Genomic DNA, 55,265 nt, shown 5'->3' with positions numbered 1-55,265 from the left:
GGGTAGCAGCCGTGCGGTTCAGGCTTCGTTAAACAGGCGCAGCAGGGTGGCAACCGGGGCATCCAGCGGAGTGAGATCCTGGCGCACCAGCAGGTGTAGCGGCGTGGCGCGACGCGTCCCATGGCTGAGGGGCAGTGGAAGCAGGGTGCCGTCGGCAAGCTGCCCGGCAATACGCTCTTCCGGCAGCCAGCCGTAGCCCACCTGGTGTAGTACCGCTTCAGTCGCGGCGTCAATGGTCGAAAAGATCCAGTTTTCCCCTGGTGAGTGGTCAGGGCTTTCCCGGGCATCGCGGCCGGCAATCTGGATTAAAGGGTAGCGGGCAAGTAACTCTTCACTGAGCGGTTCATCAATATGGCTCAGGGGATGATCGCGATGCGCTACGGCCACAAAGTCGATATTCATCAGCCACTGACCGCGACCGCTGATGTCCTGACGGCGGGTCAGCACCATTACGTCGGCATCGGCGCTTAGCGGTTCGTATTCCAGCACTTCGGTCAGATGGATGCGGGTGGCGGGGTGCAACTGCTGAAAGCGTTTAAGCAGTCTGAACAATCGGGCGCGGGGATAAATAGCATCCACCACCAGATCCAGGCGAGCGCGTACGCCGTCGCGCAGGGTGGCGGCGCGGGATTCAAGATAGTAAAAGGCACTGAGCAGTGGCCTGGCCTGGGCAAGAAGCAGCTCTCCCGCCGGAGTCAGCACCGCCCTGCGCCCTTGTGGCTGTAGCAACGCCACACCAAGCCTTTCCTGGAGCAGATTCAGGTTATAACTGACCGATGACTGGCTGCGGTTGCTTGCCTCTGCCGCCCGGGCAAAGCTGCCCAGTTCGACTACTTTTTCCAGTAGCGCCCACTGCTCAAGGGTTGTTTTGTGCATAATTGATTTAACTATCCGATGAATTTAATGAAAAATTAGCGTTATTCACCCAAAAAGTGAAGAGGTATTCTTATCTCATCAATTCATCAGGAGGTACAACATGAGCAACTTCGATAAACAGGATCTGAGCGGTTTTGTGGGCAAACATCTGGTGTATACCTACGATAACGGCTGGAATTACGAAATTTACGTAAAAAACGCCAGCACCCTGGATTACCGCATTCACAGCGGGATTGTCGGTAATCGCTGGGTGAAAGATCAGCATGCTTATATTGTGCGGGTGGGAGAGAATATCTATAAAATTTCCTGGACTGAGCCGACCGGGACCGACGTCAGCCTGATTGTGAACCTGGGCGATCGCCTGTTCCACGGCACCATCTTCTTCCCGCGCTGGGTGATGAATAACCCGGAAAAAACGGTTTGCTTCCAGAACGACCATATTGCGCAGATGGAGGCGTATCGCGAAGCGGGCCCGGCGTATCCCACCGAAGTTATCGATGAGTTCGCCACCATTACCTGCGTTCGCGACTGTGGGGCAGATGACGACAGCGTCATCAACTGCCCGGCTAGCGAATTGCCTGCGGATTTCCCCAACAATCTGAAATAACGCGTTATGGCAACGGGCGCTGCTTCGGGCGCCCGGGGCCCAGCAAAATCGCCAGTTTGCTTCCCCCTTTGGTGGTCTCCATCCAGATCTTACAGACGCTGGTTAGCGGCACCGAAAGCAGCATTCCCACCGGCCCCAGCAGCCAACCCCAGAACAGCAACGACAGAAAAACCACCAGCGTTGACATTCCCAGACGACGGCCCATCACCCTTGGTTCTATCATATTGCCGATGACCATATGAATGGCGGAAAACAGCGCGCCCACCATCAGGCATTCGTACCAGCCGTTAAACAGCATCGCCTGTATCATGGGGGGAATGGCGGAGATAGTCGCGCCGATATTGGGAATAAAGTTCAGCAGAAAGGCCAGCACGCTCCACATCAGTGCGAACTCCACCCCCAGCAATTTCAGCCCCACCCAGGTAGTTATCCCGGTTAACAGACTCATCAGGGTTTTGAGCGCCAGATAGTGGCTCACCCCTTTCAGGGCGCGGTGCAGGCTGGCGATGTGAATCCGCGGATTATTCAGGGCGAAGCGCAGCTTATAGGGAATGTGGCGCACTTCCATCAGCATAAAGATGACGGTCATTACCAGCACCACCACGCTGACCATGGCGCCAGAAAGCTGGGTCATCAGGGTGGTGGCGAAAGAGACCATTCGTTCGGAATCCATGCGCTGTAGCAGGCGTTCCGGCGAAAGATGCTGATTACCGGGAATCAACCGTTCCAGTTGAAGCGCTCTTTCGGTCAACATCTGGTTGAATTCGGGCAGTCGGGTAGCGAATTCATTGAGCGAGCTGGCCAGCACGCCAATGACCAGCGACATCAGGATCAGCATGGTAATCACCACCACGGTGACCGCCAGGCCGCGCTGCAATCCGCGGCGCATAAACCAGACCACCAGCGGGTTGAGCACGATAGCAAAAAATACCGCCAGCAGTAGCGGCACAATAATATCCGACGCTGCGCGGATACCGGCCACAATAATGACCAACGCCGCCAGCTTCTGCAGCATATGCAGCCCGGCTTTCTCAGGGTCATAGCCTGACATCATCAATCCTTTTCTATGAGTGGTAGCAGGTGGGGCGCCAGAAAGTGTAGCGATATCTGGCGCATTTACGACGGATGATATCTGAAAAACGCGCAGTCGCCTGCTGAAGATTGCGTTTATACTGGGCGTTTTGTCGTATAAACCAGTGGTACTTTCATGCCCGATCAGGCAAGCGAGCCCGCGTTGAGCGGGTGGCGCCTTAATGTGCGGATCGTTTCCGTTGTTATTTTTAACTTTGCCAGCTATTTCACCATCGGCTTGCCGTTGGCTGTGTTGCCCGGTTATATCCACGAAGGGATGGGCTACAGCGCCTTCTGGGCGGGGCTTGCCATCAGTCTGCAATACTTCGCCACGCTGTTAAGTCGCCCCCATGCCGGGCGCTATGCCGACCAGTTGGGGCCCAAAAAGGTGGTGATTCTTGGCCTGTGTGGCTGTTTCCTGAGCGGCCTGGGTTATCTGCTGGCGGATCAAACCCGCGGCTGGCCGCTGCTGAGCCTGGGGTTATTGTGCCTGGGACGGGTGGCGCTGGGCATCGGGCAGAGCCTGGCCGGGACCGGCTCGACGCTATGGGGCGTGGGACTGGTGGGAACGCCTCATATCGCCCGGGTAATCTCCTGGAATGGTATTGTCACCTACGGGGCCATGGCCGTGGGCGCGCCGCTGGGGGTCTGGATCTGGCACTATGGCGGGCTGTCGCTGCTGGCCGCCATCATCATGGGCGTAGCGCTGCTGGCGGTGGTACTGGCCCTGCCGCGCCCGGCGGTAGCGGCCAGTAAGGGCAAATCGCTGCCGTTCCGGGCGGTGCTGGGTAAGGTGTGGCCATTTGGGCTGGCGCTGGCCTTTGGATCCGCCGGATTTGGAGCTATCGCCACCTTTATTACGCTGTTTTACGACGCCCGTGGTTGGGAAGGCGCCGCCTTTGCGCTGACGCTGTTTAGCTGCGCTTTTGTCGGCACCCGACTGTTGTTCCCCAACGGCATTAATCGCCTGGGGGGCCTGAACGTGGCGATGATCTGCTTTAGCGTAGAGTGTCTGGGGCTGCTTCTGGTCGGTCTGGCGCCGTCGCCGCTGATGGCAAAGGCGGGAACGCTGCTGGCCGGTGCCGGTTTTTCACTGGTATTCCCGGCGCTGGGCGTGGTGGCGGTGAAAGCGGTGCCGCAGCAAAATCAGGGCAGCGCGCTGGCGACCTATACGGTATTTATGGATTTGTCTTTAGGGATTACCGGGCCGCTGGCCGGGCTGATCATGGCCTGGACCGGAGTTGCCTCTATCTACCTTGCGGCATCGGGGCTGGCGGCGCTGGCGTTACTGCTGGCCTGGCGCCTGAAATTCTGGCCTGCCCGGACGACCGGGCAGGCCACATCATCGTAACCGGTTACTGAATCTTGAGGGTCTTAACGATGTTGTTGGCGTCGCTCTGGGCTTTCTGCTGATCGTCGGCAGGCAGGGTGACCTGCATGGTCAGCAATTTGTTATCCACTTTGCCCAGCAGGACGGTGGACCAGGCGCTCTGACCACGGGCGGAGACAATGCTGTCCAACTGTTGCAGGGTCTGGCCGTTTACTTCCAGTGATTTGTTGGAAACCACCTGGAGCTGCGGATCGCGGTTACGCTGCTGCTCTTCCAGACGCTTCGCCAGAACTTCCAGCGATTCGTTGGTGGTATCGCCCACAATGACGATCACGGCTTTCTGGCCGGTCGGATCGGAATAGACATGCATGTTGTTGCTCTGGGTACCGACCTTACCGCTCTGATCGGACATATCCGCTGGCAGTGAGAAGGTCAGTTTGCCGTCCAGCAGCGAGACAGACTGGCCGTTTTCGCTGCTTTGTGCTTCATCGCCGCCCTGGGCAGGCGTTTGGCTGTCACTGTTATCGCAGGCCGCCAACCCAAACACCAGCAGGCCGATACCGACATATTTTACCAGGTTGCGCATTGATTCTTCCTTACAGGTTATTTAGCACCAGGGTTGTGCCTCTCCTTGCATCTTAACACAAGATGCGAGCTGTCAGAGCGGCTGTAGCGCGGAAGGGGAGTGCCCCTTTGCCAGCCGTTTCAGCAACATATTCAACAACACGCCGTAGGCTGGCAGGAAGAAGATAATACTGATAAGTACTTTAAAGCAGTAATCGACCGTTGCGATCTCCACCCAGTTCTGGGCCATAAAGGGGTCGGGACTGCGCCAGAACGCGATAAAGAAGAACGCCAGGGTATCGCTGAAATTACCGAAGAAGGTTGAGGCGGTCGGCGCCAGCCACCAGCGGCGGCTTTGGCGCAGCCGGTTAAAGACGTGTACATCCAGAATCTGTCCCAGCACATAGGCCATAAAGCTGGCGCAGGCGATACGCAGTACAAAGATGTTCAGCCCGCCGAGCGCCGCCAGTCCCTGCCAGCTTCCCATATAGAACAGCGACGAGATAATCCAGGAGAGCAGCAGCGCCGGAATCATCACCGCGAAGATAATGCGTCGCGCCAGTGGCGCGCCGAAGATGCGCACCGTCAGATCGGTCGCCAGAAAGATAAACGGGAAGCTGAAGGCGCCCCAGGTGGTGTGGAAACCCAGAATGTTGACGGGGAGCTGAACCAGATAGTTACTGGAGATAATCACCAGCAAATGAAATAGCGAAAGCCCAATTAGCGCCCGACGATGCTGGCGCAGCGTTAATGCGATCATATCAACGACCTTTTTGATAAATGGGGTGAGGGAACCCAGTTGCGACAGGGTTACAAGGCCTGGCGCGCTGAAAACGCCGCATCATACTGCTTTGGCAGGCTATTGCAATGGATGATTTTCACGCAATCGTTCACCTTGCTTGCACGAAGAATTACCAGGCGTAAACTAATGCGATTTTCAGAAGCTGATGAGAAGAGTATGTCCGATCCTTTCGATTGCGCGAACCATACCCTGGACGCCCAGGGACTGCGCTGCCCGGAGCCGGTAATGATGGTGCGTAAAACGGTACGCACTATGCAGACCGGTGAAACACTGTTGATTATCGCCGACGATCCGGCTACCACCCGGGATATCCCCGGCTTTTGCCGCTTTATGGAACATGAACTGCTGGCCCAGCAGACGGAAGCCCTGCCTTACCGCTATCTGCTGCGCAAAAGCCACTGAGTTCACGGACAGCCAGGCTGCTGTCCTGAACCCCGGTCACATCCAATTTAAACCCCTGTTTTAAAAATTGGCGCTTTTGTGAAGCGCTTCACTCCCGCTTTGTCTCCGCTGGTCTAGTTTTAAACGGCAATGTAACAAAATTTTAACCAAAAAAAGACCTGCCGGAGCTGACACGATGACCCATAAAAGCATACTGCCGGCGTTAGCCGGTTTCTGTCTGAGCACCGCGTCACTGCTGTTTGCGCCCGTTGCTGCGGCGCAAGTGATTAAAGCGGCGGATGTCCATCCCGAAGGCTATCCCAACGTGGTTGCCGTCCAGCAAATGGGCGAAAAGCTGGAAAAAGCGACCAACGGAGAGCTGGAAATTAAAACCTTTCCCAATGGTGTTCTGGGCGATGAAAAACAACTCATCGAACAGGCTCAGGTAGGCGCTATTGATATGATTCGCGTCTCTATGGCGCCGGTTTCTTCCATTCTGCCCGCAACAGAAGTCTTTACGCTGCCCTATGTGTTTCGCGACGAAGATCATATGCACAAAGTGATTGATGGCCCGGTCGGTAAGAAACTGGGGACCATGCTGACCCAGGATCCTAACTCACGGCTGGTATTTCTGGGCTGGATGGATCCTGGCACCCGTAACCTGATAACCAAGAAGCCAGTGCTTAAAGCGGAGGATCTTAAAGGGATGAAGATCCGGGTGCAGGGCAGCCCGGTCGCGATTGATTCTTTAAAGGCGATGGGCGCCAACGCGGTGGCGATGGGGGTGAGTGAGGTATTCAGCGGCTTGCAAACCGGTGTGGTTGACGGGGCCGAAAACAATCCTCCTACCTATGTCGCCCACAACTATATGCCGGTGGCGAAGCACTATACCCTGAGCGAGCATATGATCGTGCCGGAAATGCTGCTCTATTCCCGGGTGAAATGGGACAAACTGAGCGCCGACCAACAGCAACTCATCATGAAACTGGCTCATGAAGCGCAGTTCGAACAGCGCAAGCTGTGGCAGGCCTACAACCAGCAGGCGCTGGAGAAAATGAAGGCCGGCGGCGTGCAGTTCCACAAGATAGACAAAACCCCGTTTATTGAGGCGACGGCGCCGGTACGCGAGAAATATGGCAAGGCGTATCCGGAGCTGATGAAGGCGATCGCTGACGTTCACTAACCTGTGGCCGGGTATTAGCCCGGCCCTTAGGGAGGACCTATGGCCCGTCTCTATATCACGTGGATGGATCGCCTGTACCTGGCCGCTATGGTGGTTTCCGGCATGGCATTGCTGGTGATGACCGTGGTGATTCCGGTGGGAATCTTCTTCCGCTACGTTCTGAACCGCGGCATTCCATGGCCGGAGCCGGTAGCTATCCTCTGTATGGTGACTTTTACCTTTATTGGCGCTGCGGTCAGCTACCGCGCGGGCGGGCATATTGCCGTCAAAATGTTGACCGACAGGGTGCCGGAAGGCTGTCAGCGCTTGCTGGCGCGGCTGGTGGATCTGCTGATGCTGGTGATTTCGGCGCTGATGCTGTGGTACAGCTTCTTTTTGTGCCAGGGACTGTGGCACCAGCCGGTGGCGGAGTTCCCGCTACTCACCGCCGGACAAACCTACCTGCCGCTGCCGGTGGGTTCGGCCATTCTGATTCTGTTCGTTATCGAGCGGCTGCTGTTTGGCTCTCAGGCCCAGCGACCGCTGGTGATGCTTGGCAACCCGGAATAGACGGAGGTAACGGATGGACGCACTGGTGTTATTACTGACTCTGGCGGCGCTGCTGGCCGTGGGCATGCCCGTCGCTTTCGCGGTGGGACTGAGCGCGGTAGTGGGCGCACTGTGGATTGGCCTGCCGCTGGAAGCGCTGATGATTCAGATAACCAGCGGGGTGAATAAGTTTACCCTGCTGGCGATACCCTTTTTTATTCTGGCGGGAGCCATTATGGCGGAGGGCGGTATCGCCCAACGTCTGGTGAACTTCGCCTATCTGTTCGTCGGCTTTATCCGCGGTGGTTTGTCGCTGGTAAATATTATGGCCTCCACCTTTTTTGGCGCTATTTCCGGCTCGTCGGTGGCGGACACCGCCTCGGTGGGTAGCGTGATGATTCCGGAAATGGAAAAGAAAGGCTATCCGCGGGCCTACGCCGCGGCGGTGACTGCCAGCGGCTCGGTGCAGGCGATCCTGATTCCGCCCAGCCATAACTCGGTGATTTACTCGCTGGCGGCGGGGGGAACGGTTTCGGTCGCCGCGCTGTTTATCGCCGGGGTGTTGCCGGGGCTACTACTCGGTGGTTCGCTGATGCTAATGTGTATGCTGTTCGCCCGGCGTCGCGGCTACCCGAAAGGGGAACCTGTCACTCTGAAAGCGGCGCTGAAGATCAGTATGGATGCCCTGTGGGGGCTGATGACGGTGGTCATTATCCTGGGCGGTATACTTTCCGGCATCTTCACCGCGACCGAATCGGCGGCGGTAGCCTGTCTGTGGGCCTTTTTCGTCACCATGTTTATCTATCGCGACTACCGCTGGAACGAATTACCGAAGCTGATGTTCCGCACGGTGAAGACGGTGACCATCGTGATGATCCTGATTGGCTTTGCTGCCGGGTTCGGCGCGGTAATGACCTGGATGCAGCTCCCGACGCGGATCACTGAATTCTTCACTTCGCTGTCGGATAACAAATACGTCATCCTGATGTATATCAACATCCTGCTGCTGTTGATTGGCACTCTGATGGATATGGCGCCGATTATCCTGATCCTTACGCCGGTGTTGCTGCCGGTCACCAACGCGCTGGGTATCGATCCGGTACATTTCGGCATGATTATGATGGTCAATCTGGGGATTGGCCTGATTACGCCGCCGGTGGGGTCGGTGCTGTTCGTCGCCAGCGCGGTCAGTAAGCAGAATATTGAAACCGTGGTGCGCAATATGCTGCCGTTTTACGGCGTGCTGCTGGTGGTACTGGCGTTGATTACCTGGATACCGGCTATCTCGCTCTGGCTGCCGAAACTGCTGGGGATGATGTAGCGGGCGACCTGGGTCGCCCGCACGGGTTACAGATAAAGTGCGCGCACGATCATAAAGTGACCGGCGAAGTAGCAGGCGGCCCCTACCGCATTGGCAGCGCGGAAGCTGCGGCGATAGTGGCTAATCAGCCAGATAATATTGCCGAGCAGCAGCAGAGCGGCGCCGATAAATCCCGAAAGCGCGGTGGCGGTGGGACGCAGGAACCACTGCTCCGCCGCCAGCCACACCATCACCAGCGTCATACCGATAAAGGTGCAGACCGGCCAGCGGAAGGTTTCCAGCCGGGTCCAGATGGCGGCGATAAGCAGAGCGCCGATGATGAGCAGCGCCAGCGGAATCGGCCAGAAAAAGTTAAGCGCCATACTGCTGGCGAACCAGATGGTATAGAGCAGATGGGAAAGGAAGAAGGCGCCAATGGCGTAGAGCATGCGCTGGCCGGGCAGCATCGTTAGCGCATCCCCCACCATACTGGCCAGCAGCCCCGCCACCACCAGATAGCCGATAGCGCTGAACATCGGCGCCTGCCAGGCCAGCATCAGCAGCAGTAACAGGGTAATGGGTTTAAATACCCAACGTTGCCAGGCGGGCCCGCGGTAGGTGGCATCCACATACAGCCAGCCGGAAAAGAAGACAGCGATAAATGACCACAGCATATTAAGCCTCTGAATCCGTTATGATTAGGCACGCTCGCGGCGTACGGTCCTGTCTCCAGTCTGGTGCGCCGGAGCGGGAATGACAAGAGCACTTTGTGCAGGCTATTCTTAAATCTACCGGCAAAGCAGGGACAGTCAAATGAATAAAATGCCGCTTTTCTTCATAATTATCATTGCACTAATTGTGGTGCTCGCCTCATTTCGCTATATGCACCAGCGACGTCAGAATGCGCTGAATGATGCGGCGCCGCTGCAAACGCGCCAGGCGGTAGTGGAAGAAAAGAGTCAGACGCCCGCGAGCGAACGACGATCGCGGCAGCGTCAGGTGACGCCGCCGGAGGATACCTTACGCTATGAAGTCAGCTTTCGCCCCCAAAAAGGAGGCGAAGCGTTGCGCTTTCGGGTAAGTGCCACGCAGTACCAGCAGCTAACGCCCGGGCAGGCAGGCATGCTACGGTATCGCGGCACGCGGTTTGAAGGTTTTTCTACCCGTTAACGTTTCTGCTGCTGTTTCTTCTGCCAGGCCAGTAGTTCGAACACCCCAAACAGGAAGATTCGGATCTGCTGGGCGGCGCCCAGCGGCTGGTCGGCTTTACCATTTTTATCGGCAGCCTGAGAGGCCTTCAGCAAGGTGAGTTGTAGGCCGTGCATCAGGATGGTGAAAACCATCGCCACATTAACGAAGATATTGAGCGGACGAGGAAAGGGCTGCACCAGGTTGAGCAGCATAAAGCCCCACACCCCGAGCATGAGCAGGCGCCCCAGATTAATTAACATTTTTTATTCTCCAGTAGTCACTTCGCGATGATAGAGGCGCCAGGCCACCTGGCCTGCGACCTTTTCCCGGTGTAGTGACCAGGTATGCGGCACGTTCGGGGGGCCGTTTTCGACTTCGCTTTCCACATAAATCAGCGCTTCGTCGGCCAGCCAGCCGTTGTGCTCCAGCAGGTGAAGGGTCTCGTTTAGCAGCCCTTTTCGAAATGGCGGATCGACAAACACGAGATCAAAGGGTGTGCCCGGGTGGGCAAGAAAGCTCAGGGTATCGGTGTTGACTACCTCGCCCTGGGGAGCCTTAAGCGTCTCCAGGTTCTTACGCAACTGCTGGGCCACGATGCGATCCTTTTCCAGCAGCGTCGCGCTGGCGGCGTAGCGGGAGAGCGCCTCCAGCCCCAGAGCGCCGCTACCGGCGAAGCAATCGAGGCAGCGCGCCCGGGTTACCCAGGGAGCCAGCCAGTTAAACAGCGTTTCCCGCACCCGGTCGGTGGTGGGGCGCAGTCCGGGGCTGTCCGGCACCGGGAGTTTTCGGCTACGCCACTGACCGCCGATAATTCGGATCTGGCCGCCGCCTGCGCTATGGGGTCTTTTCATAACTCTCACTAAAATGCGATTCTGACCGGCTATTTTAGCGGGCCCGGAAGGCGGGGGAAACCTTAATCACCTGGAGTGCTGCCAGCCCGGGAAAGTGTTAAACTAACGCATTCAATTTATTTCATAATCAGGCTCCCGTCCGCGCAGAAGACGGGGCTGCGCCATGAATCAACAGCGAGGAGCATGGTCGCCAATGGCAAAAGAGAAAAAAAGGGGCCTTTTTTCCTGGCTGGGATTCGGCCAGAAGGACCAGGCAAAGGACCAGGCAAAGGAGCCGGAAGCCGAACAGCAACCCCAGGAAGAGGCCACTGACGGCACAGAGCAGCCACCGCGCGAAGAGGCGCCTGCCTCCGTCGAGTCGTCAGAGCCGGCAACCCCTGTAGAACAGGCTCCTCACTCTGAGGAAGAGTCTGAAAAATTTGCCCACTCGGTGGTGGAAATCAATGAGCAACTGACGGAAAGCGAGAAACCGCATCCGCAGCCGCCGGAAGAGCAAGAACAACCCCGTGAACCGTTAAGCGAAACGCAGCCGGAAGCGCAGGTTGTTGAAGATAAGGCGCCGGAGCCGGAACCTGAATCGGCTGGCCGCGACGTCTGGCAGGATGAGCAGTCGCGCATCGTAGACGAAGAGCTGGATATCGCCCGCGCCGAACTGCGCGACAGTGCGTCAGGCCAACTGGCGGAAGATGAAGCCAACGCGCAGGCGCCCGTTGCGGATGCCGCGCCGGAGCAGGAACAGCAAGAGGCGGTTGCGCAATCCGCTGCGCCTGACGAGGATCGTGCAGAAGCAGAAGCAGAAGCAGAAGCAGAAGCAGAAGCAGAAGCAGAAGCAGAAGCAGAAGCAGAAGCAGAAGCGCCGCAGCCTGCCGCTCAGGCAGAACAGGAAAAGCCGACCAAAGAGGGCTTCTTCGCGCGTCTGAAGCGCAGCCTGGTGAAAACCAAACAGAATCTGGGCTCCGGCTTTATCAGCCTGTTCCGCGGTAAGAAGATTGACGACGAACTGTTCGAGGAGCTGGAAGAACAGCTGCTGGTGGCGGACGTTGGCGTAGAAACCACGCGTAAGATCATCGCTAACCTGACCGAAGGGGCTTCCCGTAAGCAGCTGCGCGACGCCGAAGCGCTCTACGGCCTGCTGAAAGATGAGATGAGCGGTATCCTGGCGAAGGTGGACGAACCGCTGAACGTAGAAGGTAAAACCCCGTTCGTGATCCTGATGGTTGGCGTTAACGGCGTGGGTAAGACCACCACCATCGGCAAGCTGGCGCGTCAGTTTCAGCAGCAGGGTAAGTCGGTGATGCTGGCTGCGGGGGATACCTTCCGCGCCGCCGCGGTGGAACAGCTCCAGGTCTGGGGCCAGCGTAACGATATTCCTGTGGTGGCGCAGCATACCGGCGCCGACTCCGCCTCGGTGATTTTCGACGCCATTCAGGCCGCCAAAGCGCGGGATGTTGACGTACTGATCGCCGATACCGCAGGGCGTTTGCAGAACAAGGCGCACCTGATGGAAGAGCTTAAGAAGATCGTGCGGGTGATGAAAAAGCTGGACGAAGAGGCGCCCCATGAGGTTATGCTCACCATTGATGCCAGCACCGGCCAGAACGCCGTTAGCCAGGCGAAACTGTTCCATGAAGCAGTGGGCCTGACTGGCATCACCCTGACCAAACTGGATGGGACCGCGAAAGGGGGAGTCATCTTCTCTGTGGCGGACCAGTTTGGTATTCCGATTCGCTACATCGGCGTCGGTGAGCGGATTGAAGATTTACGTCCCTTCAACGCGGACGATTTTATTGAGGCACTGTTTGCCCGAGAGGATTGACTATGATTCGCTTTGAACAAGTCAGCAAGGCCTATCGCGGCGGGAGGAAAGCGCTGCAGGGCGTCTCTTTCCATCTGCGACAGGGCGAGATGGCGTTTCTGACCGGCCACTCAGGGGCCGGGAAAAGCACCCTGTTAAAGCTGATTTGCGGCATTGAACGTCCCAGCGCTGGCCAGATCTGGTTTGGCGGCCATGATATCAGCCGCCTGAAAGCGCGTGAGGTTCCCTTCCTGCGACGTCAGATCGGCATGATTTTCCAGGACCACCACCTGTTAATGGACCGTACCGTATATGACAACGTGGCGATCCCGCTGATTATTGCGGGTGCCAGCGGTGAAGATATTCGCCGCCGCGTCAGCGCGGCGCTGGACAAGGTCGGGCTGCTCGACAAAGCGAAAAGTTTTCCTATTCAGCTTTCCGGTGGTGAACAACAGCGGGTGGGCATCGCCCGCGCCGTGGTGAATAAGCCCGCCGTGTTGCTGGCGGATGAACCGACCGGTAACCTGGACGGCGCCCTGTCGGAAGGCATTCTGCGCCTGTTCGAGGAGTTTAACCGCGTAGGGGTCACGGTGCTGATGGCGACCCACGACCTTGCGCTGATTTCACGGTGCCCGTATCGGGTGCTGAACCTGAGCGAAGGACATCTGCACGGAGGCGCCGCCGGTGAATAGACGCAAGCTGGTATCCAGGATCAAGCAATTTAACAGCCGGAACCCGCGCGGCGGGAAATCCTCCGGTCGACTGGGCGAACTGGGCCGCCTGGCGAAACAGCGGGTCAGTAGTGGCGGTAATCGTTCCTCCCAGCCAAGGCGCAAGGGCGTGAAGGGCGGCGTTAACGAACAGTTTCGCTATGCCTGGCAGGGAGCCCTGCAGGATCTGCGGGATAAACCCTTCGCCACCTTTCTGACAGTGATGGTGATTGCCATCTCCCTGACGCTGCCGAGCGTCTGCTACATGGTGTACAAAAATGTGAACCATGCGGCGACCCAGTATTATCCCTCTCCGCAAATCACCGTTTATATGGATAAGACGCTGGATGATAGCGCAGCCCAGCAGGTGGTGGCGCAGATTCAGAGCGAAGAGGGGGTAGAGAAGGTGAACTACCTCTCCAGAGACGAAGCCCTGGGAGAATTCCGTAACTGGTCCGGCTTTGGCGGCGCGCTGGATATGCTGGAAGAAAACCCGCTACCGGCCGTGGCGGTGGTGGAGCCGAAGGTAGACTTCCAGGGGACCGATTCGCTGAATACGCTACGTGACAGAATTTCCCGGGTTCAGGGAATTGATGAAGTGCGTATGGACGACAGCTGGTTTGCCCGGCTGGCGGCGCTGACCGGACTGGTGGGCCGCGTGGCGGCAATGATCGGCGTGCTGATGGTCGCCGCAGTGTTCCTGGTTATCGGCAACAGCGTGCGGTTGAGCATCTTCGCCCGCCGCGACACGATCAACGTGCAGAAGCTGATTGGCGCCACCGACGGCTTTATTCTGCGTCCCTTCCTGTACGGCGGGGCGCTGCTGGGCTTTAGCGGCGCTTTTCTGTCGTTGATTCTGTCAGAGGTGCTGGTGCTGCGGCTTTCGTCTGCCGTTAGCGAAGTGGCCCGGGTGTTTGGTACTAAGTTCGAACTCAGCGGCCTGTCATTCGACGAGTGTCTGCTGCTGCTACTGGTCTCCTCGATGATTGGTTGGGTGGCAGCCTGGCTTGCCACTGTGCAACATTTACGTCACTTTACCCCTGACTGATAAATCTCTGGTATACTCATTCCCTGCTTGCGAGATCCCGTCAGCAGGGAATGAGCAGTATGTTGACTCTTTCTACCCCCTGCCTGCGCTTTCATAGCATCGTCACATTTTTTTGATATTCTTATTCACAATTCGACATTGAACTTGTGGATAAAATCACTGTCTGATGTTACTGAAGCGCGTATGCTCGCAACAGCAAATGTCGCTCCGGAGCGGCGTTGCCTGATGGGGACGACGCGGAGTAAAAAAGAATTGTGAGGATTTGAATGACCAACGAGATGCAAAATTTAGCTTTAGCCCCGGTGGGTAACCTGGAGTCTTATATCCGGGCCGCCAATGCCTGGCCGATGTTGTCGGCTGAGGAAGAGCGGGCGCTTGCTGAAAGGCTGCATTACCAGGGCGATCTGGAAGCAGCTAAGAAGCTGATCCTGTCCCACCTGCGCTTTGTTGTTCATATCGCTCGTAACTATGCCGGCTATGGCCTGCCGCAGGCGGACCTGATCCAGGAAGGGAATATCGGCCTGATGAAAGCGGTGCGCCGCTTTAACCCGGAGGTCGGGGTGCGTCTGGTCTCTTTCGCCGTTCACTGGATCAAGGCGGAGATCCACGAGTATGTGCTGCGCAACTGGCGTATCGTTAAAGTGGCGACCACCAAAGCCCAGCGCAAGCTGTTCTTCAACCTGCGTAAAACCAAGCAGCGTCTTGGCTGGTTTAATCAGGACGAAGTCGAGATGGTGGCCAGGGAACTGGGCGTCAGCAGTAAGGACGTGCGTGAAATGGAGTCGCGAATGGCGGCCCAGGACATGACGTTCGATATGCCGTCCGACGATGATTCCCACGACGGCCAGCCGATGGCGCCGGTGCTCTTTTTGCAGGACAAAACCTCGAACTTTGCCGATGGTATTGAGGATGATAACTGGGAAGAGCACGCCGCGGATAAGCTCTCTGACGCGATGCAGGGTCTGGACGAGCGTAGCCAGCATATTATTCGCGCCCGCTGGCTCGATGAAGACAACAAGAGCACGCTGCAGGAACTGGCCGACTGCTACGGCGTTTCCGCCGAACGTGTGCGTCAGCTTGAAAAGAACGCGATGAAAAAGCTGCGAGCCGCGATCGAAGCCTGATAAAGCGCTCGCAGCTAACAAACCCCGACGTCTCCGGACGCCGGGGTTTTTTATTGGCAGGAGAAATCAGTACGGGCTTGCCGTTGGCCGCACGATGATTTCGCTGACATCGACATCGGGCGGTTGCGCAATGGCAAAGGCGATGGCACGGGCGATAGCTTCTGCCGGCATCGCACCGGCACGGAACGACTTCATGGCCTCACGGGCGGAGGCATCGGTGATGGTATCCGCCAGTTCGGATTCGGTCACTCCCGGACTGATAACGCTAACGCGAATATTGCCGCCGACCTCCTGACGCAAACCTTCGGAAATAGCCATAACGGCAAACTTGGTGGCGGAATAGACCGCAGCCGTCGGTACTACGCTATGGCCGCCGATCGACGACAGGTTGATGACCTGCCCTGAGCCCTGGCTTTGCATGAGGGGAAGTGCCGCTGCGATACCGTGGAGCACGCCGCGGATGTTAACGTCGATCATCCTGTTCCACTCGTCGAGCTTGAGTGCCTCCAGCTTCGATAGTGGCATCACACCGGCATTGTTGATTATCACGTCGATACAGCCATAGCTTTCCCGCGCCGCGGCGACAAAGGCCTGCATCGATTCAATGTCGGTAACGTCCAGTTCGCGAAAGTCGGCTTCGCCGCCCGCTTCGCGAATCTCGCTTACCAGTTGTTCCAGGCGGTCGCCGCGCCGCGCGCCCAGCATTAATCTGGCCCCTGAACCGGCAAGATGGCGTGCCGTAGCTGCGCCAATACCGCTGCTGGCTCCCGTTATCAGGACGACTTTGTTGGATATATCGTTCATGGTCATTCCTTCTGTTGATGGCGATCGGGCATGCGCCCTGTTCACGAAGAGCAGTCTATGGATTAAGTCAGCAAGAATAATCGGCGGGAAACTTCATAGATTATGAAGTCAGATGTATATAATCAGGCGTTTTACCTGACATGTTGCTTCAGGAAGTCGATGAATGCCCGCATGGCGGCCAGGTGGTGCCTCTGGCGCGGATAGCAGAAATAAAAGCCGTCGAACGGCGCGCACCAGGGTTCGAGCATGGTGACCAGACGCCCCTCGCGGATTAGCGGCGTCGCCCAGGCTTCAACGCTAAAGGCGATGCCAACGCCGTTGACGGCAGCGTCGAGCATCGCCCGGAGATCGTTGACGATCAAAGGGCCGTTAACCGCCACCCGGAACCAGCCACTATCGCGCTGAAACTCCCACTGATAAGGGTGTATCTGCCCTGGCCAGCGCCAGTTGATGCAGCGGTGTTGATGCAGTTCAGAAGGAGTGCGGGGTTTGCCGTACCTCGCCACATAGTCGGGCGAAGCCACTACGCAATGGCGCAACATCGGTCCCAGCGGGATTGCCACCATGTCCTGTTCGAGCAGTTCGCCAAGGCGAATAGCGCCATCGAATCCGGATTCGATCATATCCACCGGGTGGTCATCCAGCGTCAGATCCAGTTCAATTTCGGGACAGGTTTCGGCGAACGCCGCCAGTAACGGTTCGAGATAGAGTTGATAGCCAACGCGGAAGGTGTGAAGCCGCAGCTTACCGCGTGGCTGCTCTCCCAGTTCTGTGGTATCGGTAATGGCGGATTCAATCTCGGCGAAGGCGGGTTTGAGTCGTTTCAACAGCCTTTCACCCGCTTGCGTCATTCCGACCCGTCGGGTGGTGCGATGAAACAGGCGCACGCCAAGCCGCGCTTCCAGCCCTTTGATGGTCTGGCTCAGTGCCGAGGGGGAAACCTGTAGCCTTTCCGCCGCACGGACGAAACTCCCCTGCTCGGTGATACAGACAAATGCCTGCAGTTCAGCGAATTCATTTCCGCGCATGGTGGCTCCTGGCTGATTTTTATGCCTCGCGAATACAGGTCAACAGGGTCTGAAACGCCGCTGCCATCTGCTCTTCCGGCTGGCTGGCAAACCCCATAATCAGGCCGCTGCGCCGTCTGTCGGTCAGATAATAGCGCGACAGTGGACGTACCAGAATATTGCGCTGGTTGGCCAGTTGAGCGATGGCGACATCATCGCTGCCCGACGGCAGATTAAGGATCATATGCAGTCCGGCGTTATCGCTGAAATCGCTCACGGCATCGGGGCCGAGCTCATGTTCAATCAGAGCGCGGACGAACGCCCGGCGTCTGCCGTAGAGCAACCGCATCCGGCGAATATGGGCGGTGTAGTGCCCGGCCTGAATAAATTCCGCCAGCGCTGCCTGGATTATCGAATGACCGCTGCGATACAGTTCGGCGTGGGCCGTTTTCATACGCTCTGCCAGCGGGCGTGGCAGCACCACATAACCGATGCGCAGCCCCGGGTAGAGCGTCTTGCTAAAGGTGCCCATATAGATAACCGGTGCATCGGCCACCAGCCCCTGCAATGCCGGAATCGGCTGCCCGGAAAAGCGGAATTCGCTGTCGTAGTCATCTTCCACAATCCAGGCGCCGGTATGGCGCGCCAGCGCCAGCAGATGACGGCGCCGCTCCAGGCTCATCACGGCGCCCAGCGGATACTGATGGGAGGGGGTGACGAAGATCAGACGCGGTGGTTTATTCACCTGTTCCGGCGCGATCATGCCGTGATGATCCACCGGTATTGGATGCATATTGATTTCGTTAATCTTCAGCACGTTGCGAATCCCCCAGTAGGAGGGCTCCTCGATCCAGGCGTGATCCCCGGCGTCGCACAGCATACGGGCCACCAGATCGATGGCCTGATGTGTCCCTTCGGTAATCAGAATCTGATCGGCATGACAGCGCACCGAGCGGGCGACCCGCAGGTAATCCACCAGCGCGTTTCTGAGTTCGGGAGTGCCGCCCTGGCCACTATAGGTTAATCGTTCCGGTGGCGGGCGGCGGCCGAGTCGCGCCTGAATTTTACTGAACAGGCGGTGGGGAAAGGCGCTAACGTCCGGCACGCCGGGAATAAAGGCTCCCCACTGACGTGGGCTGGCGCTGGCCCGGTTGAGCAACTGCTCCCCGCGTCGGGAAAGGCCCGATGGCGTGGCGCCTTCTCCCCCGTCGTCCTGCTCGCTCTGGCAGGATAAAAAGCTATCCGGTGCGGTATCCGCGACAAAAGTACCACTTCCCCGCCTGGCGACAATATAACCTTCCGCCAGAAGTTGTTCATAAACGGTTAGAACAGTGTTTCTTGATAGCCCAAGCTGCTGCGCCAGATCCCGCGAGCCGGGCATCCGGCTGCCGGGCAGCAGGCTACCGTCAAGAATTGTGCGGCGAATCGCGTTATAAAGCCGCCGCTGTAGCCGCTTATCCGGCTCCTCATTGAGCCTGACCCACAGAAGATCGCCGACCAGAGTTTGCACAATTGGATCCATTAAATATTCCAGACTGGCACTCGATTGTAGGGCCAATCCCCGGGTAAATAAAGGTGACTGTTTCAAATTTGTTGCATAAAAGTAACTTATGACCGGGAGGAGATCGGGATGAACAATTCAGAACTGAACCAGCGCCGTCTTAGCGCCACGCCGCGTGGCGTGGGGGTAATGTGTGATTTTTATGCGCAGAAGGCGGAAAACGCCACGCTGTGGGATGTGGAAGGCAATGAGGTGATCGACTTCGCGGCGGGGATTGCGGTGCTGAATACCGGGCATCGCCACCCGCGAATCACGGCGGCTGTAGAACAGCAGCTCCAGGCCTTTACCCATACCGCTTACCAGATTGTTCCTTATGAAAGCTATGTGTCGCTGGCGGAGCGCATCAACGCCTGCGCGCCTGTTGAAGGTCCCTGTAAGACCGCGTTCTTCACTACCGGAGCGGAAGCGGTGGAAAACGCGGTGAAAATCGCCCGCGCCGCTACCGGTCGCCCGGGGCTAATCACCTTCGGCGGCGGTTTCCACGGTCGTACCTTTATGACCATGGCGCTGACCGGCAAAGTGGCTCCTTACAAAATCGGTTTTGGCCCTTTCCCGGGCTCGGTGTTCCACGCTCAGTACCCTAATGCCGCCCACGGCGTTTCGGTTGACGATGCCATGGCCAGCCTGCATCGCCTGTTTAAAACCGATATCGCGGCGGATCAGGTGGCCGCCATCATCCTGGAGCCGGTTCAGGGTGAAGGGGGCTTTAACGTGGCGCCGCCGGCGTTCACCAAAGCCCTGCGAGCGCTGTGCGACCAGCACGGCATCCTGCTGGTGGCGGATGAAGTCCAGACTGGCTTTGCCCGTACCGGTCGTCTGTTTGCGATGGAGCACCACGACGTTAAACCGGATCTGATCACCATGGCGAAAAGCCTGGCAGGCGGCATGCCGCTTTCCGCTGTGGCTGGGCGCGCAGAGATTATGGACGCCCCGGCACCAGGCGGTCTGGGTGGCACTTACGCCGGTAACCCGCTGGCGGTAGCCGCGGCCCATGCGGTACTGGATGTGATTACCGAAGAGAAGCTGTGCCAGCGCGCTGATGAACTGGGCAGTCATCTGGTGGAAACGCTCACCCAGGCGCGTCAGCACTGTCCGGCCATTGCAGATATCCGGGCTCTGGGGTCGATGGTCGCCGTGGAGCTTAACGATCCTAAAAGCGGCGAGCCTTCTCCTGCCCTGGTCCAGCAGGTGCTGAAACAGGCCAGGGAAGAAGGGCTGCTGCTGCTGAGCTGTGGGATTTACGGCAACGTGATCCGCTTCCTCTATCCGCTGACTATTCCGGATGCGCAGTTCAGCCGCGCTCTCGACATTCTGTCCCGCATTCTGTCCCGGATCTAAGGAGGCCCCAGCGATGCTCAAACTGAATCAACCCGATTTATTACGTCAGCAGTGCCTGGTCAATGGCGAATGGTGTGATGCCATGAGCGGCGCCCGGGAGCCGGTGATGAATCCGGCGACCGGCGAAACCCTTGCCAGCGTGCCGCAGTTTAGCGAGGCGGAAACCTTACAGGCAATAGAAAGCGCTAATCAGGCCTGGCAGGCGTGGAAACAGCTCACCGCCAAAGCTCGTGGGGCACTGCTCAACGCCTGGGCAGAGAAGATGATGGCGGCCCAGGAGGATCTGGCCCGGCTTATCACTGCCGAACAGGGCAAGCCACTGGCTGAAGCCCGTGGCGAAGTGGCCTATGCGGCGTCGTTTATTAGCTGGTTCGCGGCTGAAGCGCTGCGGGTGGACGGCTCGGTATTGCAGTCGCCGCAGGCTAATCAGCGTCTGGTGGTGGTGAAGCAGCCGGTTGGGGTTTGCGCGGCCATCACGCCGTGGAACTTCCCGGCTGCCATGATCACCCGCAAGGCGGCACCAGCGCTGGCCGCGGGCTGCGTCATGATAGTCAAACCCGCCGAACAGACGCCGCTGACTGCCCTGGCGTTAGGCCAACTGGCGGTGGAAGCGGGGATTCCGGCAGGGGTGCTGCAGGTGATCACCGGCGACGCGGCGCAGGTGGGTAAAACCCTGTGTGACAGCCCGGTGGTACGCAAGCTGAGCTTTACCGGCTCCACGGAAGTGGGGCGGTTGCTGATGGCCCAGTGCGCGCCGACCATCAAAAAACTGTCGCTGGAGCTGGGCGGAAACGCGCCGGTCATCGTCTTTGACGATGCGGATCTGGATGCCGCCGTAGCAGGGATTATGGCGTCGAAGTTTCGTAACAGCGGCCAGACCTGCGTCTGCGCCAACCGCATCTACGTTCAGGATGGCATTCACGATGCGCTGGTCGAAAAACTGGCTGCCGCCGTTGCCGACTTGCAGGTTGGCGATGGTTCCCGGGCTGAAACCAGCCAGGGGCCGCTTATCGATACCCAGGCGGTGGAAAAGGTACAGATCCATATCCGTGATGCCCTGGATAAGGGCGCCACGCTGGTCGCTGGCGGTCAGCCGCACGCGCTGGGCGGCACCTTCTTCCAGCCGACGCTGGTCACCGGCGTCACTCAGGAAATGCGCTTCGCCCGTGAAGAGACCTTCGGACCGGTGGCGCCTGTCTTCCGCTTTCGCGATGAAACCGAAGTGGTATCAATGGCTAACGATACCGAATTTGGTCTGGCCGCTTACCTGTTTACCGCTAATGCCGCTCGTCAGTGGCGGGTGGGGGAAGCTCTGGAATACGGCATGGTCGGCGTGAATACCGGGCTTATCTCTAACGAAGTGGCGCCGTTTGGCGGCGTAAAACAGTCCGGGCTGGGTCGTGAAGGCTCCCGCTACGGCATCGAAGAGTATCTGGAACTTAAGTATCTGTGCATCGATGTAAGCCGTTAATCATCATGAAATCCACCTGTTCCGGCAGCGCAGGCTGCCGGTACCCGAAGGAAGACTTATGTCCGAGAACACCACGTTGTCCGGGGCTTATACCGCCCGAGAGCGGGTAACCGCCCCCGCCAAATCGCTCAGTTTTCTGGAAGGCGTGGCGATGATCGTCGGTACCAATATCGGTGCTGGCGTACTGTCTATCGCCTATGCCTCCAGCAAAGCGGGATTCTTTCCGCTGCTGTTCTGGCTGGCGCTGGTGGGAGGATTAACCACCATCACCATGCTGTATGTGGCGGAAGCCACGCTGCGTACCCGTAAACATCTGCAGCTCAGCGGCCTGTCAGAGCGCTATGTCGGCAAACCCGGCGCCTGGCTGATGTTCCTGTCGGTCTGCGTTAATAGCGTAGGGGCGTTAACCGCCTATATGACCGGCAGCGGAAAGCTTCTGCAATCATTGTTGGGGATCTCCCCGGCGCTGGGCAGTCTTTTATTCTTTATTCCCGCCGCCGGAGTGCTGTGGCTGGGCCTGAAGGCCATTGGCCGCGGCGAGAAATTTATCAGTGTCGGAATGGTGGTGATGATCTCCGTGCTGGTGGTAGCCACCCTGTTGAAAGAAACCACCCAGATGCGCTATCTGCTGGATGGCGACTGGCGCTACATGGTGCCGGTGTTTAACGTGGTGGCTTTCTGTTTCGCGGCGCAGTATATCGTGCCGGAAATGGCGCGCGGCTTCGCCGATAAACCGGAACAGCTACCGCGGGCCATCATGACCGGTATGGGCATTACCTTTACGCTACTGGCGCTGGTGCCGCTTTCGGTTATCGTACTGAATGGTCTGGATGAGATTACCGATGTCGCCACCATCTCCTGGGGGCGGGCGCTTGGGGAATGGGCCTTCTTTTCGGCCAATATTTTCGCCCTGTGCGCCATGCTGACCTCCTACTGGGGGCTGGGTGGCAGCTTTCTGACCAATATCTTCGATAAATTCCGGTTAGGCGAAGATACCCAAATGGGGCGACGTTTTCTGGTGCTGCTGATTGTGGCGATCCCGCCGTTTATTCTGGCCTACAGCGGCATGGTTTCGTTTGTGAACGCACTCTACTTTGCCGGGGCGTTTAGCGGAGTGATCCTCTCGATCATGCCGATTCTGATCCTGAAAGGTGCCCGCCAGAATGGGGATATCACCCCGACCTGGCAGTGCTGCTCCCCGATCACGCATCCGGCGATTCAGGCCCTTATTGTGCTGCTCTATCTTGCCAGCGCCGTTTACGCCGTGGCTTCCGCGCTGGGTTATCTGCCTGCGGGCTGGTAATTCCCGCGTGGGCCCTTTTTCCCGCCCGGACTTCATCCCTGGCGGGATTTTTTTTGCCCCGGTCACTCTCTCAGGCTTCATCCAGTAAAATTATTATTCCCGACCGCAAGAAATAGAGTATGTTCTAGCGGAGTCCGTTAATTATTTCCAAATCAAAGCGGAACGGTAAAAAATAATCTTCTGGTTATAAATGCAAACACAATTTAAAACACAACAATAAGGGGAACATCAGGATGAATATCAAGGGTAAGGCGTTACTTACGGGATGTATTGCGTTAGCGTTTAGCCATTCGCTGCTGGCGAAGGATATTAAAGTGGCGGTCGTCGGCGCAATGTCTGGCCCGGTGGCGCAGTATGGCGACCAGCAGTTTACCGGCGCGGAGCAGGCGATTGCCGATATTAACGCGAAAGGGGGCATTAAAGGGGATAAGCTGGTGGCGGTGAAATATGACGACGCCTGTGACCCGAAGCAGGCCGTGGCGGTGGCGAACAAAGTGGTGAATGACGGCGTGCGCTATGTGATTGGTCACCTCTGCTCTTCTTCTACCCAACCCGCTTCCGATATCTATGAAGATGAAGGGATCCTGATGATTACCCCGGCGGCTACCGCGCCGGAACTGACCGCTCGCGGTTATCAGTTGATTCTGCGCACCACCGGTCTGGACTCCGATCAGGGCCCCACCGCAGCGCGTTATATTCTGGAAAAGGTTAAACCCCAGCGCATTGCGGTGATTCACGATAAGCAGCAGTACGGCGAGGGGCTGGCGCGCGCGGTACGCGACGGGCTGAAGAAAGGCGGCACTGATGTGGTCTTCTTCGACGGTATTACCGCAGGCGATAAGGACTTCTCCACCCTGGTCGCGCGTCTGAAAAAAGAGAATATCGACTTTGTTTACTACGGTGGCTACCACCCTGAAATGGGGCAGATGCTGCGCCAGGCCCGGGCCGCAGGTCTGAAAACGCAGTTTATGGGGCCGGAAGGGGTCGCCAACGTATCGCTGTCTAACATTGCAGGAGAAGCGGCGGAAGGGATGCTGGTGACCAAGCCCAAGAACTATGACCAGATGCCGGAAAACAAACCGGTTGTGGATGCGATTCGCGCGAAGAAACGCGACCCGAGCGGCGCCTTCGTCTGGACTACCTATGCAGCGGTACAGTCGCTGGCTCAGGCGCTGGAGCGTACCGGCAGTGAAGAGCCGGAGGATCTGTCAAAAGACCTGAAGGCCAAAGGCGCGAAAACCGTTATGGGGCCGCTGACCTGGGACGAGAAGGGCGATCTCAAAGGTTTTGAGTTCGGGGTCTTTACCTGGCACGCCGATGGCACGGCCAGCGACGCGAAGTAACAGACGATCGACTGGCGCCGTGTATGGCGCCGGTCATTCACCGGCGCCAGCCGTCGGCTTCAGCCTGGAATCCCATGGCCAGCATAAACGCCGTCATCACCGCATTATCCTCCACACCCTGGGCTGACATCCGCCAGTCGCTGACCTGCGGGTTATCGCGCATGGCTTCTTCCAGCAGATATTTACCCACCCCACGGCGTCGGGTCAGTTCCCGCACTCGCAGGGAATCCAGTTCGCCATGTGTTCCGTTGCAGGTAACCCGCAGCGCGCCAAGCAGGCGTTCATTGAATCGGGCCGCGTAAAGACGGTGGCTTTCATCCAGCGTCAGGTCGGCAGGCGCGTATTCTGGCCAGATTTTTTCCAGATCGATTTTATCCTGGGGGGAGAGTGCCGTGAGGCGAACAATGGTCAGCTTCATAAGGATTCATAACATCAGGAATGAGGAGGGGAAAGTGTACCCCAATCCCCTGGTGGCGCAAGTGGCCTTCCTGCGTCGTTTTTTAGCGTCTCATCGCCACCGAAATTGCCAGTGAATTTGTTTATATTATTAACCTGGCATGGTTTATAAAAATGAAACTGGAAAAATAAAAGGAATAAATATCCGGAATGGTCCGGATAAATTGGTTTAATAACCTAAAACGCTCCTGAATGTAGTACCACGTTTATTGTTTATCTACGTCATAAACCAGAATAATATCCCTGAAATATTGGGGGGCCACTCCCGATTACGCTTAATATTGAAGGTGGCGCTTCGCCTTCAGTCACAGGCGACTCTGAAAAAAGAAAAAGATAAACACAACAACCACTTCAACACACACGGGAATTATCGATGATGATATCAGGAAGCCAGTCTGGCATATCCGCCTGGGAGTCAGCGCGTTTAGCGGCAGGGATGCCTGCTTTTGCCGACGGCGGGCGACATCAGGCCAGCCGTAACCCCCATTCCTACCGCGTTACACATACTCTCAAAGGTTAAGCTATGTCTGAGCAGTTTCTCTATTTTTTGCAGCAGATGTTTAATGGCGTAACCCTTGGCAGCACCTATGCGCTGATCGCCATCGGTTACACCATGGTTTACGGCATTATCGGTATGATTAACTTCGCTCACGGCGAAGTCTATATGATCGGTAGCTATGTCTCTTTTATGATTATCGCGGCGCTACTGATGATGGGCATAGACGCTGGCTGGCTGCTGATTGGCGCCGCTTTTGTCGGTGCGATTGTCATTGCCAGCGTGTATGGCTGGAGCATTGAACGGGTTGCCTATCGGCCTGTGCGCAGCTCCAAGCGTCTGATCGCGCTGATCTCGGCGATCGGAATGTCTATTTTCCTGCAAAACACCGTCAGCCTGACCGAAGGATCCCGGGATGTGGCGCTGCCCAGCCTGTTTACCGGGCGCTGGGCCGTGGCTCACGGTGAAAACTTCTCTGCCACTGTCACCACCATGCAACTGGTGATTTGGGGCGTGACCCTGATATCGATGCTGGCGCTGACTCTGTTTATTCGCTACTCAAAGATGGGCCGGGCCTGTCGCGCCTGTGCTGAAGATTTGAAGATGGCGAGCCTGCTGGGCATCAATACCGACCGGGTAATCTCCCTGACCTTTGTGATCGGCGCGATCATGGCGGCAGTGGCCGGGGTATTGCTGGGACAGTTCTACGGCGTGATCAATCCCTACATTGGCTTTATGGCGGGGATGAAAGCCTTTACCGCCGCAGTGCTGGGCGGTATTGGCAGTATTCCTGGCGCTATGATAGGCGGCCTGCTGCTTGGCGTGGCCGAGGCGCTAACCTCTGCCTACCTGAGCACGGAATATAAAGATGTGGTCTCCTTCGCACTGCTGATTGGCGTGCTGCTGGTGATGCCGACCGGCATTCTTGGCCGTCCGGAGGTGGAAAAGGTATGAAGCCGACGCATATTCTGGGCGCGCTGATTTCCACCGCTCTGTTCTTTATTTTGTCCGCCATCTTTATGGGCGTGCAGTTGGGGCTGGACGGCACCCGGCTGGTGGTAGGCAGTGCCGCCGACGTTCGCTGGCACTGGATTGCGATTGGCTGCGGCGCGGTGTTTGTGGTGCAACTGCTGCGTCCTGTGATTCAGCAGCGTCTGAAAGGGGTGAGCGGGCCGAAGTGGGTGCTGCCCGCCATCGATGGCTCCACGCCGCGCCAGAAGCTGTTCCTGCTGGCGCTGCTGCTGGCTGCCGTCGCCTGGCCGTTCATGGTGACCCGCGGTTCGGTGGATATCGCCACCCTGACCATGATCTACATTATCCTCGGGCTGGGGCTGAACGTGGTGGTGGGGCTGTCCGGCCTGTTGGTGCTGGGTTATGGCGGATTTTACGCCATCGGCGCCTACACCTTTGCCCTGCTGAATCACTATTACGGTCTGGGATTCTGGACCTGCCTGCCGCTGGCCGGGCTGGTGGCCGCCGCCGCGGGGTTCCTGCTGGGGTTCCCGGTATTGCGTTTGCGGGGGGATTATCTGGCGATTGTGACGCTGGGATTCGGTGAGATCGTGCGTATTCTGCTGCTGAATAACACTGAATTTACCGGGGGGCCCAACGGGATCAGTCAGATCCCCAAGCCGACGCTGTTTGGCCTGGAGTTCAGCCGTACCGCTCGCGATGGCGGCTGGGATACCTTCAGCCACTTCTTCGATATTAAGTACGATCCCGGCGATCGCATGATCTTCCTCTACCTGGTGGCGTTGCTGCTGGTGGTGGTCACGCTGTTTGTGATTAACCGCCTGCTGCGCATGCCGCTAGGCCGGGCGTGGGAAGCGCTGCGCGAGGATGAGATCGCCTGTCGTTCGTTGGGGCTGAACCCGACGCGCATTAAGCTGACGGCCTTTACCATCAGCGCCGCTTTCGCGGGTTTTGCCGGAACTCTTTTCGCTGCGCGCCAGGGCTTTGTCAGCCCGGAATCCTTCACCTTTGCCGAGTCGGCCTTTGTGCTGGCGATTGTCGTACTGGGCGGTATGGGTTCCCAGTTTGCGGTGATTCTGGCCGCGATTCTGCTGGTGGTGTCGCGCGAACTGATGCGCGATCTCAATGAGTACAGCATGCTGGTACTGGGGGGGCTGATGGTGTTGATGATGATCTGGCGTCCTCAGGGGCTGCTGCCAATGACCCGCACAAAACTGAAGCTAAAAAATAGCAAAGGAGAGCGCGCATGAGTCAGCCATTACTTGCCGTTAGCGGTCTGATGATGCGCTTCGGCGGCCTGCTGGCGGTCAACAATGTGGAGCTGTCGCTAAACGCAGGCGAGATCGTTTCGCTAATCGGCCCCAACGGCGCCGGTAAAACCACGGTCTTTAACTGCCTGACCGGCTTTTATAAGCCCACCGGCGGCACCATTATGCTGGGCGATCGTCATCTGGAAGGGTTACCGGGCCAGGCTATTGCCCGCCTTGGGGTGGTACGAACGTTCCAGCACGTGCGGCTGTTTCGCGAAATGACGGTAATTGAAAACCTGCTGGTGGCACAGCATCTGCAACTGAAAACCGGTCTGTTTTCCGGTCTGCTCAAGACCCCGGCCTTCCGCCGGACTCAGAGTGAAGCGCTGGATCGCGCTGCCGTATGGCTGGAGCGCGTTGGTTTGCTGGAGCACGCCAACCGTCAGGCCAGTAACCTGGCCTACGGCCAGCAGCGGCGGCTGGAGATCGCCCGCTGTATGGTGACTCAGCCGCAGATCCTGATGCTCGACGAACCGGCTGCGGGGCTGAATCCTCGCGAAACCAAAGAGCTCGATGAACTGATTGTGGAGCTGCGCGATCGCCATAACACCACGGTGCTGCTGATTGAGCATGATATGAAGCTGGTGATGGGGATTTCAGACCGTATCTATGTCGTGAACCAGGGAACGCCGCTGGCCAACGGCACGCCGGAACAGATCCGTAATCATCCTGATGTTATTCGCGCTTATCTGGGAGAAGCCTGAGATGGAAAAGACGATGTTGACTTTCGACCGGGTGAGCGCGCATTACGGGAAAATACAGGCGCTGCATGAGGTGAGCCTGACCGTTAACAAGGGAGAAATAGTCACGCTTATCGGCGCCAACGGCGCCGGGAAAACCACGCTGCTCGGCACCCTGTGCGGCGATCCCCGCGCCACTCACGGCACCATTGCATTCGACGGTAAAACCATCACCGACTGGCCTACTGCAAAAATTATGCGCGAGGCGGTGGCCATCGTGCCGGAAGGGCGGCGGGTATTCGCCCGGATGACGGTGGAAGAGAACCTGGCCATGGGCGGTTTCTTTAGCGACAAACAGCAGTACCAGGAGCGCCAGCGCTGGGTTTATGAACTGTTTCCCCGCCTGCTGGAACGCCGCACTCAGCGCGCCGGGACCATGTCTGGCGGAGAACAGCAAATGCTGGCCATTGGCCGGGCGCTGATGAGCAACCCGCGGCTGCTGCTGCTGGACGAACCTTCTCTGGGGCTGGCGCCGATTATTATCCAGCAGATCTTTGACACTATCGAACAGCTCAGACGTGAAGGAATGACCATTTTCCTGGTGGAGCAGAACGCCAATCAGGCTCTCAAGCTGGCGGATCGCGGTTACGTGCTGGAAAACGGTCGGGTGGTGCTGGAAGATACCGGCGAAGCGCTACTGGCTAACGAAGCGGTGAGAAGCGCTTATCTGGGAGGGTAATTTCAGTTAGGGGAGCCGTTGGCTCCCTTTTTGACATCAGCCCTTCAGGCCACCAGCACCTCCACCCCCAGCGCTTCAAAGGCGCGGACTGACTCATTGCTGATGCCGCTGTCGGTAATCAGATAGTGAATGCTGCTCCAGTCGCAGGGTAGGGCGAACATCGACACCTTGTCGATCTTGCTGGAGTCCGCCACCACGTAGACCGTTTTCGCCGAACGGATCATCGCACTCTTCACCTTAATATCGGTTTCGCTGGGAAAGCTCAGACCCATACGCGGCGAGATGGCCGCGGTGGCAAGAAACAGCTTTTCGGCCAGCACATTTTCGAAAAAGCTGGCGGCCTTTTCGCCAGAGGTGGAGAGGGTCGGAAACTTAAAGGTGCCGCCGGTCAGAAGGATGTTGATGCCGGGCTCGCCACCCAGCTTCAGGGCGATATTTACCGCGGTCGTGGTCACCGACAGGCGGTGAATATGCTGCATATGTTCGACAATGGCGGTGGTGGTCGTACCGGAATCAAAGATCACGGTATCGCCATTTTCGATCTGTTGGGCAGCCAGTCGGCCGATGGCGTCTTTCTGTTCCAGATGAGTCTGGCGTTCCAGCAGTAACGCCCCGGTATTCTGTTTGCCGGTCACCAGTGTGGCGCCGCCGTAGTAGCGCTGCACAAAGCCCGCCTTCTGTAGTTCACGCAGATCGGTACGGATAGTCGCTTCCGTCAGACCAAAGGTTTCCGTTAACTGCTTCACGGAAGCCGTGCCATCTTCACGGATCATCTCAAGGATCTTATCCCTGCGCTGCTGCATATCCGCCAGTTGTTCGGTCTTGTTTTTCAATCGAAACGCTCCTTTCTGTGAACGTAATGAAGTGGTGCTCTTTTCCGTGCTCCGCAGTTTAGCGCTGCGCTGTAAGGAAAGCGAATTTGCCGTTTTATTACCGTCATATTTTCGAATGATTTTTGTTTTATATTTGATCAACGCCACAGAATCGGCTAAATAAACCATATACATTTTCGATCGAAAATCAAATGAAAGCGATCGAAGCGAATTCTGTCATCACGATCGTTAAGATCCGGAGGTAAACGTGGACCTACAGGCAATCAAACAGACGGCGCGTCAGGCCCGGCGCTATGTGCTGGAAATGAACCACAGAGCAGGCAAGGGGCACACCGGGGCCGATCTCTCAGAGATCGACATTCTCTGCACGCTGTATATGGCGGTAATGGATCGCTCAGGACCGCGTCCGGACCAGGATCGTTTTATTTTGTCCAAGGGGCACGGTGCCGGCGGCCTTTACTGCAGCGCGGCGGCGATGGGGCTGCTCGACCCAGGGGTACTGACGCAGTTTATGGGGGATGACACCTTACTGGCCGGGCATCCGGTGCGTCAGAAGCTGCCGGATCTGGTCGAGATTAACTCCGGCGGCCTGGGCCATGGCCTGCCGATTGCGGTCGGACTGGCATTGGGCAATAAGCTGGCCGGTCGCGGTCACCGCCGGGCCTTTGTTCTGCTGGGAGATGGCGAACTGGCGGAAGGCTCCAATTGGGAGGCGGCGATGTCTGCCAGTAAGTTCCGGCTCGACAACCTGGTCGCCATTGTCGATCGCAACCGGCTGCAACTGGCTGGGGCCACCGAGGAGATCATGCCGCTGGAGCCTTTGGGCGAAAAGTGGAGCGCCTTTGGTTTCGAAGTGCTGGAGTGCGACGGACACGACCCGCTGTCTATTTACCAGGCGGCGACGGCGCCTTCGGTGGATAAACCGCGCGTCATTCTGGCCAATACCGAAAAGGGCCACGGCATTTCCTTTATGGCGAATGTTCCCGCCTGGCATCACGCCGTACCTGACGATGAACAGCTTGCCCAGGGGCTGGCGGAACTGGAGGACTAACCATGCAAGATTTACGTGATGCAGTGATTGCAACCTTACTGGAAGCCCAGCAACAGGGGGCCAATCTGAACGTAATGGTGGCGGATTCCACCTCCACATCGAAAATCGCGCCCTTCGAAAAGGCGTACCCCGACAGGGTCGTCAACGTGGGGATTGCCGAACAGAACATGGTCGGTATGGCGGCGGGTATAGCCCTGAGCGGACGCACGGTTTTTACGGCCAATGCCGCCCCCTTTCTGCTGGCGCGCTCCAACGAGCAGGTGAAGAACGACATTTGCTATTCCGATACCAATGTAAAAATGCTGGGGCTGAATGCCGGTTTTGCCTACGGCCCGCTGGGGGCCACCCACCACTGCATGAACGATATCGCCATTGCCCGTAGCTTCGGCAACCTGCAAATCTTCGCTCCTGCGGATGCCAGCCAGGCCAGGGAGATTACCCGCCATGCCATTGCTCATCAGGGGCCGGTCTATATCCGGATGGACAGCGATAAGCTGCCGGTGCTGCATGACAACGACTGGCGCTTTACGCCGGGTAAGCCGGTGGTGTTGCAGGAAGGGGGCGATGCAGTGGTGTTCTGCCTGGGCACCATTGTGCACGAAGCGCTGGCCGCCTCCCTCCCCAATGTCACCATCGTCTCTCTGCCTTCGCTATGGCCGCTGGACGAACAGGCGATCGTCGCGCTCATTAACGCGCATCCACATGCGATCGCGGTAGAAGAACACGTTCTTAGCGGTGGCCTTAGCAGCATTATTGGTGAGATTCTGCACAAATATCGCCTGCCTCAGCGCTTCACGCCGCTGGGCGTACCGCCCTATGAGTTTACCCACAGTAGCAGCCGTAAAGCGCTGCGCCGCCAGTTCCGCATTGATGCACAGGGGCTGCGTCAGGTGCTGGAGCAGGTTGCGACTTCCCCCCTGGCTTGATTAAGGAGACAACAATGAGCGGTGAATACGACGTCAACCTGCGCTACGGCGTAGATACCTCCGGTGATTTGAGCGACAAAGTGGCGGTGGTGACCGGTGGTCTGGGCGGAATCGCTATGGCCAGCAATGAGATGCTGCTGGAAAAGGGCGCCAGGCTGGCGCTGCTTTATCCGGGGTTCGAGCGTGAAAAGGCGCAGCAGGAGGCGGAGCGCTTCGATGCTGACCGGGTGCTGTTCGTGGAGTGCGATGTCACTGACCCGGCCTCGGTCGAACAGGCGTTTGCACAAGTCGAGCGCCACTACGGGCAAATCGACATTCTGATTAACTGCGCAGGCTACGTCATGCTGCAACCGGTGCTGGAAACTGATATCGCCGAGTGGCGTAAGCAACTGGACGTGAATCTGACCGGCCCATTCCTGTGCAGCCAGGCGGCGGCCCGACTGATGGTGAAGGCCGGGCGCGGCGGCAAGATTATCAATATCGCCTCTCAGGCGGCATCCATCGCCATCGATAACCACGTGGCTTATACCTCCGCCAAAGCGGGGCTGCTGGGCATGACCAAAGTGATGGCTAAGGAGCTGGCCGCCTGGAATATCAACGTCAATACCCTTTCGCCCACTGTGGTGCTGACGCCGATGGGCGAAAAGGCCTGGCGTGGCGAGAAAGGCGAAACCATGAAGCAGCTAATTCCGCTGGGTCGTTTCGCCTACACCGATGAGATTGCCGCCGCCGTGCTGTTCTTCGCCGGTAACGGCAGCGACATGATTACCGGTGCCGATCTGATGATCGATGGGGGCTTCACCATCTGGTAAGCCCCGAAGTAACGCTGTTTCGCTGTACCCGACAATAACGATATTACAGAGAGAACATCTTATGAAATTGCGTTTATTACTTACCGCGGCGGCTGCCTGTACCCTCAGCCTGGCGGCTACCGCTGCAGAAAAAGGCACCATCCTGATAATGGTGAACTCCCTCGATAACCCCTACTACGCCTCAGAGGCCAAAGGCGCCAGCAGTAAAGCGAAGGAACTGGGGTATAAAACCAGCGTCCTTTCGCACGGCGAGGATGTGAAAAAACAGAACGAGCTGATCGATGCCGCCATCGGTAAGAAAGTTCAGGGCATTATTCTCGACAATGCCGACTCCACCGCCAGCGTAGCGGCCATTAAGAAAGCGAAGCAGGCCGGTATTCCGGTGGTGCTGATCAACCGGGAAATTCCGGTGGATGACGTGGCGCTGGTGCAGATCACCCACAACAACTTCCAGGCCGGTTCAGAGGTCGCCAACGTCTTTGTCGAAAGCATGGGCGAGCAGGGCAAATATGCCGAGCTGACCTGCAATCTGGCCGACAATAACTGCGTGACCCGCTCCCGTTCATTCCATCAGGTCATCGATCAGTATCCGGATATGGTGAGCATCGCCCGCCAGGACGCCAAAGGCACCCTGCTGGATGGCAAGCGCATTATGGACAGCATTCTGCAGGCCCATCCGGATGTGAAAGGGGTGATTTGCGGTAACGGACCGGTGGCGCTGGGCGCGATTGCGGCGCTGAAGGCCGCCGGGCGTAACGATGTGACGGTGGTGGGCATTGATGGCAGCAACGATGAACGCGATGCGGTGAAAGCCGGAACCCTGAAAGCCACCGTGATGCTGCAGGCCCAGGCCATCGCCGCTCAGGGGGTGACCGACCTCGACGCTTATCTCCAGAAAGGGGAGAAGCCCGCCAAACAGCGTGTGATGTTCCGCGGCATTCTGGTCGATAAGGACAACGCCAGTAAGGTGCAGGATTTTAATTTTGGGTCCTGAGGACCGGCTGTGGCGCCCCGTTCGGGGCGCAGAGGAGAAGAATATGTCCAGACAACTCTGGCTGGCGCTGGCGCTTATCGCGCCGGTGCTGGGCGGTTGCCGCATTGTCTCCCAGCAGGAGCTGGCGGATCTGAAAAATCCTCCCAATCCGCATATGGCGAACGTGGCGCAGACGTGGCAGCAGAGCCTGGTGCCGCAGGTGGTGAATGAGGCCCGTCCCGCCGGTGAACTGATGGCCGCGCTGCGGGCGGCGCCGGATTTCGATAGCGCCTGTAAACAACTGGGCTGGCGCAGTCAGGCCGAAAATCCCTGCGTGTTTTTCGTTAAGTTCAGCGGTGTGGTGGAAAAGGTGGATACCCGCTCGCGCAGCGGCAAAATGACGCTGCTGGCAAGTGACGGCACGCGGGCAGTCGTGCAATTGGGGCCGACCATTCGCGGCACCGCGCTGCGCGACGGCTACCGCAAGGTGAGCTACCAGGATTTTAACGATCAGGTACTGTTCGGCAGCTACAGCCGGGCGATTAACGATAAAGCTTCCGCCATGATGAAAGCGCTTGCGCCTGAGCCGGGTCAACAGATTACGGTGGATGGCGTCTTCAGCGCCTGGGATACGCCGGAACGGCTACCGGATATTACGCCCGCCCGGGCGACCCGCCAGCAAGGGGGACAGCCATGACGCAGCCTACTTCAACTCCCCAGGACGAGGTGATTCTGGAAACCCGCAACCTGTCCCGGATCTACCCCGGCGTAACCGCGCTGGATAGCGTTAATTACCGGGTCTATCGCAACCGGGTGAATGTGCTCATCGGCGAAAACGGCGCCGGAAAGTCGACGATGATGAAGATGCTGGCCGGAGTGGAAAGCCCTTCGTCCGGCGAGATCTGGCTTGATGGCGAGCCAGTTACCCTGAATTCGACCCACCAGGCGGAACGGCATGGCATCAGCATCATCTTCCAGGAGCTTAATCTGTTCCCGAACATGAACGTGATGGACAACATCTTCATCGGTAACGAGTTTTTCCAGCGCGGGCGGATTAACGAAAAGTACCAGTACGCGCTGGCGAAGTCGTTGCTCGAACGGCTGGAGCTGGATGTCGACCCTTATACGCCGTTGGGTGAACTGGGCATTGGTCATCAGCAACTGGTAGAGATAGCCCGGGCGCTCTCTAAAGATACCCGGGTGCTGATTATGGATGAGCCCACCTCGGCCCTCAGTCAGTCGGAAGTGAAAGTGCTGTTTAACGTGATGGAACAGCTTAAGCGGCGCGGCGTCACCATTATCTATATCTCCCACCGGCTGGAAGAGCTGATGGAGATTGGCGATCACATCACCATCTTCCGCGATGGCCGCTTCATCTGCGAACGCGAGGTGTGCGACGCCAGCGTGCCCTGGATTATCGAACAGATGGTGGGCGACAAGAAAAAGCATTTCGACTATCAGCCCGCCGAACAAGGGGAGACAGCGCTGGAGGTCACGGGGCTGACCGCGCTACACCAGAACGGCGGCTATCGGCTTAATGACGTGACCTTCAGCCTGCGTAAGGGCGAAGTGGTGGGCATTTACGGTCTGCTGGGCGCCGGGCGTACCGAGCTGTTTAAGGGGCTAATTGGTTTGATGCCCTGTCAGGAAGGCAAGGTCGCGCTGAACGGTGAGGCTCTCGACGGTCTGAACTTCCAACAGCGCCTGAAGCGCGGCGTGGCGCTGGTGCCGGAAGACCGGCAGGGGGAAGGCGTGGTGCAGATGATGTCCATCAAATCCAATATGACCCTTTCCGACCACAGCCTGCGCGGCTTCTGGCATTCATGCTCCTGGCTGCGCGAAAACCAGGAACACGAGCGGGTTCAGGAGATGGTTCAGCGACTGGCTATTAAAGTCGGCGACAGCGAACAGCCCATCACCTCGCTGAGCGGCGGTAACCAGCAGAAGGTGGTGCTGGGCAAGGCGTTAATGACCCGGCCGGAAGTGGTACTGCTGGATGAGCCCACCCGCGGCATTGACGTAGGCGCCAGGACCGACGTCTACCACCTGATTGGTCAGATGGCGCGTCAGGGACTGGCGGTGATGTTCTCGTCCAGCGAACTTGATGAAGTGATGGCCCTTGCCGACCGGGTGCTGGTGATGGCGGATGGCCGCATTACGGCGGACCTGGCGCGAGCCGGGGTGACGCGTGAAAAGCTGATAGCGGCTTCGACGCCCCATGAATAATCAGCCAGGAGTGAAACAATGAACCAGAAATATCGGCTGTACATGACCTTGCTGAAGGCCCGAACCTTCATCGCATTGCTGATCGTCATCGGCTTTTTCAGCGTGATGGTCCCGAACTTCCTGACGCCCTCTAACCTGCTGATTATGACTCAGCACGTGGCGATTACCGGCCTGCTGGCGATCGGTATGACCCTGGTTATCCTGACCGGCGGTATCGATCTTTCCGTTGGGGCGGTGGCAGGAATCTGCGGCATGGTGGCGGGAGCGCTGCTCACCAACGGAATTCCTCTTTGGGGAGATAACATCCTGTTTTTAAACGTCCCGGAAGTCATCGTCTTTGTGGCGCTGGTGGGGCTGGCTATTGGTTTTATCAACGGTGCCGTCATCACCCGACTTGGGGTCGCTCCTTTTATCTGCACTCTGGGCATGATGTATGTCGCCCGCGGCGCGGCGCTGCTGTTTAACGACGGCAGCACCTACGCCAATCTTAATGGCGCCGAGGCGCTGGGCAACACCGGCTTCGCCTGGCTTGGTTCCGGTACGCTACTGGGCGTCTACTTCCCGATCTGGCTGATGGTCGGCTTCCTGGCGCTGGGTCTGTGGCTGACCCGCAAAACGCCGCTGGGCCGCTATATCTACGCCATCGGCGGTAATGAATCCGCCGCCCGCCTGGCGGGGGTGCCTATTGTGAACGTCAAAATCTTCGTTTACGCCTTTTCTGGATTGTGTGCGGCACTGGTGGGACTGGTGGTGGCTTCTCAGCTTCAGACCGCGCACCCGATGACCGGCAATATGTTCGAGATGGATGCCATTGGCGCCACGGTGCTGGGCGGTACGGCGCTGGCGGGCGGTCGCGGCCGGGTCTCCGGTTCGATTATCGGCGCTTTCGTCATCGTCTTCCTGGCCGACGGTATGGTGATGATGGGGGTCAGCGACTTCTGGCAGATGGTGATTAAAGGGCTGGTGATCGTCACCGCAGTGGTCATCGACCAGTTCCAGCAGCGGCTACAGAACAAAGTTCTGTTGCTGCGGCGTCATGAAAAGAAACAGGCGGTGGCGCCGGTGTCGGAGGTGAGTCATGGATAAGGATGTGATTGTCGCGCTGGATGAAGGCACCAGTAACGTTAAGGCGGTCGCCATCGATAGCCGGGGAGCCGTGGTTGCCACCGCTTCCCGGGGGCTGACGCTCGCCACGCCGCGGCCGGGTTGGGTGGAGCAGGATGGCGATGTGCTGTTCGCCGAATCCGTTGTGGTGTTACGTGAAGTGATTAGCGCGGTAGGGGAAGCCCGGGTTGCGGCGCTGGCAATCAGCAATCAGCGGGAAACGGCCATTGGCTGGGAGCGGGAGAGCGGTCAGCCGCTGGGCCCGGCGCTGACCTGGCAGTGCTCCCGCTCCGGCCCCTTCTGCGAACGGTTGCGGCGCGACAGGCTGGACGAAGTGATTCGTTCCACCACCGGTTTGCCTGTCGCACCGCTCTTTTCCGGCTCCAAAATGCGCTGGCTGCTGGATAACACGCCTCAGGGGCATGAACGCGCGCAGCACGGTGAAATCTGCCTGGGCACCATCGATGCCTGGCTGCTGTGGCGTCTGACCGGCGGCGCGCAGTTTCGCTGTGATTACTCGAACGCCGCCCGCACTCAGTTACTCAACCTGCAAAGCCTGGCGTGGGACGACGCCATGCTGGCGCTGTTCGGCATACCGCAAGCCGCACTGCCAGAGATTTGCCCGTCGGCCAGCGAGTTTGGCGTCACCAAAGGCATAACGGGTATCGCTGACGGTATTCCGATCCTCGCTATGGTGGGAGATTCCCACGCGGCGCTGTACGGGCACGGACTGGGGCGCCCGGGAGGCATTAAGGCCACCTATGGCACCGGCTCTTCGGTGATGGCGCCGCTGCCTGCGCCGGATACCCGCATCACCCAGCTCGCCACCACGGTTGCCTGGCATGACGGCGAGCGGGCGGTCTACGGGCTGGAGGGCAATATTCCCCATACCGGCGACGGCCTGGCCTGGATGCTGCAACTGACCGGAATGAACGCGCTGGCCGATGTACAGAGGAGCGATGTGCTCCAGAGTCTGCCAGCTTCTGTTCCTTCTACTGACGGTGTCTATTTCGTGCCGGCGCTGACCGGCTCCGGTGCGCCCTGGTGGGACGATCGCGCTCGCGGGCTTATCTGCGGGCTGAGCCGTGGTAGCAGCCCGGCGCATCTGGTGCGTGCGGCGCTGGAGGCCATTGCTTATCAGATAGCCGATGTGATCGACTCGATGGCGCAGCACCCCGATTTCCACCTCAGCACGCTGATGGTGGACGGTGGGCCAACGCGCAACGGCTGGCTGATGCAGTTCCAGGCCGATCTGCTCAACTGCCCTGTGGCGCGTAGCGTCACTGCAGAGCTTTCCGCGCTGGGAGCGGGCCTGCTGGCTCGGCGCGTGCTGGATGGTCTGAGCGATGAATCCCTGCTGGCGCTGCTACCGCAGCATGAGGTCTGGCAGCCCGATGCCGCCCGGCATCAGCGACTTCAGGAAAGCTACCAGGGGTGGCGCGAGGCGGTGAGCCGCACCCACTGGAAAAACGAATCCGACACTCATTGCGCCGGGCGCTGCGGCGCACCGGCCTGATACCAGGAGAAAGAGAATGCAGCGAAATTTTCATGGAAAAACGGTGGTGATCACCGGCGCCTGCCGGGGGATTGGGGCGGGTATCGCAGAGCGCTTTGCCCGGGATGGTGCGAATCTGGTGATGGTTTCCAATGCGGAGCGCGTTTTTGAGACCGCGGCCGAAATCCAGTCGCGTTACGACGTCGCCATCCTGCCGCTTACAGTGGATGTCACTGACGAACAGCAGGTTCAGCAACTTTATCAGCAGGCTGCGGCGCGCTTCGGGGGCATCGATGTCTCGATTCAGAATGCGGGCGTGATTACCATCGATCGCTTCGGGAGTATGCCGAAAGCCGATTTTGAGCGGGTGCTGGCGGTGAACACTACCGGCGTCTGGCTGTGCTGCCGGGAAGCCGCGAAATATATGGTGCAGCAGAACGGCGGTTGTCTGATTAATACCTCATCCGGCCAGGGACGTCAGGGATTTATCTATACCCCGCACTATGCCGCCAGCAAGATGGGGGTCATCGGCATTACCCAGAGTCTGGCTCATGAACTGGCGCCGTGGAACATTACCGTTAACGCCTTCTGTCCCGGCATTATCGAAAGCGAAATGTGGGACTACAACGATCGGGTCTGGGGCGAGATTCTGAGTGATGACCGCAAGCGTTACGGAAAAGGCGAGCTAATGGCCGAATGGGTGGAAGGTATCCCGCTTAAACGCGCCGGACAGCCGGAAGACGTTGCCGGGCTGGTTGCCTTCCTGGCCTCTGACGATGCCCGTTACATTACCGGCCAGACCATTAACGTCGATGGCGGTCTGATCATGTCGTAGCTTGCCGGATTCTGCGCTAAGCTCACGGACTCCCGAATTTGATACAGGAAGAGTCTGTGACATCGTGGAATTATGCAACCATCGCCGCCCATCGGGGCGGCGGTAAACTGGCGCCAGAAAACACCCTGGCGGCGATTGATGCAGGGGCCGCGTTGGGCCATCGCCTGTTTGAATGTGACGCCAAGCTGTCGAAGGATGGTCAGATCTTCCTGCTGCATGACGATACCCTGGAGCGTACCAGTTCCGGCTGGGGTGTGGCGGGTGATCTGAGTTGGGAACAACTGCGGCAGGTCGATGCGGGCGGTTGGTTCAGCCATCGCTTTAAAGGGGAGCCGCTGCCGCTGCTTAGCGAAGTGGCTGAGCGCTGTCGTCGGCTTAACCTGCAAATTAATATCGAAATAAAACCCACCACCGGCTCTGAGGTGCAAACCGGGCGCGAAGTGGCGCTGGCAGCACAAAGGCTGTGGCAGGGCATGACGCCGCCGCTGATCTCTTCGTTTTCTATCGAGGCGCTGGCCGCGGCCCGCGATGCGGCGCCGACGTTGCCGCGTGGATTATTGCTGGAAAACTGGCGCGATGACTGGGTTGAACTGACCCGCCGTCTGGAATGCGTGGCGATTCACGTCTGGCATCGGGACTTAACGGCCGAGCGTATCGCCGCGTTGAAAGCTGAAGGGTTGCGGATTCTGGCCTGGACGGTGAACAATCCCCGGCGCGCGGAACAACTGTTGCGCCAGGGGGTAGATATTATCTGTACCGACCGTATCGACAGGATTGGGCCGGACTTCGCCCGCCAGATTTAGCGCAGGTTGTTATGGTTATTTCCCGGCTGCGACTGGATAGTGCGCTCGCGGTTATCGCGTATCTGGTTTTGCAGCCGCTGTTGCTGCTGCTGCTGTTGATTCTGAATGCCCTGATTCAGCCTGCCCTGTTGCTGGATCTGTCGGCTTTGTGACTCCTGCTGCATTCGCTGCTGGGTCGGGTTATTCATCATCTGCTGATTACGAATCTGTTGGCGCTGGTGTTGCTGTTGCGGTGTCAGCGGCTGGGCCATGGCGGTTAGCGGCAACAGTAGCGCCGCGATAATCAATGCGTTTTTCATCTGCGTTCTCCTTCCCGGAAGGTTTTGATAATTGTATCGCTTTTTTATCCCTGCCGATGGTTTTTCCGCCACATTGGGCCAGTATTAAACTGGGATTGTTCGGGAAAATGGGAGAAAAACAAGATGAAGCAGTGGATTATTGGGTTGGCGCTGGGCTTAAGTTTTCAGGTGATGGCGGCGCCGCCGCCGGTTTCTTATGGCGTAGAGGAAGATGTCTTTCACCCGGTGAAAGCCCGTAACGGCATGGTGTCATCGGTGGACGCTATCGCGACCCGGGTCGGGGTGGATATTCTTAAACAGGGCGGCAATGCGGTGGATGCTGCGGTAGCGGTCGGATTCGCGCTGGCGGTAACACATCCTCAGGCAGGGAATCTGGGGGGCGGGGGCTTTATGATGCTGCATACTACCTCGGGCAAGGTGACGGCCATCGACTTCCGCGAAACGGCGCCGGCCCGGGCCAGCCGCGATATGTTTCTTGATGACAAAGGCAACGCCGACAGCAAAAAGTCGCTGACCTCGCATCTGGCTTCCGGCACGCCGGGTACCGTGGCGGGGCTGACCCTGGCGCTGGAAAAATATGGTTCGTTACCGCTAAATAAAGTGATGCAACCCGCGATTCGCCTTGCCAGGGAGGGGATTGTGGTGAACGCCGCGCTGGCGGACGACCTGAAGCAGTACGGGAGCGAAGTGCTGCCACAGCACGCCAATAGTCGCGCCATCTTCTGGAAGGCGGACCAGCCGCTGGCGAAAGGGGAGCGGCTGGTACAGGCTAATCTGGCGAAAAGCCTGGAGATGATTGCGGAAAACGGTGCAGATGCCTTTTATAAAGGCCATATCGCTGAGCAGATCGCCACTGAGATGGCGAAGCACGGAGGTCTGATTGATAAAGCCGATCTGGCGGGCTATCGGGCGGTGGAACGCACGCCGGTACGCGGCGACTATCGCGGCTATCAGATTTACGCCATGCCGCCGCCTTCCTCTGGCGGGATCCATATCATTCAGATCCTCAATATCCTTGAGAATTTCGACCTGGCGAAGTACGGCTTCGCCAGTGCCGATGCCATTCAACTGGTGGCGGAAGCGGAAAAATATGCCTATGCCGACCGTTCGAAGTATCTGGGCGATCCCGATTTTGTGAAGGTGCCGGAAGCCGCACTGACCAGCAAAGCCTACGCCAAGTCGCTGGCGCAAAAGATTGATCTGAACAGGGCGCGCCCGTCGTCAGAGATAGGACCTGGGAATCTGACGCCTTATGAGAGCGATCAAACCACCCATTTTTCGGTGGTCGATAAGGCCGGTAACGCCGTGGCCGTAACCTATACGCTGAACACCACCTTCGGCACCGGCATTGTGGCAGGGGATACCGGGATTCTGATGAATAACGAGATGGACGATTTTTCCGCTAAACCGGGCACGCCTAACGTTTACGGGCTGGTGGGCGGCGAAGCTAACGCTGTGGGACCGCGCAAGCGACCGCTCTCTTCGATGTCGCCAACCCTGGTGCTAAAAGATGGTAAGACCTGGCTGGTGACCGGCAGCCCTGGCGGTAGCCGGATTATCACCACGGTGTTGCAGATGGTACTCAATACCATTGATTTTGGTATGAACGTGGCGGAAGCCAGCAATGCGCCGCGTTTTCATCACCAGTGGCAGCCGGATGAGCTGCGACTGGAAAAGGGTTTTAGTCCGGATACCATCAGGCTGTTAAAACAGAAGGGACAGAATGTGGTGGTGAAACCGGCTATGGGCAGCACCCAGAGCATTATGGTTGCGCCGGACGGTACGCTGTATGGCGCGGCCGATCCCCGTTCAGTCGATGATTTGGCGGCTGGCTATTAACCATAGCGGCGGCGTAGCGCGTCGCCGTTTTTCTACCCGCCTCAGTGGGTTATCGAAAACCCTTTAAACATCATTGGCTTTTACCTGGGTTTTAATCGCATTTTTTTCTAAAAAAGTCTGGACACATGCGAATGATAATGATTATTATTGCCATGCGTTCAGGGGACACCCTCCCAGGGTGAAGTCCTGAAAGCACGACATTGCTCACATTGCTTCCAGTATTTCTTAGCCAGCCTTGCGCTGGCTTTTTTTTATCCCGATCTTCTGCTCTGTTTCAGAGAAACTGAAGCTTATCGCACCAGGCGGTAAGATGAACCGACTCCTTCTGCCTTTCAGGTTGCGTAAGCCCTTTTCCTTATTGCCTGTGGCTTGTTCATTTTTTTTGAACAGAGGAGTCAATTTTCACCCTCTATGATTGCAAGCGGTTCGCGTCCACACTTAGGACATCAACGAATTCATGAGGGGGTACAGATGATTTACTTACGCAAAGCGAACGATCGCGGCCACGCTAACCACGGCTGGTTGGATACCTGGCACTCATTCTCTTTCGCCGATTACTACGATCCGAACTTTATGGGCTTCTCCGCGCTGCGGGTGATTAATGAAGATGTGGTAGACGCCGGGCAGGGCTTCGGTACCCACCCCCATAAAGATATGGAGATCCTGACCTATGTGCTGGAAGGCGCGGTGGAGCATCAGGACAGCATGGGGAATAAGGAACAGGTACCCGCCGGTGAGTTCCAGATTATGAGTGCCGGAACCGGCATTCGCCATTCGGAATACAACCCGAACAGCGACCAGCGTCTGCGCCTGTATCAGATCTGGATAATCCCTGAGCGGACCGGCATTACGCCGCGCTATGAACAGCGTCGCTTCGACGCCCTGCAGGGGCGCCAGTTGGTGCTGTCGCCGGATGCCCGTGACGGCTCCCTGAAGGTGTATCAGGACATGGAGCTTTGGCGCTGGGCCCTGAACAATGGGGAAGAGAGCCGCTTTGAGGTTCGCGAAGGGCGCCACGTCTGGATTCAGGTGGTAAAAGGCGAAGTTACGGTAAATGGCACCACAGCCACCACCAGTGACGGTCTGGCAATCTGGGATGAACAGACGCTGTCGGTTCAGGCCAGTCAGGACAGTGAAATTCTGCTCTTCGATCTGCCGCCGGTGTGATCGCGCTGCCAGACCTCTCAACCTTCTCCGTAACAGGGGAAGGTTGAGCCCTGTCCATGCTAAACTGAGGCGATTATCACCGATAAACGCTTCAGGACGATGAAAAAGAAAAGACCCGTACTTCAGGATGTGGCCGATCGCGTTGGCGTGACCAAAATGACGGTCAGCCGATTTTTACGTAATCCCGAACAGGTCTCCGTCGCGCTGCGGGACAAAATTGCCGCTGCGCTGGATGAGCTGGGCTATATACCCAACCGCGCGCCTGACATACTCTCTAACGCGACCAGTCGTGCGATTGGCGTGCTGCTGCCGTCCCTGACCAACCAGGTTTTTGCGGAGGTGCTGCGCGGTATTGAAAGCGTTGTTGATGCGCATGGCTATCAGACCATGCTGGCGCACTACGGCTATAAGCCGGAGATGGAGGAGGAGCGCCTGACCTCGATGCTCTCCTGGAATATCGACGGCCTTATCCTGTCGGAACGTACCCACACGCCGCGTACCCTGAAGATGATCGAGATCTCCGGTATTCCGGTGGTGGAGTTGATGGACAGCGTTTCACCCTGCCTGGATATCGCGGTGGGGTTCGACAACATCGAAGCCGCCCGTCAAATGACCGCCGCCATCCTTGCCCGCGGCCATAAAAATGTCGCCTATCTGGGGGCGCGACTGGATGAACGTACCCTGATGAAGCAGCAGGGGTATGAACAGGCGATGCGTGACGCGGGTCTGACGCCCTATAGCGTAATGGCGGAACGATCCTCTTCTTATTCTTCTGGCGTAGAGCTGTTTCGTCAGGCCCGGCGCGAGTACCCGGAGCTGGATGGCATCTTCTGTACCAACGATGACCTGGCGGTCGGTGCTGCGTTTGAGTGCCAGCGTCTGGGGCTACGTATTCCCGATGATATGGCCATTGCCGGTTTTCACGGCCACGATATCGGTCAGGCGATGGAGCCGCAGCTGGCCAGCGTGCTGACGCCGCGTGAACGGATGGGACGCATCGGCGCCGAGCGTCTGCTGGCGCGCATCCGTGGTGAGACCATCTCCCCGCAGAGGCTCGATCTGGGCTTTACCCTTTCGCCGGGGGGCTCAATCTGAATGACCTCAATATTTGATGTAGTTCACAATATTCGATCTTAGCACGGGATGGTGGTTGCTTCTTATGTTAGCGGCATCGACAATGTTACCGATAACAGTTACCCGTAACATTATTTCTTTCCGTAATTAGTTGTTTTCTTTCTTTTGTGCCAGTCGGAGTTACGCTATGAGCACTATCAATCACGATCATCACGTCTACGTCCTGATGGGCGTTTCTGGTAGCGGTAAATCCGCCGTCGCCAGCGAAGTAGCCCATCAGTTGAACGCGGCGTTCCTGGACGGCGACTTCCTTCACCCGCGCAGCAACATCGTTAAGATGGCGTCCGGTGAACCGCTGAACGATGATGACCGCACCCCATGGCTGCGCGCTCTGAATGACGCCGCTTTTGCTATGCAGCGTACTAATAAAGTATCGCTCATTGTCTGTTCCGCGCTGAAAAAACGCTACCGCGACCTGCTGCGTGAAGGTAACGATAACCTCTCTTTCATCTACCTGAAAGGGGACTACGACCTGATCGAAAGCCGCCTGAAGTCGCGTAAAGGCCACTTTTTTAAACCGCAGATGCTGGTAACGCAGTTTGAGACTCTGGAAGAGCCTCATGCCGATGAACGTGACGTACTGGTTGTGGATATTAACCAGCCGTTGGATGGTGTGGTGGCAAGCACCATTGACCTGATCAATAAAAAATAAAGGCTGTGTTGTGAGTACATTAACGCTTGTTTTAACAGCGGTAGGTTCAGTATTGCTGCTGCTGTTTTTAGTTATGAAGGCACGTATGCATGCTTTCGTGGCTTTGATGGTTGTTTCTATTGGCGCGGGCCTGTTTTCCGGGATGCCGCTGGATAAAATTGCCAAGACCATGGAAAAAGGCATGGGGGGAACCCTGGGCTTCCTGGCAGTGGTGGTGGCGCTGGGCGCCATGTTCGGCAAGATCCTGCATGAAACCGGTGCGGTGGATCAGATTGCGGTGAAGATGCTGAAGTCCTTCGGCCACAGCCGCGCCCACTATGCCATCGGTCTGGCGGGCCTGATTTGTGCACTGCCGCTGTTCTTCGAAGTGGCTATCGTGCTGCTGATTAGCGTGGCTTTCTCAATGGCGCGTCATACTGGTACCAACCTGGTGAAACTGGTGATTCCGCTGTTCGCCGGGGTGGCCGCTGCGGCTGCCTTCCTGCTGCCGGGACCGGCGCCGATGCTGCTGGCTTCCCAGATGCATGCCGATTTTGGTTGGATGATCCTCATCGGCCTGTGTGCGGCAATTCCGGGAATGCTGGTTGCCGGACCGCTGTTCGGTAACTTTATCAGCCGCCACGTGGAATTGAATATCCCCGACGATATCACCGAGCCCCATCTGGGCGAGGGGAAATTGCCCTCCTTTGGCTTCAGCCTGTCGCTGATTCTGCTGCCGCTGGTACTGGTGGGACTGAAAACCATCGCCGCTCGCTTTACCGTAGAAGGCTCGACCCTCTATGAGTGGCTGGAGTTTATCGGTCATCCCTTCACCGCTATCCTGGTGGCCTGTCTGGTGGCGATCTACGGCCTGGCGATGCGTCAGGGTATGCCGAAAGACAAGGTGATGGATATCTGCGGCCAGGCGCTGCAGCCGGCGGGGATTATCCTGCTGGTGATTGGCGCAGGCGGCGTATTTAAGCAGGTGCTGGTAGATTCTGGCGTAGGTCCGGCACTGGGCGAAGCGCTGACCGGTATGGGTCTGCCTATCGCGATTACCTGCTTTGTGCTGGCGGCGGCGGTTCGTATTATTCAGGGCTCCGCCACTGTAGCCTGTCTGACTGCGGTCGGGCTGGTGATGCCGGTTATCGAGCAGCTTAACTACAGCGGCGCGCAGATGGCGGCACTCTCTATCTGTATCGCTGGCGGCTCCATTGTGGTTAGCCATGTGAACGACGCAGGCTTCTGGCTGTATGGTCGCTTTACCGGCGCCACCGAGGCTCAGACCCTGAAGACCTGGACGCTGATGGAAACCATTCTTGGTACCGTTGGCGCGATTGTCGGTATGGTAGCCTTCCAACTGCTTTCCTGATAGCGGTTGGGTTAGGCGAATAAAGGGCTTCCGAATGGAAGCCCTTTATCGTTTCTGCAACGGAGAAAATAATCCCGGAATCCGACCCGTATTGATCGTAAATGATGCCGTCGTCTGTTCCGGGCGGCTAGCTGCGATTTACAGGCCCTTTATCCAGGCACGGATACCATCCAGGAACATCTGGGTGGCGATCATCACCAGCACCAGCCCCATCAGGCGTTCCAGCGCGTTAACGCCCTTTTCTCCCAGCAGACGCAGAAACAGCGAAGACTGCAATAGAATCAGCGCGGTACCGCCCCAGGCGACCAGCAGGGCGATCACCAGCTCGCTCATCTGGCCGGGATACTGGTGAGAGAGCAGCATCAGGGTGGCTAGTAGCGTCGGTCCCGCCAGCAGCGGAATCGCCAGCGGCACGATAAAAGGCTCCTCGCCAGCGGGCAGGCCGCTGGCATTCCCTTCCTGACCTGGGAAGATCATCCGAATCGCTATCAGGAACAGAATAATACCGCCGGAGATCGAAACCGTCTCCGCCCGCAGATTCAGAAAGCTCAGAATCCTTTCGCCCGCGAACAGGAAGACAAGCATCAGTAGTAATGCGATAAACAGCTCGCGAATCATAATCGCACGACGGCGCTTCGGCTCCGTGTGCTTCAGCACCGACATAAATATTGGCAGGTTGCCCAGCGGATCCATAATCAGGATTAGCAACACTGCTGCGGAGATAATTTCACTCATAGCGGGTTTTCTCTGGCGACGGTAGCCCTGACCTTATGATAAGCCGGGTTACTAATGGGGCCGCGATCATTGATTAATTTCACTTGCGACTTTGGCTGCATTTTGTATGGTGAATGACTGTACCAGTATCACCGCTGGGATGCACAACAGGCACATACCTCTCAGGAATTACTCATTATGAAAAATGTTGGTTTTATCGGCTGGCGTGGCATGGTCGGCTCCGTATTGATGCAGCGCATGCAGGAAGAGCGCGACTTCGACGCCATTCGCCCCGTCTTCTTCTCTACCTCTCAGACTGGCCAGGCGGCTCCCGCATTTGCCGGGAACGTCGGCAGTACGTTGCAGAACGCTTACGATCTGGAGGCACTGAAGGCGCTGGACATTATTGTGACCTGTCAGGGCGGCGATTATACCAACGAAATCTACCCTAAGCTGCGTGACAGCGGCTGGCAGGGGTACTGGATTGATGCAGCCTCATCGCTGCGCATGAAAGACGACGCCATTATTATTCTGGATCCGGTCAACCAGCAGGTTATCGACGCAGCCCTGAATAATGGTGTGAAAACCTTTGTGGGGGGTAACTGCACCGTTAGTCTGATGCTGATGTCACTGGGTGGTCTGTTTGCCAACGATCTGGTGGAGTGGGCTTCCGTGGCGACCTATCAGGCGGCGTCCGGCGGCGGGGCGCGCCATATGCGTGAACTGCTGACCCAGATGGGGCAGTTGCATGGTTACGTGGCGGAGGAACTGGCCGATCCGGCTTCCGCGATCCTCGATATCGAACGCAAGGTGACCGGTCTGACCCGTAGCGGCGAGCTGCCAGTTGATAACTTTGGCGTGCCGCTGGCAGGTAGCCTGATCCCGTGGATCGACAAGCAGCTGGAAAATGGCCAGAGCCGCGAAGAGTGGAAAGGGCAGGCGGAAACCAACAAGATTTTGGCCACAGATTCAGTGATTCCGGTAGATGGTCTGTGCGTGCGCGTCGGTGCCCTGCGCTGTCATAGCCAGGCGTTTACCCTGAAGCTAAAGAAAGATATCTCTATCGCCACTATCGAAGAGATGCTGGCTACCCACAATGACTGGGTGAAGGTGATTCCCAACGATCGCGAACTGTCGATGCGTGAACTGACCCCGGCGGCCGTGACCGGCACTCTGAATACGCCGGTTGGGCGTCTGCGTAAGCTGAATATGGGGCCAGAGTATCTCTCTGCCTTTACCGTTGGCGATCAGCTGCTATGGGGCGCCGCAGAGCCGCTGCGTCGTATGTTGCGCCAACTGGCCTGATAGTATACCGGTATCAGAAAAAGGGAGCCTTCGGCTCCCTTCTCTTTAAGATGTTGGCGTCGTTAGGACGCCAGCGATAACGCGGTCTTGCCGGGATGTTCCGCCAGCCACTGGGCCACCCGGGCCTGCTGTTCGTCGTTCAGCCACATGCCGAGTTTGGTGCGGCGCCAGATGGCGTCGTCCAGCTTGCGCACCCACTCGTGTTCCACCAGGTAGCGCAGTTCGGCTTCATAGAACTCGTGACCGAAATCCTCACCCAGATCGCTCAGTGAGTGGACATTCTCAAAAATCTTCTCGCTGTTGCTACCGTAGGTGTGGGCGTAGTGGCGCGCCAGGCTTTCGCTGAGCCAGCTATGGCGACGGCGCAGCTCTGCAGCATAGTCGTCGCGATTGCCCTGGAATTCACCACCGGGCAGAACGCCGGTTTTGGTCCAGGCCGGACCGATATTGCTGTAGTAGTGGGTCAGTTTTTCCATGGCGTGCTCAGCCAGCTTGCGGTAGGTGGTAAGCTTACCGCCGAACACTGACAGCAGCGGTGCTTTGCCGTGCTCGTCGTGGACGTCCAGGGTGTAGTCGCGGGTGATGGCCTGCGGCGAATCGGATTCGTCATCGCACAGCGGACGCACGCCGGAGTAGGTCCAGACAATATCGTTGCGGCTGAGCTGTTTTTTAAAGTGTGCGTTGTAGACCTTCAGCAGGTAATCGATTTCACCGTCATCGATCTTCACGTCCTGCGGATCGCCGTGATATTCCTGGTCCGTGGTTCCGATAATCGAAAACTCGTCCAGCCACGGAATCACAAACACAATACGCTTATCTTCGTTCTGCAGAATGTAGGACTGAGGCTGATTATGAGCGCGTGGCACCACGATGTGGCTACCTTTGATCAGGCGGATGCCGTAAGGCGAAGGCAGATGCAGCCCTTCGTCAAAGAAGGATTTCACCCAGGGGCCGGTAGCGTTGACCAGACCGCGCGCCTGCCAGCTGAAACGCTCGCCGGTATCGATATCCTCGGCTTCCACAATCCAGAGACCGTTTTCGCGGCGGGCCGAGGTGGCACGGGTACGGGTCAGCACTTCACCGCCTTTACGCACCACCATCTGGGCATTCGCCAGCACCAGACGGGCGTCATCCACCCAGCAGTCAGAATATTCGAAACCGCGCACGATTTCCGGCTTCAGGACCGAATCCGCGCCAAAACGCAAACCACAGGAACCCGGAAGGCTGGTGCGCTTACCCAGGTGATCGTACAGAAACAGTCCGGTGCGGATCATCCAGGCCGGGCGCAGGTGCGGACGGTGCGGCAGGCGGAAGCGCATCGGGAAGGCGATATGGGGGGCCAGCTTCAACAGTACTTCACGCTCGGCCAGCGCTTCGCTAACCAGGCGGAATTCATAATGTTCCAGGTAGCGCAGGCCACCGTGAATCAGTTTGGAACTGGCGGAAGAGGTGGCGCAAGCCAGATCCTGGGCCTCGAGCATCAGCACGGAGAGGCCGCGTCCGGCGGCGTCTGCCGCGATACCGGCACCGTTGATGCCGCCACCTATAACAATCAGATCTTTGGTTTCCATGCTGTCCTCATCACTTTCGTTATAGCTCAAAAATGTTCGTTATCGCTCATGATAGCAAAGAGAACGCGCTTTTGGTAACCAGGAAAAAACATTTTCGCGTGATATACATAACACAATGGCGTTTTAGCTATCCGGGAACGTAAACCTGGCGTTACCATTGGAGGCCGTGGCGCTGTGCTTTGTCGGGCGCCTGCCACCGGGTTTTCACCTGCGATAACAAGAGATATAGAGAGTTATATGGATCAGTTTGAAACAATCACGATTGAAGAGACGCACCAGAAACTGAAACAGGGCAGTGCGGTACTGGTGGATATTCGCGATCCGCAAAGTTTCGCCCTGGCTCACGTGCCGGACGCGTTTCACCTCACCAATGACACCCTGGTGTCTTTTATGCAGCAAACCGACTTCGAAACGCCGGTGATAGTGATGTGCTATCACGGCGTGAGTAGCCAGGGGGCGGCCCAGTATCTGCTGCAGCAGGGCTTCGAGCAGGTTTATAGCGTGGCGGGCGGTTTCGAGGCCTGGCATCGCCAGTTCCCCGAACAAGTCAGCCATGAGGCCGGTTAAAGGTCGGCGTTAGCGGGGGGACGGGGTATACTTCCCCCCTCTGTATGGATAATCCCGGCGAACGTCTATGTTAATGATTACCTCGTTCGACAACCCGCGCGTGGCGCAGGCGTTTGTCGATTATATGGCGACCCAGGGGGTCGTGCTCACCATCCAGCAGCATGCGCGCAGCGACGTCTGGCTGACGGATCCTCGTGAAGAGGGGCGGGTGCGCGAGGCGCTGGCCCACTTTCTGGAACATCCTGAAGATCCCCGTTATCTGGCCGCCAGCTGGCAGACCGGTCAGACCGGCACCGGGCTGCGTTACCAGCGCTATCCCTTTATGGAAACGCTGCGCCAGCGCGCCGGACCGCTGACTTTCCTGGTGGTCGCCGCCTGTATTGCCGTTTTTATCCTGATGCAGATCGTCGGAGATCAGAGGGTGATGTTATGGCTGGCCTGGCCGTTCGATCCGGCGCTCAAATACGAATTGTGGCGCTACTTTACCCATGCTCTGCTCCACTTCTCGTTACTGCATATCCTTTTTAACCTGATATGGTGGTGGTATCTGGGTGGGCCGGTGGAAAAACGGCTCGGTACCGGCAAACTGCTGGTGCTGACGTTGATCTCCGCCCTGCTGAGCGGTTTTATACAGCATAAGTTTAGCGGAGCCTGGTTTGGCGGCCTTTCCGGCGTGGTTTACGCGCTGATGGGCTATGTCTGGCTACGCGGCGAACGCGATCCCGATAGCGGGATTCAGCTACCGCGCGGGCTGATCGCCTTTGCGCTGATCTGGTTGATTGCGGGGTGGTTCGATCTGTTCGGGCTCTCCATCGCCAACGGTGCCCACGTGACCGGGCTGCTGGTGGGGCTGGCGATGGCGCTGGTGGACACCCTGCATGCGCGTAAACGAACGTAATCAGGAGTAGAAATGTGAAGCAAACACAACGTCATGACGCGATTATTGAGCTGGTTAAGCAGCAGGGATACGTCAGCACCGAGGAACTGGTGGCGCAGTTTTCCGTCAGTCCTCAGACTATCCGTCGCGATCTGAACGACCTGGCCGAGCAGAATATGATTATGCGCCATCACGGCGGTGCGGCGCTGCCCTCCAGCTCGGTCAATACCCCCTGGCATGACCGTAAGGCGACTCAGACCGCTGAAAAGGAGCGCATTGCCCATAGGGTGGCGAGCGAGATTCCCAATGGGGCGACGCTGTTTATCGATATCGGCACCACGCCGGAAGCGGTGGCCCACGCGCTGCTCGATCACCAGGATTTGCGGGTTGTGACTAATAATCTGAATGTGGCGACCACGCTGATGGCGAAAGAGGATTTTCGCATTATCCTCGCCGGTGGCGAGCTGCGCAGTCGTGACGGCGGCATAATCGGCGAGGCGACTCTGGATTTCATCTCTCAATTCCGGCTCGATTATGGCATCCTGGGCATTAGTGGGGTGGACGGCGACGGTTCGTTGCTGGAGTTCGACTACCACGAAGTGCGCACTAAACGCGCCATTATCGACAACTCACGCCACGTGATGCTGGTGGTGGATCACTCCAAGTTCGGTCGTAATGCGATGGTGAATCTGGGCAGTATCAGTCTGGTGGATGCAGTCTATACCGACGTGATGCCGCCAGCGGGGGTAATGCAGGTGATAAGCGCCCATAATGTGCAACTGGAACTGTGTTAATTCGGGCGTGACGTCCCTCTCCCCATTGGGGAGAGGGAAAAGGACTTAGTAGTATGAGTGCTCGCCGCGCTGATGTTCAGTGAGATCGCGCACCCCTTTCAGTTCAGGGAACTCATTCAGCAGTTGCTTCTCGATACCCTCTTTCAGAGTGATATCGACCATTGAGCAGCCGTTACAGCCACCGCCAAATTGCAGAATGGCGTAACCGTCATCGGTGATTTCCATCAGCGATACCCGACCGCCGTGGCCCGCCAGTTGCGGGTTAACCTGAGACTGAATCATATACTCCACGCGCTCGATCAGCGGCGCATCGTCAGACACTTTACGCATTTTGGCATTCGGCGCCTTCAGTGTGAGCTGGGAACCCAACTGATCGGTCACGAAGTCAATTTCTGCATCTTCCAGGAACGGTGCGCTTAATTCATCGACATAAGCGGTCAGCTGTTCGAATTTCAGTTCGGTATCCGTCGCCTCTACGGCATCCGGCGGACAGTAGGAGACGCCGCATTCCGCATTCGGGGTACCCGGGTTGATGACGAATACGCGAATCTGGGTCCCTTCCTCTTGATTGGCCAGCAGTTTGGCGAAGTGTGCTTGTGCAGCATCGGAAATACGGATCATAGCATTGGCCTGATAGTTGACTGGTTTACTCGGTTATAATACGCCCATCCGGGAGGGGCTACAAGGTGCGGCACAGGCACCATACCTGGGTGGCCGCGGCGCCATGGCGCGCCAGCAGTCTGGCGATTTCGCCGACGGTACTCCCGGTGGTGATCACATCGTCCACAATAGCGATATGGCGCCCGGCGACCGGGAATTCAAGCTGAAAGGCGTTTTTCAGGTTGGCTGCCCGCCGTCTGGCGTTGAGATGGTGCTGTAGCGGCGCGGCCCGCAGACGGCGCAGCGCTGCCGGCGGGTGATCGCATCCCAGCCAGCGAGCGAGCGGTTCTGCCAGTAGCGCGCTTTGGTTAAATCCACGTCGCCACTGGCGGCGCAGGGCCAGAGGGACGCTAACGATCAAGTCCGGGAGCGGTAACGCCCGATCGCGGCGGGCGGCCAGAATGTTCAGCAACATCAGGCGAGCCAGCGGTGACGCCAGCGCCACGCCGCCGCTGAATTTGAACTGGTGCACCAGCGTGCTGAGCGGACGCTGGTAATCACCCACGGCCACCATATGTTGCCAGGGAGGCGGTTTAGCCACACAGCGCCCGCAGAGCGAGGGGCTGGTACGGGCAGGCAGGCCGCAGCACGGACAGCGATGACGCGGTCGAATCAGAACGCGGGTACAGCAACTGCACAGCCCGTGAGACGCGAGCGTCAGGGGCATCTGGCATAGCCAACAGCGGGTCGGGATTGATAGCATACGTACCTCCTTCACGATGATGAGACCATAACCGATGAGTAAGCTCTGGTGGCAGACCCTGGGTACGGGGAAAGAGCATCTTGTGCTGTTGCACGGATGGGGACTGAATGCGGAGGTGTGGCGTTGCATCAGCGATCGGCTGGCCTCGCAATTTACTCTGCATCTGGTGGATCTGCCGGGATATGGCCGCAGCCAGGATTATGGGCCGATGACGCTGGCGGCGATGGCGGAAGAGGTGATGCGTCACGCGCCGCCGCGGGCCTTGTGGTTAGGCTGGAGTCTGGGCGGGCTGGTCGCGAGCCAGGCGGCGCTAACGCAGCCGGAGCGGGTAAGCGGGTTGATTAGCGTGGCTTCTTCGCCCTGTTTTGCCGCCAGGGAGGCATGGCCGGGCATTAAGCCGGAGGTGCTGTCAGGCTTTCAGCAGCAACTAAGCGAAGATTTTCGTCGTACCGTCGAGCGCTTTCTGGCGCTGCAAACGCTGGGGACTGAAACCGCGCGTCAGGATGCCCGCCGCCTGAAAGAGGTGGTGCTTAACCAGCCGATGCCGACGGTGGAAGTGTTGAATGGCGGGCTGGAGATCCTTAAGCAGGAAGATCTGCGCGAGCCGATGGTCGACCTGACGCTGCCTTTCCTGCGGATTTACGGCTCTCTGGACGGTCTGGTACCGCGCAAGGTGGCGCCGCTGTTGGATGAGCACTGGCCTCGCAGCGAATCGCTGGTGCTGCCGAAAGCGGCCCATGCGCCTTTTATCTCTCATCCCGAGGCGTTTTGTCAGGCGGTGGAAGACTTCTGCAGGAAAATTTCCGCAGGATAACGTGCATATTTTATCGTTTACGCCTTAACGTGAAGCGGCGGGATCTGCACTATCTCCGGAGTGGTATTGTCCATGTCTATAAGAGTGAATGCCGCTTCGAGCATTTTCGGTACATCCTGCTTAACCATATCAATATTTCGGTTGAGGAGCGTCACGAAGGGATCCCAGTCGAAGCATCCCAACGGCGGTAGTGGCTGTGCGGTTGTTCTGTTCCTGGATAGCTCTCTTAGCACGCCTTCCAGTGAAATCGTGGAGTTAACGAATAGTCCGTTAAGTTGATTTTCTGGTCCGGAACAGAAGTCGGCAAGGGCGGTTTCTGCCTTTTCTGATGCATATCCACAGGGCAACAGACAGGCGTCTGGCACGACCACGCGATAGTCGGAGTGCGCATCAAGGAATCCGCGCAGCCGCTCCCGGGTGTTGTAGTCTGACCCGCGACCGCCGATGAACACCAGGGGCAATGCGCTTCCTTTGTGGCGCATCACATTGTCCAGAATGCGGCTGGTCAACGCTTTGGCCCCGGCGTAGTTATCGGAGATGACTGATGGTGCCAGGGTTCCCGGCAGGTCCAGATTCAGAGAACGTACACCTGCCTGAACACAGAGCTGGGTGATTTTGTCGGGCTGCGTGGCTCCGGTGGCGATGACCCAATCCACCTGCCAGGAGAGCATATTTCGTGCGGCTTCCAGCTCCAGATCGGGATCTCTGCTGGTACAGGTCACAAAGGGAAACAGGCCGCGTGCGCGCGCCATGGCCTCAAACTTTTCCACAATTGCGCCAAAATAACGGTTGTCATATTTGGGAACGATCATACCAATGACGCCAGACTTGCGGCTGCGTAGTAGACTGGCCTGTCGGTTGACTGTGTATCCCTGCTGTTCGGCAATACGCATAACCTGTTCGGCTCGTCCGGGGCTGA

The 55,265-nt window shown here is 57.8% G+C and carries 57 protein-coding genes (1 of these 57 only partly in view); 39 read left to right on the top strand and 18 right to left on the bottom strand.

Annotation, left to right across the window (positions count from 1 at the left end; translation table 11 throughout):
- Positions 1-18 precede the first annotated feature (18 nt).
- Positions 19-876 (bottom strand): LysR substrate-binding domain-containing protein, encoded by an 858-nt coding sequence (locus SCU88_RS23515; protein ID WP_175340043.1) that lies wholly within the window; start codon positions 874-876, stop codon positions 19-21.
- Positions 877-976: 100 nt separating this feature from the next.
- Between SCU88_RS23515 and SCU88_RS23510 the strand changes: the two genes are divergently transcribed.
- Entirely contained in the window at positions 977-1,483 is a 507-nt protein-coding gene (locus SCU88_RS23510; protein ID WP_175340042.1) for a phenolic acid decarboxylase, read from the top strand.
- A 4-nt stretch (positions 1,484-1,487) separates the two neighbouring features.
- On the opposite strand, the gene SCU88_RS23505 is transcribed toward SCU88_RS23510, so the two are convergent.
- The gene (locus SCU88_RS23505; RefSeq protein ID WP_175340218.1) at positions 1,488-2,534 is read right to left on the bottom strand and encodes an AI-2E family transporter; all 1,047 of its coding nucleotides are present in this window, start codon (positions 2,532-2,534) and stop codon (positions 1,488-1,490) included.
- Positions 2,535-2,690: 156 nt separating this feature from the next.
- On the opposite strand from SCU88_RS23505, the gene SCU88_RS23500 reads away from it, so the two are divergent.
- Positions 2,691-3,905, top strand: a complete 1,215-nt coding sequence (locus SCU88_RS23500) for an MFS transporter (protein WP_138094680.1) — start codon at positions 2,691-2,693, stop codon at positions 3,903-3,905.
- A gap of 4 nt (positions 3,906-3,909) precedes the next feature.
- On the opposite strand, the gene SCU88_RS23495 is transcribed toward SCU88_RS23500, so the two are convergent.
- Both SCU88_RS23495 and SCU88_RS23490 read right to left on the bottom strand, forming a co-directional pair.
- Positions 3,910-4,470, bottom strand: coding sequence for a DcrB family lipoprotein (locus SCU88_RS23495; protein ID WP_138094678.1), 561 nt, complete (start codon positions 4,468-4,470; stop codon positions 3,910-3,912).
- A 72-nt stretch (positions 4,471-4,542) separates the two neighbouring features.
- The gene (locus tag SCU88_RS23490; RefSeq protein WP_138094676.1) at positions 4,543-5,208 is read right to left on the bottom strand and encodes a 7-cyano-7-deazaguanine/7-aminomethyl-7-deazaguanine transporter; all 666 of its coding nucleotides are present in this window, start codon (positions 5,206-5,208) and stop codon (positions 4,543-4,545) included.
- 198 nt (positions 5,209-5,406) lie between these two features.
- On the opposite strand from SCU88_RS23490, the gene tusA reads away from it, so the two are divergent.
- The 4 genes from tusA (at position 5,407) to SCU88_RS23470 (ending at position 8,663) form a co-directional block, all read left to right on the top strand.
- Positions 5,407-5,652 carry a sulfurtransferase TusA gene (gene tusA / locus SCU88_RS23485; protein WP_138099103.1) on the top strand — a complete coding sequence of 82 codons (246 nt, stop codon included), beginning with the start codon at positions 5,407-5,409 and terminating at the stop codon, positions 5,650-5,652.
- A gap of 175 nt (positions 5,653-5,827) precedes the next feature.
- Entirely contained in the window at positions 5,828-6,814 is a 987-nt protein-coding gene (locus SCU88_RS23480; RefSeq protein ID WP_138094673.1) for a TRAP transporter substrate-binding protein, read from the top strand.
- Between the two features lie 39 nt (positions 6,815-6,853).
- Positions 6,854-7,363 carry a TRAP transporter small permease gene (locus SCU88_RS23475; RefSeq protein WP_138094671.1) on the top strand — a complete coding sequence of 170 codons (510 nt, stop codon included), beginning with the start codon at positions 6,854-6,856 and terminating at the stop codon, positions 7,361-7,363.
- Positions 7,364-7,376: 13 nt separating this feature from the next.
- Positions 7,377-8,663: a TRAP transporter large permease gene (locus tag SCU88_RS23470; protein WP_138094669.1), complete on the top strand. Its 1,287-nt coding sequence runs from the start codon at positions 7,377-7,379 to the stop codon at positions 8,661-8,663.
- Between the two features lie 26 nt (positions 8,664-8,689).
- Here SCU88_RS23470 and SCU88_RS23465 read toward each other — a convergent pair whose 3' ends face one another.
- Positions 8,690-9,316 carry a lysoplasmalogenase gene (locus SCU88_RS23465; RefSeq protein ID WP_138094667.1) on the bottom strand — a complete coding sequence of 209 codons (627 nt, stop codon included), beginning with the start codon at positions 9,314-9,316 and terminating at the stop codon, positions 8,690-8,692.
- Between the two features lie 139 nt (positions 9,317-9,455).
- Here SCU88_RS23465 and SCU88_RS23460 point away from each other — a divergent pair, with 139 nt between their 5' ends.
- Positions 9,456-9,812, top strand: a complete 357-nt coding sequence (locus SCU88_RS23460; RefSeq protein WP_175340041.1) for a DUF2500 family protein — start codon at positions 9,456-9,458, stop codon at positions 9,810-9,812.
- Here SCU88_RS23460 and SCU88_RS23455 read toward each other — a convergent pair.
- Both SCU88_RS23455 and rsmD read right to left on the bottom strand, forming a co-directional pair.
- Positions 9,809-10,093: a DUF1145 family protein gene (locus SCU88_RS23455; protein WP_138094663.1), complete on the bottom strand. Its 285-nt coding sequence runs from the start codon at positions 10,091-10,093 to the stop codon at positions 9,809-9,811. The two genes, SCU88_RS23460 and SCU88_RS23455, sit on opposite strands and share 4 nt — an antisense overlap.
- Positions 10,094-10,096: 3 nt before the next feature.
- Positions 10,097-10,684: a 16S rRNA (guanine(966)-N(2))-methyltransferase gene (gene rsmD, locus SCU88_RS23450; protein ID WP_175340040.1), complete on the bottom strand. Its 588-nt coding sequence runs from the start codon at positions 10,682-10,684 to the stop codon at positions 10,097-10,099.
- Positions 10,685-10,877: 193 nt separating this feature from the next.
- On the opposite strand from rsmD, the gene ftsY reads away from it, so the two are divergent.
- The 4 genes from ftsY to rpoH all read left to right on the top strand — a co-directional run bounded on the left by ftsY (position 10,878) and on the right by rpoH (position 15,361).
- On the top strand, positions 10,878-12,500 hold the full coding sequence (gene ftsY, locus SCU88_RS23445; RefSeq protein WP_175340217.1) for a signal recognition particle-docking protein FtsY: 1,623 nt from the start codon (positions 10,878-10,880) through the stop codon (positions 12,498-12,500).
- Between the two features lie 2 nt (positions 12,501-12,502).
- Positions 12,503-13,171 (top strand): cell division ATP-binding protein FtsE, encoded by a 669-nt coding sequence (ftsE, locus tag SCU88_RS23440; RefSeq protein ID WP_138094659.1) that lies wholly within the window; start codon positions 12,503-12,505, stop codon positions 13,169-13,171.
- Positions 13,164-14,237 carry a permease-like cell division protein FtsX gene (gene ftsX / locus SCU88_RS23435; protein ID WP_138094657.1) on the top strand — a complete coding sequence of 358 codons (1,074 nt, stop codon included), beginning with the start codon at positions 13,164-13,166 and terminating at the stop codon, positions 14,235-14,237. The genes ftsE and ftsX overlap by 8 nt, the downstream gene beginning before the upstream one ends.
- Positions 14,238-14,503: 266 nt before the next feature.
- Positions 14,504-15,361, top strand: coding sequence for an RNA polymerase sigma factor RpoH (rpoH, locus tag SCU88_RS23430; RefSeq protein ID WP_138094655.1), 858 nt, complete (start codon positions 14,504-14,506; stop codon positions 15,359-15,361).
- A 66-nt stretch (positions 15,362-15,427) separates the two neighbouring features.
- On the opposite strand, the gene SCU88_RS23425 is transcribed toward rpoH, so the two are convergent.
- The 3 genes from SCU88_RS23425 to SCU88_RS23415 form a co-directional block, all read right to left on the bottom strand.
- Positions 15,428-16,171, bottom strand: a complete 744-nt coding sequence (locus SCU88_RS23425; RefSeq protein ID WP_206665545.1) for an SDR family oxidoreductase — start codon at positions 16,169-16,171, stop codon at positions 15,428-15,430.
- A gap of 125 nt (positions 16,172-16,296) precedes the next feature.
- On the bottom strand, positions 16,297-17,193 hold the full coding sequence (locus SCU88_RS23420; protein WP_138094651.1) for a LysR family transcriptional regulator: 897 nt from the start codon (positions 17,191-17,193) through the stop codon (positions 16,297-16,299).
- Between the two features lie 19 nt (positions 17,194-17,212).
- Positions 17,213-18,682 carry a PLP-dependent aminotransferase family protein gene (locus SCU88_RS23415; RefSeq protein WP_138099101.1) on the bottom strand — a complete coding sequence of 490 codons (1,470 nt, stop codon included), beginning with the start codon at positions 18,680-18,682 and terminating at the stop codon, positions 17,213-17,215.
- Between the two features lie 120 nt (positions 18,683-18,802).
- On the opposite strand from SCU88_RS23415, the gene SCU88_RS23410 reads away from it, so the two are divergent.
- The 4 genes from SCU88_RS23410 to SCU88_RS23395 all read left to right on the top strand — a co-directional run bounded on the left by SCU88_RS23410 (position 18,803) and on the right by SCU88_RS23395 (position 24,188).
- Positions 18,803-20,071: a 4-aminobutyrate--2-oxoglutarate transaminase gene (locus SCU88_RS23410; protein WP_175340039.1), complete on the top strand. Its 1,269-nt coding sequence runs from the start codon at positions 18,803-18,805 to the stop codon at positions 20,069-20,071.
- Between the two features lie 13 nt (positions 20,072-20,084).
- Positions 20,085-21,542 carry an NAD-dependent succinate-semialdehyde dehydrogenase gene (locus SCU88_RS23405; protein WP_138094647.1) on the top strand — a complete coding sequence of 486 codons (1,458 nt, stop codon included), beginning with the start codon at positions 20,085-20,087 and terminating at the stop codon, positions 21,540-21,542.
- Positions 21,543-21,600: 58 nt separating this feature from the next.
- Positions 21,601-22,845 (top strand): aromatic amino acid transport family protein, encoded by a 1,245-nt coding sequence (locus SCU88_RS23400; RefSeq protein ID WP_175340038.1) that lies wholly within the window; start codon positions 21,601-21,603, stop codon positions 22,843-22,845.
- Between the two features lie 233 nt (positions 22,846-23,078).
- Positions 23,079-24,188, top strand: a complete 1,110-nt coding sequence (locus tag SCU88_RS23395) for a branched-chain amino acid ABC transporter substrate-binding protein (protein WP_138094643.1) — start codon at positions 23,079-23,081, stop codon at positions 24,186-24,188.
- Positions 24,189-24,225: 37 nt separating this feature from the next.
- Here SCU88_RS23395 and panM read toward each other — a convergent pair whose 3' ends face one another.
- Positions 24,226-24,606, bottom strand: coding sequence for an aspartate 1-decarboxylase autocleavage activator PanM (gene panM, locus SCU88_RS23390; RefSeq protein ID WP_138094641.1), 381 nt, complete (start codon positions 24,604-24,606; stop codon positions 24,226-24,228).
- A gap of 561 nt (positions 24,607-25,167) precedes the next feature.
- On the opposite strand from panM, the gene livH reads away from it, so the two are divergent.
- The 4 genes from livH to livF are packed head-to-tail and all read left to right on the top strand — an operon-like array spanning position 25,168 to position 28,841.
- Positions 25,168-26,094 carry a high-affinity branched-chain amino acid ABC transporter permease LivH gene (livH, locus tag SCU88_RS23385; protein ID WP_138094639.1) on the top strand — a complete coding sequence of 309 codons (927 nt, stop codon included), beginning with the start codon at positions 25,168-25,170 and terminating at the stop codon, positions 26,092-26,094.
- Positions 26,091-27,362: a high-affinity branched-chain amino acid ABC transporter permease LivM gene (locus tag SCU88_RS23380; protein WP_175340037.1), complete on the top strand. Its 1,272-nt coding sequence runs from the start codon at positions 26,091-26,093 to the stop codon at positions 27,360-27,362. The genes livH and SCU88_RS23380 overlap by 4 nt, the downstream gene beginning before the upstream one ends.
- On the top strand, positions 27,359-28,126 hold the full coding sequence (gene livG / locus SCU88_RS23375) for a high-affinity branched-chain amino acid ABC transporter ATP-binding protein LivG (RefSeq protein WP_138094635.1): 768 nt from the start codon (positions 27,359-27,361) through the stop codon (positions 28,124-28,126). The genes SCU88_RS23380 and livG overlap by 4 nt, the downstream gene beginning before the upstream one ends.
- Before the next feature lies 1 nt (position 28,127).
- Entirely contained in the window at positions 28,128-28,841 is a 714-nt protein-coding gene (gene livF, locus SCU88_RS23370; RefSeq protein ID WP_138094633.1) for a high-affinity branched-chain amino acid ABC transporter ATP-binding protein LivF, read from the top strand.
- 44 nt (positions 28,842-28,885) lie between these two features.
- On the opposite strand, the gene SCU88_RS23365 is transcribed toward livF, so the two are convergent.
- Positions 28,886-29,674 (bottom strand): DeoR family transcriptional regulator, encoded by a 789-nt coding sequence (locus tag SCU88_RS23365; RefSeq protein WP_175340036.1) that lies wholly within the window; start codon positions 29,672-29,674, stop codon positions 28,886-28,888.
- 247 nt (positions 29,675-29,921) lie between these two features.
- Here SCU88_RS23365 and SCU88_RS23360 point away from each other — a divergent pair, with 247 nt between their 5' ends.
- The 10 genes from SCU88_RS23360 (at position 29,922) to ugpQ (ending at position 39,899) form a co-directional block, all read left to right on the top strand.
- On the top strand, positions 29,922-30,725 hold the full coding sequence (locus SCU88_RS23360) for a thiamine pyrophosphate-dependent enzyme (RefSeq protein WP_175340035.1): 804 nt from the start codon (positions 29,922-29,924) through the stop codon (positions 30,723-30,725).
- A 2-nt stretch (positions 30,726-30,727) separates the two neighbouring features.
- Positions 30,728-31,651 (top strand): transketolase family protein, encoded by a 924-nt coding sequence (locus tag SCU88_RS23355; RefSeq protein WP_138094623.1) that lies wholly within the window; start codon positions 30,728-30,730, stop codon positions 31,649-31,651.
- A gap of 14 nt (positions 31,652-31,665) precedes the next feature.
- Positions 31,666-32,463: a GolD/DthD family dehydrogenase gene (locus tag SCU88_RS23350; RefSeq protein WP_138094621.1), complete on the top strand. Its 798-nt coding sequence runs from the start codon at positions 31,666-31,668 to the stop codon at positions 32,461-32,463.
- Positions 32,464-32,524: 61 nt separating this feature from the next.
- Positions 32,525-33,457, top strand: a complete 933-nt coding sequence (locus SCU88_RS23345; protein ID WP_175340034.1) for a substrate-binding domain-containing protein — start codon at positions 32,525-32,527, stop codon at positions 33,455-33,457.
- A gap of 43 nt (positions 33,458-33,500) precedes the next feature.
- Positions 33,501-34,133 (top strand): DUF2291 family protein, encoded by a 633-nt coding sequence (locus SCU88_RS23340; protein WP_175340033.1) that lies wholly within the window; start codon positions 33,501-33,503, stop codon positions 34,131-34,133.
- Complete coding sequence (locus SCU88_RS23335) at positions 34,130-35,662, top strand: ATP-binding cassette domain-containing protein (RefSeq protein ID WP_175340032.1); 1,533 nt, start codon at positions 34,130-34,132, stop codon at positions 35,660-35,662. The genes SCU88_RS23340 and SCU88_RS23335 overlap by 4 nt, the downstream gene beginning before the upstream one ends.
- A gap of 18 nt (positions 35,663-35,680) precedes the next feature.
- Positions 35,681-36,748: an ABC transporter permease gene (locus SCU88_RS23330; RefSeq protein WP_138094613.1), complete on the top strand. Its 1,068-nt coding sequence runs from the start codon at positions 35,681-35,683 to the stop codon at positions 36,746-36,748.
- The gene (locus SCU88_RS23325; RefSeq protein ID WP_175340031.1) at positions 36,741-38,282 is read left to right on the top strand and encodes an FGGY family carbohydrate kinase; all 1,542 of its coding nucleotides are present in this window, start codon (positions 36,741-36,743) and stop codon (positions 38,280-38,282) included. Before SCU88_RS23330 ends, SCU88_RS23325 begins: the two co-directional genes overlap by 8 nt.
- Before the next feature lie 16 nt (positions 38,283-38,298).
- Positions 38,299-39,096, top strand: a complete 798-nt coding sequence (locus SCU88_RS23320) for a glucose 1-dehydrogenase (protein ID WP_175340030.1) — start codon at positions 38,299-38,301, stop codon at positions 39,094-39,096.
- A gap of 56 nt (positions 39,097-39,152) precedes the next feature.
- Positions 39,153-39,899 (top strand): glycerophosphodiester phosphodiesterase, encoded by a 747-nt coding sequence (ugpQ, locus tag SCU88_RS23315; protein WP_175340029.1) that lies wholly within the window; start codon positions 39,153-39,155, stop codon positions 39,897-39,899.
- Here the strand turns inward: ugpQ and SCU88_RS23310 are convergent.
- A complete protein-coding gene (locus SCU88_RS23310) occupies positions 39,896-40,198 on the bottom strand; it encodes a DUF2756 domain-containing protein (protein ID WP_175340028.1) in 303 nt (100 codons plus the stop codon). The genes ugpQ and SCU88_RS23310 overlap by 4 nt on opposite strands.
- A 123-nt stretch (positions 40,199-40,321) precedes the next feature.
- Here SCU88_RS23310 and ggt point away from each other — a divergent pair, with 123 nt between their 5' ends.
- The 5 genes from ggt (at position 40,322) to gntU (ending at position 46,341) form a co-directional block, all read left to right on the top strand.
- Positions 40,322-42,037 carry a gamma-glutamyltransferase gene (ggt, locus tag SCU88_RS23305; RefSeq protein WP_175340027.1) on the top strand — a complete coding sequence of 572 codons (1,716 nt, stop codon included), beginning with the start codon at positions 40,322-40,324 and terminating at the stop codon, positions 42,035-42,037.
- Between the two features lie 471 nt (positions 42,038-42,508).
- Complete coding sequence (locus SCU88_RS23300; RefSeq protein WP_175340026.1) at positions 42,509-43,204, top strand: pirin family protein; 696 nt, start codon at positions 42,509-42,511, stop codon at positions 43,202-43,204.
- A 99-nt stretch (positions 43,205-43,303) separates the two neighbouring features.
- Positions 43,304-44,299, top strand: coding sequence for a gluconate operon transcriptional repressor GntR (gntR, locus tag SCU88_RS23295; RefSeq protein WP_175340025.1), 996 nt, complete (start codon positions 43,304-43,306; stop codon positions 44,297-44,299).
- A 166-nt stretch (positions 44,300-44,465) separates the two neighbouring features.
- Positions 44,466-44,990 carry a gluconokinase gene (gene gntK, locus SCU88_RS23290; RefSeq protein ID WP_138094597.1) on the top strand — a complete coding sequence of 175 codons (525 nt, stop codon included), beginning with the start codon at positions 44,466-44,468 and terminating at the stop codon, positions 44,988-44,990.
- Positions 44,991-45,000: 10 nt separating this feature from the next.
- A complete protein-coding gene (gene gntU, locus SCU88_RS23285) occupies positions 45,001-46,341 on the top strand; it encodes a gluconate transporter (protein ID WP_175340024.1) in 1,341 nt (446 codons plus the stop codon).
- 138 nt (positions 46,342-46,479) lie between these two features.
- On the opposite strand, the gene SCU88_RS23280 is transcribed toward gntU, so the two are convergent.
- Entirely contained in the window at positions 46,480-47,076 is a 597-nt protein-coding gene (locus SCU88_RS23280; protein WP_138094593.1) for a YhgN family NAAT transporter, read from the bottom strand.
- A 177-nt stretch (positions 47,077-47,253) separates the two neighbouring features.
- Between SCU88_RS23280 and asd the strand changes: the two genes are divergently transcribed.
- Positions 47,254-48,360, top strand: coding sequence for an aspartate-semialdehyde dehydrogenase (asd, locus tag SCU88_RS23275; RefSeq protein WP_138094591.1), 1,107 nt, complete (start codon positions 47,254-47,256; stop codon positions 48,358-48,360).
- 62 nt (positions 48,361-48,422) lie between these two features.
- Here asd and glpD read toward each other — a convergent pair whose 3' ends face one another.
- A complete protein-coding gene (gene glpD / locus SCU88_RS23270) occupies positions 48,423-49,931 on the bottom strand; it encodes a glycerol-3-phosphate dehydrogenase (protein ID WP_175340023.1) in 1,509 nt (502 codons plus the stop codon).
- A gap of 237 nt (positions 49,932-50,168) precedes the next feature.
- Here glpD and glpE point away from each other — a divergent pair, with 237 nt between their 5' ends.
- The 3 genes from glpE (at position 50,169) to SCU88_RS23255 (ending at position 52,169) form a co-directional block, all read left to right on the top strand.
- Entirely contained in the window at positions 50,169-50,498 is a 330-nt protein-coding gene (glpE, locus tag SCU88_RS23265; protein WP_138094587.1) for a thiosulfate sulfurtransferase GlpE, read from the top strand.
- Between the two features lie 67 nt (positions 50,499-50,565).
- Positions 50,566-51,396, top strand: a complete 831-nt coding sequence (gene glpG, locus SCU88_RS23260; RefSeq protein WP_138094585.1) for a rhomboid family intramembrane serine protease GlpG — start codon at positions 50,566-50,568, stop codon at positions 51,394-51,396.
- Between the two features lie 14 nt (positions 51,397-51,410).
- Positions 51,411-52,169 carry a DeoR/GlpR family transcriptional regulator gene (locus SCU88_RS23255; protein ID WP_138094583.1) on the top strand — a complete coding sequence of 253 codons (759 nt, stop codon included), beginning with the start codon at positions 51,411-51,413 and terminating at the stop codon, positions 52,167-52,169.
- Positions 52,170-52,214: 45 nt separating this feature from the next.
- Here the strand turns inward: SCU88_RS23255 and nfuA are convergent, their stop codons facing one another.
- On the bottom strand, positions 52,215-52,790 hold the full coding sequence (gene nfuA, locus SCU88_RS23250) for a Fe-S biogenesis protein NfuA (protein ID WP_138094581.1): 576 nt from the start codon (positions 52,788-52,790) through the stop codon (positions 52,215-52,217).
- 58 nt (positions 52,791-52,848) lie between these two features.
- Positions 52,849-53,532, bottom strand: coding sequence for a DNA utilization protein GntX (gntX, locus tag SCU88_RS23245; RefSeq protein WP_138094579.1), 684 nt, complete (start codon positions 53,530-53,532; stop codon positions 52,849-52,851).
- A 34-nt stretch (positions 53,533-53,566) separates the two neighbouring features.
- Between gntX and bioH the strand changes: the two genes are divergently transcribed.
- Positions 53,567-54,346 (top strand): pimeloyl-ACP methyl ester esterase BioH, encoded by a 780-nt coding sequence (gene bioH / locus SCU88_RS23240; protein WP_138094577.1) that lies wholly within the window; start codon positions 53,567-53,569, stop codon positions 54,344-54,346.
- Between the two features lie 17 nt (positions 54,347-54,363).
- Here bioH and SCU88_RS23235 read toward each other — a convergent pair whose 3' ends face one another.
- On the bottom strand, positions 54,364-55,265 hold the 3' portion of the coding sequence (locus tag SCU88_RS23235) for a LacI family DNA-binding transcriptional regulator (protein WP_175340022.1). It continues 115 nt past the right edge of the window; the window shows 902 of its 1,017 coding nt (coding positions 116-1,017); the start codon falls outside the window, past its right edge; its stop codon occupies positions 54,364-54,366.

Origin of the sequence: Jejuibacter sp. L23, assembly GCF_050815825.1 — a bacterium.
GTDB classification, from domain to species: domain Bacteria; phylum Pseudomonadota; class Gammaproteobacteria; order Enterobacterales; family Enterobacteriaceae; genus Jejubacter; species Jejubacter calystegiae.
This window is presented reverse-complemented; position numbering and strand designations above follow the sequence as displayed.

What these genes read in the sequence shown, in the direction of transcription:
- SCU88_RS23515 (WP_175340043.1), bottom strand. Translation starts at nt 876, where the DNA reads ATGCACAAAACAACCCTTGAGCAGTGGGCGCTACTGGAAAAAGTAGTC.
- SCU88_RS23510 (WP_175340042.1), top strand. Translation starts at nt 977, where the DNA reads ATGAGCAACTTCGATAAACAGGATCTGAGCGGTTTTGTGGGCAAACAT.
- SCU88_RS23505 (WP_175340218.1), bottom strand. Translation starts at nt 2,534, where the DNA reads ATGTCAGGCTATGACCCTGAGAAAGCCGGGCTGCATATGCTGCAGAAG.
- SCU88_RS23500 (WP_138094680.1), top strand. Translation starts at nt 2,691, where the DNA reads ATGCCCGATCAGGCAAGCGAGCCCGCGTTGAGCGGGTGGCGCCTTAAT.
- SCU88_RS23495 (WP_138094678.1), bottom strand. Translation starts at nt 4,470, where the DNA reads ATGCGCAACCTGGTAAAATATGTCGGTATCGGCCTGCTGGTGTTTGGG.
- SCU88_RS23490 (WP_138094676.1), bottom strand. Translation starts at nt 5,208, where the DNA reads ATGATCGCATTAACGCTGCGCCAGCATCGTCGGGCGCTAATTGGGCTT.
- tusA (WP_138099103.1), top strand. Translation starts at nt 5,407, where the DNA reads ATGTCCGATCCTTTCGATTGCGCGAACCATACCCTGGACGCCCAGGGA.
- SCU88_RS23480 (WP_138094673.1), top strand. Translation starts at nt 5,828, where the DNA reads ATGACCCATAAAAGCATACTGCCGGCGTTAGCCGGTTTCTGTCTGAGC.
- SCU88_RS23475 (WP_138094671.1), top strand. Translation starts at nt 6,854, where the DNA reads ATGGCCCGTCTCTATATCACGTGGATGGATCGCCTGTACCTGGCCGCT.
- SCU88_RS23470 (WP_138094669.1), top strand. Translation starts at nt 7,377, where the DNA reads ATGGACGCACTGGTGTTATTACTGACTCTGGCGGCGCTGCTGGCCGTG.
- SCU88_RS23465 (WP_138094667.1), bottom strand. Translation starts at nt 9,316, where the DNA reads ATGCTGTGGTCATTTATCGCTGTCTTCTTTTCCGGCTGGCTGTATGTG.
- SCU88_RS23460 (WP_175340041.1), top strand. Translation starts at nt 9,456, where the DNA reads ATGAATAAAATGCCGCTTTTCTTCATAATTATCATTGCACTAATTGTG.
- SCU88_RS23455 (WP_138094663.1), bottom strand. Translation starts at nt 10,093, where the DNA reads ATGTTAATTAATCTGGGGCGCCTGCTCATGCTCGGGGTGTGGGGCTTT.
- rsmD (WP_175340040.1), bottom strand. Translation starts at nt 10,684, where the DNA reads ATGAAAAGACCCCATAGCGCAGGCGGCGGCCAGATCCGAATTATCGGC.
- ftsY (WP_175340217.1), top strand. Translation starts at nt 10,878, where the DNA reads ATGGCAAAAGAGAAAAAAAGGGGCCTTTTTTCCTGGCTGGGATTCGGC.
- ftsE (WP_138094659.1), top strand. Translation starts at nt 12,503, where the DNA reads ATGATTCGCTTTGAACAAGTCAGCAAGGCCTATCGCGGCGGGAGGAAA.
- rpoH (WP_138094655.1), top strand. Translation starts at nt 14,504, where the DNA reads ATGACCAACGAGATGCAAAATTTAGCTTTAGCCCCGGTGGGTAACCTG.
- SCU88_RS23425 (WP_206665545.1), bottom strand. Translation starts at nt 16,171, where the DNA reads ATGACCATGAACGATATATCCAACAAAGTCGTCCTGATAACGGGAGCC.
- SCU88_RS23420 (WP_138094651.1), bottom strand. Translation starts at nt 17,193, where the DNA reads ATGCGCGGAAATGAATTCGCTGAACTGCAGGCATTTGTCTGTATCACC.
- SCU88_RS23410 (WP_175340039.1), top strand. Translation starts at nt 18,803, where the DNA reads ATGAACAATTCAGAACTGAACCAGCGCCGTCTTAGCGCCACGCCGCGT.
- SCU88_RS23405 (WP_138094647.1), top strand. Translation starts at nt 20,085, where the DNA reads ATGCTCAAACTGAATCAACCCGATTTATTACGTCAGCAGTGCCTGGTC.
- SCU88_RS23400 (WP_175340038.1), top strand. Translation starts at nt 21,601, where the DNA reads ATGTCCGAGAACACCACGTTGTCCGGGGCTTATACCGCCCGAGAGCGG.
- SCU88_RS23395 (WP_138094643.1), top strand. Translation starts at nt 23,079, where the DNA reads ATGAATATCAAGGGTAAGGCGTTACTTACGGGATGTATTGCGTTAGCG.
- panM (WP_138094641.1), bottom strand. Translation starts at nt 24,606, where the DNA reads ATGAAGCTGACCATTGTTCGCCTCACGGCACTCTCCCCCCAGGATAAA.
- livH (WP_138094639.1), top strand. Translation starts at nt 25,168, where the DNA reads ATGTCTGAGCAGTTTCTCTATTTTTTGCAGCAGATGTTTAATGGCGTA.
- SCU88_RS23380 (WP_175340037.1), top strand. Translation starts at nt 26,091, where the DNA reads ATGAAGCCGACGCATATTCTGGGCGCGCTGATTTCCACCGCTCTGTTC.
- livG (WP_138094635.1), top strand. Translation starts at nt 27,359, where the DNA reads ATGAGTCAGCCATTACTTGCCGTTAGCGGTCTGATGATGCGCTTCGGC.
- livF (WP_138094633.1), top strand. Translation starts at nt 28,128, where the DNA reads ATGGAAAAGACGATGTTGACTTTCGACCGGGTGAGCGCGCATTACGGG.
- SCU88_RS23355 (WP_138094623.1), top strand. Translation starts at nt 30,728, where the DNA reads ATGCAAGATTTACGTGATGCAGTGATTGCAACCTTACTGGAAGCCCAG.
- SCU88_RS23350 (WP_138094621.1), top strand. Translation starts at nt 31,666, where the DNA reads ATGAGCGGTGAATACGACGTCAACCTGCGCTACGGCGTAGATACCTCC.
- SCU88_RS23345 (WP_175340034.1), top strand. Translation starts at nt 32,525, where the DNA reads ATGAAATTGCGTTTATTACTTACCGCGGCGGCTGCCTGTACCCTCAGC.
- SCU88_RS23340 (WP_175340033.1), top strand. Translation starts at nt 33,501, where the DNA reads ATGTCCAGACAACTCTGGCTGGCGCTGGCGCTTATCGCGCCGGTGCTG.
- SCU88_RS23335 (WP_175340032.1), top strand. Translation starts at nt 34,130, where the DNA reads ATGACGCAGCCTACTTCAACTCCCCAGGACGAGGTGATTCTGGAAACC.
- SCU88_RS23330 (WP_138094613.1), top strand. Translation starts at nt 35,681, where the DNA reads ATGAACCAGAAATATCGGCTGTACATGACCTTGCTGAAGGCCCGAACC.
- SCU88_RS23325 (WP_175340031.1), top strand. Translation starts at nt 36,741, where the DNA reads ATGGATAAGGATGTGATTGTCGCGCTGGATGAAGGCACCAGTAACGTT.
- SCU88_RS23320 (WP_175340030.1), top strand. Translation starts at nt 38,299, where the DNA reads ATGCAGCGAAATTTTCATGGAAAAACGGTGGTGATCACCGGCGCCTGC.
- SCU88_RS23310 (WP_175340028.1), bottom strand. Translation starts at nt 40,198, where the DNA reads ATGAAAAACGCATTGATTATCGCGGCGCTACTGTTGCCGCTAACCGCC.
- ggt (WP_175340027.1), top strand. Translation starts at nt 40,322, where the DNA reads ATGAAGCAGTGGATTATTGGGTTGGCGCTGGGCTTAAGTTTTCAGGTG.
- SCU88_RS23300 (WP_175340026.1), top strand. Translation starts at nt 42,509, where the DNA reads ATGATTTACTTACGCAAAGCGAACGATCGCGGCCACGCTAACCACGGC.
- gntR (WP_175340025.1), top strand. Translation starts at nt 43,304, where the DNA reads ATGAAAAAGAAAAGACCCGTACTTCAGGATGTGGCCGATCGCGTTGGC.
- gntK (WP_138094597.1), top strand. Translation starts at nt 44,466, where the DNA reads ATGAGCACTATCAATCACGATCATCACGTCTACGTCCTGATGGGCGTT.
- SCU88_RS23280 (WP_138094593.1), bottom strand. Translation starts at nt 47,076, where the DNA reads ATGAGTGAAATTATCTCCGCAGCAGTGTTGCTAATCCTGATTATGGAT.
- asd (WP_138094591.1), top strand. Translation starts at nt 47,254, where the DNA reads ATGAAAAATGTTGGTTTTATCGGCTGGCGTGGCATGGTCGGCTCCGTA.
- glpD (WP_175340023.1), bottom strand. Translation starts at nt 49,931, where the DNA reads ATGGAAACCAAAGATCTGATTGTTATAGGTGGCGGCATCAACGGTGCC.
- glpE (WP_138094587.1), top strand. Translation starts at nt 50,169, where the DNA reads ATGGATCAGTTTGAAACAATCACGATTGAAGAGACGCACCAGAAACTG.
- glpG (WP_138094585.1), top strand. Translation starts at nt 50,566, where the DNA reads ATGTTAATGATTACCTCGTTCGACAACCCGCGCGTGGCGCAGGCGTTT.
- nfuA (WP_138094581.1), bottom strand. Translation starts at nt 52,790, where the DNA reads ATGATCCGTATTTCCGATGCTGCACAAGCACACTTCGCCAAACTGCTG.
- gntX (WP_138094579.1), bottom strand. Translation starts at nt 53,532, where the DNA reads ATGCTATCAATCCCGACCCGCTGTTGGCTATGCCAGATGCCCCTGACG.
- bioH (WP_138094577.1), top strand. Translation starts at nt 53,567, where the DNA reads ATGAGTAAGCTCTGGTGGCAGACCCTGGGTACGGGGAAAGAGCATCTT.